The sequence below is a fragment of the Pradoshia eiseniae genome (assembly GCF_002946355.1).
Classification (GTDB): Bacteria; Bacillota; Bacilli; order Bacillales; family Pradoshiaceae; genus Pradoshia; species Pradoshia eiseniae.
This window is the reverse complement of record NZ_PKOZ01000003.1, coordinates 232,664-290,334: the sequence shown is the minus strand read 5'-3', so window position 1 is coordinate 290,334 and position 57,671 is coordinate 232,664. Positions and strand designations below refer to the sequence as shown.

Here is a 57,671-nt window from a genome sequence, read left to right as displayed (position 1 = left end):
CAAAGAGGGCATTTTGAGTCAATCTGTGTCTATGAGAGGGATTTGAGGCGCAAGGGATACCAATTCATCGCCGGAGTAGATGAAGCCGGGCGTGGCCCGTTGGCAGGGCCAGTTGTGGCAGCTGCCGTTATCTTGCCTGAGGATTTCTATTTACCGGGCCTGAATGATTCAAAGCAGCTATCAGCTCAGCGCAGGGAGGAATATTTTCAATCCATTCATGAACAAGCGATTTCAGTTTCTACAGGCATCATTCATAGTAAGGAAATCGATGAGATTAATATATATGAAGCGGCCAAAAAGGCAATGCTTAAGGCCATCAGCCAATTGGAGATATCTCCTGATTATTGCTTAATCGACGCGATGGAGGTTCCGCTTCCTATTGAACAGCTATCCTTAATCAAGGGAGATGCGAAATCAGCATCCATTGCCGCTGCATCCGTCATTGCCAAGGAAACAAGGGATAGAATGATGATGGAGTATGCCAAACAACATCCTGAATATGGGTTTGAGAAGCATATGGGTTACGGTACCAAAAGCCATCTTGAGGCAATCGAAAGATTTGGACCGACAGATTGGCATCGCATGACATTTGCTCCGCTGAAGGCCAAGCAGTGAACATACCTTTTTTAATGCGACCGACCAAAGTCTGCGAAAAAGACAGATAGGAATTTACCTATCTGTCTTTTTATTTGTCTTACTAAGATAGTAATTTCTATCATTAAATTAGATGCCGCCTAGATGAAAGAAGTAAATAAAGCCTAGCCATTTGGAACCTTATTGTTTAACCGTCTGCCTGTGGAATTTCATTGGTGGTGACTATGATAATGAATAACACTCAACATGCTGGCTCATCTCCGAGACTATTCAGGGGAAGATACTGTGAACATGGAAGCCAGTACACTTTATCCACCCTGCTGCTTGTATAAAAAGAAAATCACAATAATAGTTGGCAAGAAAATGTCTATTAATTATTCTTATATAATTATCCGCCCTTTCGCAGCAAAGGATATACGGCAATGCTGCCGCTGGATGCCAATAGGGTTGGTAATCGAATTTACACTGAAAACGATGAATAAAGGAGATTGAATGGATTATAAGGAAACAATTGTTAAGAATTACTGAAATATGACTATATTTGTCCTAAATATTGGACATTAAATACCAGATTTAATACAATGAGAAGGCAGTATATTCTTTATAGTTTGAAAGTTTGATAGGGGGATAAACAATGAATATCCATGAGTATCAAGGTAAAGAAATCCTCAGACAATATGGGGTTAAAGTCCCTAACGGCAAGGTTGCCTTTTCTGTAGATGAAGCTGTTCAAGCGGCGAGTGAGCTAGGCACAGCTGTAACCGTAGTAAAAGCCCAAATCCATGCTGGCGGAAGAGGAAAAGCAGGTGGGGTAAAGATTGCTAAATCACTTGATGAGGTTCGTACATATGCGGATGAGATTCTCGGTAAAGTTCTTGTCACGCATCAAACAGGACCTGATGGGAAAGAAGTAAAACGCTTACTTATCGAAGAGGGCTGTGACATCAAGAAAGAATACTATGTCGGGCTTGTCTTAGACCGCGCTACCTCCAGGATTGTCCTGATGGCATCAGAAGAAGGCGGTACAGAAATCGAAGAAGTAGCTGCTGAAACACCTGAGAAGATCTTTAAAGAAGTGATTGATCCGGTTATTGGATTAACAGCCTTCCAAGCTAGAAGAATTGCGTTCAATATTAATATACCAAAAGAATTAGTCAATAAAACAGTTAAATTTATGACTGGCTTATATAGTGCCTTCGTTGAAAAGGATTGCTCTATCGCAGAAATCAATCCATTAGTAGTGACTGGCGACGGAGAAGTCATGGCGCTAGATGCAAAACTGAATTTTGACGAAAATGCCTTATATCGACACAAAGATATTCTTGAATATCGTGACCTTGATGAAGAGGATCCAAAAGAAATCGAAGCTTCCAAGTATGACTTAAGCTATATTTCTCTCGATGGAAACATTGGCTGCATGGTAAATGGAGCCGGTCTTGCTATGTCTACAATGGACATCATTAACCATTACGGCGGAAGCCCCGCAAACTTCCTTGATGTTGGGGGCGGCGCGACTGCAGAAAAGGTAACGGAAGCATTTAAGATTATCCTTTCTGACAAAAACGTCAAAGGAATTTTTGTAAACATCTTTGGCGGCATCATGAAATGTGATGTTATCGCTGAAGGCGTTGTAGAAGCAGCGAAGCAGGTAAGCCTCGATGTTCCGTTGGTTGTCCGATTGGAAGGAACGAATGTTGATCTCGGCAAGAAAATCCTTGAGGAATCCGGTATCAATATTACGGCTGCGGAATCTATGGCTGATGGTGCACAAAAAATCGTTTCGTTAATAGGTTAAGACTGGAGGATAAGGAAATGAGCGTATTTGTTAATAAAGATACAAAGGTTATAGTTCAAGGTATCACTGGCTCAACTGCACGTTTTCATACAAAACAAATGCTTGAGTATGGAACCCAAATTGTTGGCGGCGTAACTCCTGGTAAAGGCGGCACGGAAGCGGAAGGGGTGCCTGTCTTTAATACGGTCATTGAGGCAAAAGAAGCAACAGGCGCCAATGCGTCTGTCGTCTACGTTCCGGCTCCGTTTGCGGCTGATTCCATTCTTGAGGCGGTTGATGCTGAGCTTGATTTAGTCATCTGTATAACAGAGCATATTCCTGTATTGGATATGGTCAAAGTAAAGCGGTATATGGAAGGCAAGAAAACAAGATTAATTGGCCCTAACTGCCCGGGCGTCATCACTCCGGAAGAATGCAAGATTGGTATTATGCCAGGCTATATTCATAAAAAAGGGCATATCGGTGTCGTATCCAGATCAGGGACCTTGACATATGAAGCGGTCCACCAGCTTAGCCAAGCAGGCTTTGGTCAATCTTCAGCAGTTGGTATCGGGGGAGATCCTGTTAATGGAACAGACTTCATCGATGTCTTGAAGGCATTTAATGATGATCCTGAGACTTACGCGGTTATCATGATTGGTGAGATCGGCGGAACAGCTGAAGAAGAAGCGGCACAATGGGTTAAAGAAAATATGACAAAACCTGTGACAGGCTTCATTGGCGGAAGAACAGCACCTCCAGGAAAAAGAATGGGCCATGCGGGCGCCATTATCTCTGGCGGAAAAGGAACAGCTGATGAGAAAATCCGCATTATGAATGAGTGCGGAATCAAAGTGGCTGAGACTCCTGCCGTTATGGGTGAAACAATGCTTCAGGTCTTGAAAGAAAAAGGCTTATATGATCAATGTAAAACACATTAATGGTTAATGATTCAGGTGCTCTCCATCAGGAGAGCACCTTTCCTTCATCATTTTGAGCGGGCAATAGATAAGTAAACTAGAATAAAGGAGAGATATCATGGATGAATGGAAAGACAGGCTGGTTCATTTGGACCACTGCCGAGGCATGACCTGGAAGGGAATGTACCGTATTTTAAAGGATGATCCAGAGCTGCTGAAGGTATATTCGAGACCTGCAGATTACTGGAAGAAGCTCCTCTCGCTTGAATCCCCCACCCTCCAATTCTTCTTAAAAGATCTTCATGATCCAAAACTTCAACAAATGATCTCCATTTATGAGCAGGATGCTATCCGCTGCATATCTTTTCTCGATAAGGAATATCCGATTACCTTGACTAATATTTATCAACAACCATGGAATTTATATGCTAAAGGAAATGTCAAGCTATTGACACATCAGCGGATTTTAGCCATTATTGGCACTCGAGCACCAACACACTATGGCCAGGAAGTGCTGAAACGGATGGTGCCGGAATTTGTCGCAGCTGAAATGAGTATTGTAAGCGGCTTGGCCAAGGGAATAGATGCCATGGCCCATAGAATTACGCTTCAAAGCGATGGAGACTGTATTGCTGTAATAGGCGGAGGGCTCTATCATATTTATCCGCAGGAAAACACCCCTTTATCTCACATGATTTTGCGAAAAGGTCTTATTCTTTCTGAATATCCTCCTATATTCAAACCAAAGCCTTGGCACTTCCCGATGAGAAATCGAATAATCAGTGGTTTATCAAGAGCTATCTTAGTGGTAGAGAGTAAGCAGAAAAGCGGGACATTTATCACTGTTGAGCGGGGCCTTGAACAAGGAAAGGACATTTTTGCTATCCCAGGAAACATCTTTTCCGCATCTTCCTCAGGAACAAATGCCTGGATTAAAGAAGGGGCAAAGCTTGTTACGGACGCTTATGACATTATTTCAGAATGGGAATAGACGACAGGAAAAACATTGGAAATGAAAATAACAAAACAGTTATATAAAACATTTAAGGTTGCAAAAAAAGTGTTTCTGTTATACATTGTGCTTCAGACAAGGTTTTTTTTGACAACTAAATCAATAAGTCCGAAATGACAGACTGTTTAGAATTAAAATGAAACAAAGATTGACAGATGCGAAATTAAACCTGCATAATCATACATGCATAATAATAGAGAATAGAGAACCTCTTAAGGAGGAAAATAATGGCGGATTATTTAGTGATTGTGGAGTCGCCTGCAAAAGCGAAAACCATAGAAAAATATTTAGGAAAAAAATATAAAGTAAAAGCATCCATGGGTCATGTTCGCGATTTGCCGAAAAGTCAAACAGGTGTGGATGTTCAACATAATTACGAACCGAAATACATTACCATTCGCGGCAAGGGTGATGTTTTGAAAGAATTGAAGACTGCTGCCAAAAAAGCAAAGAAAGTCTATCTCGCAGCCGACCCCGATCGTGAAGGGGAAGCAATTGCCTGGCATTTGGCTCATAGCCTTGGGGTTGATATTAACTCAGATTGCCGGGTTGTGTTCAATGAGATCACAAAGGATGCAATCAAGGAATCCTTTAAACATCCACGTCCCATCAAGATGAATCTTGTAGATGCCCAGCAGGCTAGACGGATTCTTGATAGATTGGTCGGATATAATATCAGCCCGCTATTATGGAAGAAAGTGAAAAAAGGATTAAGCGCCGGCCGAGTACAATCTATTGCGGTGAGACTTATCATTGATCGTGAGAAAGAAATCAAAAGGTTCATACCAGAAGAATACTGGTCCATTAATGGTGCATTCCTCAAGGGGAAAAAAGAGTTTGAGGCAAGCTTCCACTCTTTTGATAAGGAGAAGGTTAAGCTTTCAAACGAAGATGACGTAAAAGGAATCCTCGCTAAGATTACGGGGAACGAGTTTACGGTCCAAAAGGTGACGAAGAAGGAAAGGAAACGTAACCCAGCACCTCCATTCACAACCTCTTCCCTTCAACAGGAAGCAGCCCGCAAATTGAACTTCCGTGCGAAGAAAACGATGATGATTGCTCAGCAGCTTTATGAGGGAATTGAAATTGGCAAAGAAGGCACTGTCGGGTTAATTACGTATATGCGTACAGACTCGACCAGGATTTCTGAAACAGCTCAAAATGAAGCAAGAGGCTGGATTGGTTCCCAATATGGGGAAGAATACCATTCTCAAGCTCCGCGTAAAGACAAGCAAAGCAGCGGAGCCCAGGATGCCCACGAAGCGGTGCGTCCAACGAGCGTTCTAAGAGAGCCATCTTCCATCAAGGACTTCCTTTCCAGAGATCAGTACCGATTATATAAACTCATATGGGAACGTTTCCTGGCTAGCCAGATGTCACCTGCTGTCATGGATACAATGGCTGTTGATTTAGCGGCAGGGGGAGTTCTTTTCAGGGCTAATGGCTCGAAAGTAAAGTTCCCTGGTTTCATGAAGGTATATGTTGAGGGCTCAGATGACCATACTGAGGAGAAAGAGAACCTGCTGCCAGAGCTTTCTGAGGGCGATGTTGTTTACTCCAAGGATATCGTGCCGAATCAGCATTTCACTCAGCCGCCTCCGCGCTATACAGAGGCCCGTCTTGTCAAGACGTTGGAAGAACTGGGAATTGGCCGCCCATCCACTTATGCTCCGACACTTGATACGATACAAAAACGGGGATATGTCGCCCTTGATAATAAACGATTCATCCCAACTGAGCTAGGGGAGATTGTCAATGACATTATGATGGAGTTCTTCCCGGATATCCTTGATGTGGAGTTCACCGCCAAAATGGAAAGTGATCTTGACCATATTGAGGATGGCGAAATCGAATGGGTCAATATTATCGACCAATTCTACCAAGGCTTTGAGAAGGATTTAGAAAAAGCCGAGGTCGAAATGGAGAAGATTGAAATAAAGGATGAGCCGACCGGAGAAATGTGTGAGGAATGCGGCTCCCCAATGGTCTATAAGATGGGCCGCTACGGTAAATTCATGGCCTGCAGCAATTTCCCTGACTGCCGGAATACGAAACCGATCGTTAAAGAAATTGGGGTTAAATGTCCGAAATGTGATGAGGGAAACATCGTTGAAAGGAAAAGCAAGAAACGCCGAGTTTTTTATGGCTGTGACCGCTACCCGACCTGCGATTTTGTCTCCTGGGATAAACCGCTGCAGCGGCCTTGTCCAAAATGTAATGGACCGCTTGTTGAGAAGAAGCTTAAAAAAGGTGTACAGGTTCAGTGTACGAATTGCAGTTATAAAGAAGAAACCCAAGTCTAAGGAAGGAAGAGCAGAGGCTCTTCCTTCTCTTCATTTTTTGAAAGAAATAATTAAGATGAAACTTTTTCCTTTGGAATCCGTAGGAATATGGTATATAGTATTGCTTGCATATTGATGCTATTCTGTAAAATAATAGTATGATGTAATAAATTACTGGCGTATTCTACATAGTACGACTTCGTGGAGGTTTATAGATGAAAAAAAGTGTTACAGTAGTAGGCGCAGGGCTCGCTGGAAGTGAAGCGGCGTGGCAAATCGCCCAAAGAGGTATTCATGTGGATTTATATGAAATGAGACCAGTGAAGCAGACACCTGCTCACCATACGGATAAATTCGCTGAATTGGTATGCAGCAATTCCTTGCGCGCCAATACATTAACAAATGCAGTTGGAGTGTTAAAGGAAGAAATGCGCCATCTGAATTCCTTGATTATTGATTCAGCCGACAATAGTTCTGTACCAGCGGGTGGAGCCTTAGCTGTTGACAGACATGAGTTTGCGGGGAGGGTGACAGAGACACTAAAAAACCACCCGAATATCACGATTCATACTGAGGAATTAACTGAAATTCCAACTGAGGGAATTACGATTATTGCAACAGGTCCGCTAACGAGTGAAGCACTTTCGAAAGAGATTAGCAAGCTGACTGGAGAGGATTATTTTTATTTCTATGATGCTGCTGCGCCAATTATCGAAAAAGACAGCATAGACATGAATAAGGTGTATCTGAAATCACGTTATGATAAAGGGGAAGCGGCTTACCTCAATTGCCCGATGACCGAAGAGGAATTCAATACATTTTATGAAGCTTTAATCAGTGCAGAAACCGTCCCATTGAAAGAGTTTGAAAAGGAAATTTTCTTCGAGGGCTGTATGCCTATTGAAGTTATGGCGAGCAGAGGGAAGAAAACGATGCTATTCGGCCCGATGAAGCCAGTTGGTCTTGAAGATCCTAAGACAGGAAAAAGACCATATGCTGTCGTGCAATTGAGACAGGATGATGCTGCAGGTACGTTATATAATATTGTCGGCTTCCAAACTCATTTGAAATGGGGTCCGCAAAAGGAAGTTATCCGTTTGATTCCTGGATTAGAAAATGCTGAGATTGTTCGTTATGGGGTTATGCACCGCAATACGTTCATTAACTCTCCAAAGGTCTTAAAGAATACATACCAGCTGAGAAGTAGAGAGAATCTTTTCTTTGCGGGTCAAATGACGGGTGTAGAGGGATATGTCGAATCCGCCGCTTCTGGCTTGATAGCGGGTATCAATGCTGCGAGATTGGCTGAAGGAGCTGAGCCGATTGCGTTTCCGACAGAAACAGCGATGGGCAGTATGGCGAATTATATTACGACAACCAATGCAAAAAACTTCCAGCCGATGAACGCAAATTTCGGCCTCTTCCCAGACCTCGGAAGAAGGATTAAATCGAAACAAGAGCGTGCAGAAGCCCATGCAGAACGCGCATTAGAAACAATTCGAAACTTTTTGAATAGTTTGTAAAATTTATTGCTTGGGTCACGAAAATGTGATAACATTTAGTGACCCTTGTGCGGGGTGAATATTGTGAACATTGAAACTTCAATAGAAAATTATATAAAGTATTTACAAATCGAAAAAAACTATTCAAAATATACTATTGCATGCTACCGAAAGGATATTCAGGAATTTCTTTTGTTCATGGATGAGCAAGCAATTCCTGCACTAGACTTAGTAAAGTATGCTGATACCCGATTATATATCACGAGTTTAACTGAACATAATTTGTCAAAAAGGAGTATAAGCAGAAAGATATCGTGCTTGCGCTCCTTTTATAAATATTTAATGCGGGAGAATATCGTATCTGAAAATCCATTTGCGAGTGTTTCGCTTCCTAAAAGAGAACAAAGACTTCCAAGATTTAAATATGAAGAAGAAATGGAAGCTATCTTTGATTCCATAGATCTAACGACCGATTTGGGAAAACGGGACATGGCATTAGTTGAGATGCTGTATGCCACGGGCATGCGGGTCAGCGAGTGTTGCAATGTTGAAATGAGCGATGTGGACTTCTCTTTAATGACTGTTCTTGCCCATGGGAAAGGAAGCAAGGACCGATATATCCCATTTGGGGAGCTTGCCAAGGATGCTTTACTCGATTATATCGGGCACTCAAGAGGCAAACTAATGGCCAAGGGTGGTCAATCGCATAATTTCTTATTTGTGAACCAGAGAGGGACACCTCTGACTCCAAGGGGAGTTCGATATATACTAACGAATATGATTGAAAAGGCATGTGGTAATACCAATTTATATCCGCATATGCTGAGGCATAGTTTCGCGACCCATTTATTGAATAATGGAGCGGATATTCGCTCGGTACAAGAGCTGCTTGGACATTCGTCCGTGCAATCTACACAAGTGTATACTCATGTGACGAAGGAAAGACTTAGAGAAGTTTATAACAATAGTCATCCCAGAGCTTAGAGATTAGAATATGTCCTGATTAAGGGGTAAGGAGTTGTATGATGGAACAATTTCACGCTACTACTATATTTGCCGTATCACATAATGGCGGATATGCCATGGCCGGAGACGGGCAAGTGACAATGGGAAATGCAGTCGTGATGAAACATACGGCAAGAAAGGTTAGAAAACTCTTTAATGGCAAGGTGCTTGCCGGCTTTGCCGGTTCAGTTGCGGATGCTTTTTCATTGTTTGAAATGTTTGAGAGCAAGTTACATGAATACAATGGAAATCTTCAAAGGGCGGCAGTAGAGCTGGCGAAACAGTGGCGCAGTGACAAAGTATTAAGAAAGTTGGAAGCCATGCTAATCGTCATGGATACGAACAGCATGCTTTTAATCTCTGGAACGGGAGAAGTCATCGAACCTGATGATGGCATTCTTGCCATCGGATCAGGAGGAAATTATGCATTGTCAGCAGGCCGTGCATTAAAACGATTCTCCGGTGATAAAATGACAGCAAGGGAAATTGCTCATGCTTCATTAACTATTGCCTCTGAAATTTGTGTATATACGAATTCAAATATCATTTTGGAAGAGCTATAAGGCAAAGGAGGATACAAGATGAAACCGGTTGTACGTAATTTAACTCCAAGACAGATTGTGGAAAGGCTCGACCAATATATAATCGGGCAAAATGATGCAAAAAAAGCGGTAGCTGTCGCCCTTCGTAACCGATATCGCCGAGGCTTGCTTGCTGAAGAGCTTCGTGACGAAATCGTTCCGAAGAATATTTTGATGATTGGGCCGACTGGTGTCGGGAAAACAGAAATCGCACGCCGAATCGCCAAAATCGTCAAAGCACCTTTCGTTAAAGTGGAAGCAACCAAATTTACGGAAGTCGGCTATGTTGGACGTGATGTGGAAAGCATGGTCAGGGATTTAGCGGAAACGGCAGTCCGGCTTGTGAAAGAAGAGAGGATGCTTGAGGTAAAAGATAAGGCGATCGAAAATGCCAATACCCGCATCGTCGAGCAACTCGTCCCATCGAATAAAAAGCAGGCCGGGTTTAAAAATCCATTAGAGATGATTTTTGGCGGCTCATCCAATGAGACAGATTCATCAGACGCAAGTGAGGATGAAGAAAAATCCCTCAATGAAAAGCGGAGAGTCATCAAGGAAAAGCTATTCAGAGGAGAGCTAGAAGAAGAGGTCATTACCGTAGAGGTGGAAGAGCAGCCCCCATCTATGTTTGATATGCTTCAAGGCTCCGGCATGGAACAGATGGGCATGAATATGCAGGATGCTTTCAGCAATCTGATGCCAAAGAAGCAGAAGAAGAGAAAGCTCGCTGTTAAGGATGCCCGAAAGGTACTTGCGAATGAAGAGGCACAAAAATTAATTGACATGGATGAAGTAACCCAAGTGGCACTGGAGCGTGCTGAGCAAAATGGAATCATCTTCATTGATGAGATTGATAAGATTGCTTCCAAAAATGCTGGCGGTTCCTCGGCCGATGTATCCAGAGAAGGTGTACAAAGGGATATTCTGCCTGTTGTTGAGGGGTCGACTGTTGTCACTAAATATGGAACCCTAAAGACAGACCATGTTTTATTTATTGCGGCAGGAGCTTTTCATATTGCTAAGCCATCTGATTTAATTCCGGAATTGCAAGGACGTTTCCCGATTCGAGTAGAATTGAAAAAGCTATCTGTTGACGATTTTTATAAAGTATTGGTTGAACCTGATAATGCGTTAATCAAACAATATATCGCTTTATTGGAAACAGAAGGTATACAAATTGAATTTTCAGACGAAGCTATTCGTAGAATAGCCGAAGTAGCATTTGAAGTGAATCAAAATACGGATAATATCGGAGCCCGCAGGCTGCATACGATTTTAGAAAAATTACTCGAGGATCTTTCCTTTGAAGCACCGGAAATCACATTAGAAAAAATCTTGATTACGCCTCAATATGTGGATGAAAAGCTCGGTGAGATTTCTAAGAACAAGGACTTAAGTGAATTTATCCTGTAAAGGTACTGGTTTTAAAAGGATCTTTTGGGGTACATACAAATAGTTACAAATTACTCGTAAACATTATCCAATTCACTTAATGCGTTGGTTGAATAATACAAGCACAATTTCTAGGAGGAAGAAAAATAATGGATTTACTAAACAAGACAAGAAAAATTAACTCAATGCTTCAGCAAACTGGAGGTAAACCAGTTAACTTTAAGGAAATGGCAGAAAGCTTAAGCGAAGTAATCAATTCGAACGTTTTCGTGGTAAGCCGCAGAGGGAAGCTGCTTGGTTTCCAAATCAATCAGCAAATTGAAAATGACCGTATGAAGAAAATGCTCGAAGACCGCCAATTCCCAGAGGACTACACAAACAATCTTTTCAATATTAAAGAAACATCCTCTAATATTGATATTAACAGCGAATATACAGCATTCCCGGTTGAAAACAAAGACTTGTTCAAAACAGGCTTGACGACAATCATTCCAATCGTAGGCGGCGGTGAGCGTCTTGGAACACTTATTCTGTCCCGTGTCGAGCAGCAATTCTCTGATGATGATCTTATCCTTGGTGAATACGGTGCGACAGTTGTAGGAATGGAAATCCTACGCGAGAAGGCAGAAGAAATCGAAGAGGAAGCAAGAAGCAAAGCGGTTGTTCAAATGGCAATCAGCTCCCTTTCTTACAGTGAATTAGAAGCAATTGAACATATCTTTGAAGAGTTAAAAGGTAATGAAGGCCTATTGGTTGCATCCAAGATAGCTGATCGTGTAGGAATCACGCGTTCTGTTATCGTCAATGCACTTAGAAAGCTTGAGAGTGCCGGTGTTATCGAATCACGCTCTTTAGGTATGAAAGGAACATACATTAAAGTATTGAATACTAAATTCTTAAATGAGCTTGAAAGCTTAAAGCGTTAATCAAACAGGAAAAAGCCCGTTCTCCATTAGTGGAGAACGGGCTTTTTTTATTGTCGGAACGATTATAGAGGTGCCTTGCTTTTAAACTGGGTGGGTATAGCAGTACTAGGAGTGATAATTATGTCGAAAAAATAAAAATAGTGTAGAAAATTAGGACTAAAGTACTTATCATTTTTTACCTATTTTATTTATTATTAAAATAACAATTGCATAATTAGTCTTTAGTTTCTGTGTATTTATACATCATTATTGTATTATCCGGTATAAATACGGAAATTTAAGCGGGATTTTATATAAAAACAAGGTCTATAGAACCAGAATTCGATGCTATGCGGTATAGGAAAGGAGAAGGAGAAATAGACATGAACTTATTCTCAAATACGATAACAGTCCTGCAGCAAGGGATCAATTATTCTTCATTGAAATCTGAAGTTATATCACAAAACATTGCAAATGTAGATACCCCAAATTACAAGGCGATGAATGTCAGCTTCCGCGCTGACTTAAATGAAGCCATGAGGACAGCTGCCCATAAGACGAATGCCAGGCATTATGATTTCCAAGCAAGCCAAACAAGTCCCTTAAAGATTGGCAGGGATACTCAGAATTATAACAGCTCAGGCAATAGCGTTGACATGGACAATGAGATGAGCAAACTCGCTTCAAACCAAATCTATTATAATGCGCTCATTGAACGGCTGAATGGTAATTTCAATACGCTGCGCACAGTGATTAAAGGAGGAAATTAAAAATGGGTATGTTTAATAGCCTTTCCATTACTTCAAGTGCATTGAATGCCCAGAGGCTCCGAATGGATATCATCTCTTCAAATATGGCAAATGCTGAAACGACGAGAGGTACATATGTCAATGGACAGTGGGAGCCATATAACCGCAAAACAGTTGTGCTCGAAGCGAAAAATAACGACTTTTCTGCCTATTTGAATAAATCTATGGAAAATGGTTCTTCCTTCAGCGGATCTGGTGTACGTGTTAAGAGCATCAAAGAAGAAACAAATAGGGTGTATGACCCGACTAATCCCAATGCTGATGCAGCGGGTTATGTTGAGGAGGAGAATGTCAAATTGGTCTATGATCCCTCCCATCCTGATGCGGACTTAGAGACGGGTTATGTGAAAATGCCGAATGTCGACCCACTCAGAGAAACGGTTGACCTTATTAGTGCAACGCGGTCATACGAAGCCAATGTTACAGCCTTTAATGCTTCTAAGAGCATGATGATGAAGGCACTAGAAATCGGAAAATAAGGAGGATTCTAAATGGATATATCTGCGCTTTCAAATTCAGTTTCTTCAATCTTTGTGGAGAATAAAGCTGAAACAAAAGGTTCAATTACACCATACGAAGCACAAACATCTTTTGCGTCCGTATTGAAGGAATCAATTTCTGAAATTAATACTGCACAGCAAGCTTCTGGCGAAATGACGCAAAAATTAGCGCTTGGGCATGATGTCAGTCTAGAGGATGTCATGATTACAGCACAGAAGGCGAGCATAACGCTTGAAGCAGCCATCCAATTTAGAAATAAAGCAATCGAGGCCTATCAGGAAATGATGAGAATCAGCATGTAAGGCATGCTGCAGGAAACGGTTTTACTATACATATTAATAGCCCCTCCCAATATGGGTTGAAGCAATTTTTGAAAGGCTGTATTTATGGATTATTTTATCAAGACTATATTAACGGCCAATTGAATAGCTGTGATGCAAGAAAGATAAGTTCGGGGGATCATGATGAAGGAATCAATGGGAAAATACAAAAATCAATTGGCAGATTATTGGAAGGGTCGCTCAAGTAAGCAAAGAAGAATATTTATTAGCCTGATAGCTGTCATATTGCTAACTTCAGCAATCATTGCTTATGTATCGACAAGAACGACGCTTGTTCCTCTCTATAGCAATCTCTCCCCTTCTGAAACAGGAGCTATTAAGGAGAATCTGGATGCTAGAGGCGTTCAATCAGAAATTAGTGAGGGAGGGACATCCATTCTTGTCCCGGTTGATATGACAGATACCCTGCTAGTGGAATTAGCAGCAGAAGGGCTGCCTGAGTCTGGAAATATCGATTTTTCTTATTTCAGTGAAAATGCCAGTTTTGGCATGACTGACAATGAATTCAATGTCATTAAACAAGACGCTCTACAAAATGAAATCGCTGCATTACTCAAAGGAATTGAAGGTGTCCGAGATGCGGAGGTCATGCTTACTGTTCCAGAAAAGGAAGTATTTGTGAGTGATGAGGCGAAAGCAGCATCTGCCTCGATTGTTCTAAACACAAAACCTGGGCAGGAATTTGAGGATTCACAAATTCAGGCGCTCTATCATCTGGTTTCAAAAAGTGTAACAAACCTTCCTGTAGATAATATCGTAATAATGAATCAATATTTCGAGTATTTTGACCTAGGAAATTCAGGGACAGGAGCATCTGATGCATTCTTCTCGCAAAATGAAATGAAGAATGAGGTCGAAAAAGATATACAAAGACAAGTGCAAACTATGCTTGCCACATTAATGGGTCAGGACAAGGTTGTCGTGTCCGTTACGGCTGATGTTGACTTTACAAAAGAAAACCGTGAAGAAAATCTGGTTGAACCCGTTGATAAAGAGAACATGGAAGGCTTGGCTATTAGTGCACAAAAATTAACGGAAACATACAGCGGGCAAAGCGGAACTGAAGGAGGCACGCCAATTACCGAGGACGGCTCTGACTCTTTAGGGACCCAATATCTTGAGGGCTCTGAAGGCAATGGAGATTATGAGAAGACGGAGGAAACGATTAATCATGAAGTGAATCGTATTCGAAAGGAAATCATTGAATCGCCATACAAGGTCAGGGATCTTGGCATTCAAGTAATGGTAGAGCCTCCTGATGCCAATAATCCTGCCTCTCTTCCTGATGAGCAAGTTGAAGATATCCAACATATATTGAGCACAATCGTTCGTACAAGCATCGATAAATCTACGATGAAAGAAGAACTGACAGACCAACAGATTGAAGAGAAAATCGTCGTTTCGGTCCAGCCTTTCAATGGTAAGGTAACCTTCGATGAAGATGACGCAGTTTCAAGCATCCCTTGGTGGGTTTATGCGACAGGCGGAGTTTTATTGCTTTTGATTATCCTGCTCATTGTTTATATCATTCGTGCACGCAGACAGGAAGAAATTCTTGAACCTGAATACGAAGAGTTATTGCCGCCAGTAGAGGTGCCGGATATTGAGGAAGAGGTTGAGACAGAGGGAACGATTAGGAGAAAGCAGCTTGAAAAATTGGCTAAGGAAAAACCTGATGAATTTGCCAAACTGTTAAGGTCTTGGATTGCGGAAGAATAAGGAGGATCAAGGATGTCAATTAGAGAGAGGAAAAATATGCTTACAGGCAGGCAAAAAGCAGCCATTCTGCTCATCTCCTTAGGTCCGGATGTGTCAGCAAATATTTATAAGCATTTATCTGAAGAAGAGATTGAGAATATGACGCTTGAAATATCAAACGTCCGCAAGGTGGGTCCCAAGGAAAAGGAAGCCATTCTCGAGGAATTCCATACGATTGCCATTGCCCAGGAATATATCTCACAGGGAGGGATCGCTTATGCAAAGACAATTCTTGAGAAAGCGCTTGGCGATGACAAAGCTAATGCAGTTATCAATCGCTTAACCTCCTCGCTTCAAGTGAGACCATTTGATTTTGTGCGAAAAGCCGACCCGGCCCAAATATTGAATTTCATTCAAAACGAGCATCCGCAGACAATTGCGCTAATTCTATCCTATCTTGACGCCGTTCAAGCTAGTGAAATTCTCTCGGCACTGCCAAATGATATGCAAGCTGATGTTGCTAAAAGAATCGCCATAATGGATAGCACATCACCAGAGATTATTAGTGAGCTCGAGCAAATCCTGGAAAGAAAATTATCTGCTACTGTTACGCAGGATTATACTCAAACAGGCGGTATTGAAGCGGTCGTGGAAGTGCTAAATGGGGTCGATCGCTCAACCGAAAGAACAATACTGGATGCGCTTGAAATTCAAGACCCTGGCTTGGCCGAAGAAATCAAGAAAAGAATGTTCGTCTTTGAGGATATTGTCACTCTTGATAACAGAGCCATTCAGCGAGTCATTCGAGATGTGGACAATAATGATCTTCTCCTTTCCCTTAAGGTTGCAAGCGAGGAGGTCAAAGATATCGTCTATAAAAATATGTCCAAGCGGATGGTCGAAACCTTTGCCGAAGAAATGGAATATCTCGGCCCGGTTCGCTTGCGTGATGTAGAAGAAGCCCAATCAAGAATAGTTGCTGTAATCAGGCAGTTAGAGGATGCGGGTGAAATTGTGCTGGCAAGGGGCGGAGGAGATGACATCATTGTCTAGAATCATCAAATCAAATGCAGCCCTCGTCGGAAATGTGCCAAACAAAGTATTGGGCTTGAAATCCTTCCCAAAGCCGGAAGACCCTGTTGTCCAAGCAGAGAAACAGGGCTTCCCCTTGCCGGAGGAAGTGTATAAAGAGGCAACCGAGAAAGCGAATCAGCTAATCATGAAAGCGAAGGAAGAGGCCATGATGATTAGGGAAGATATCGAGGAAGAAAGGCGAGCGTGGGAAGAGGAAAAAAGAATTCAAGGTGAAAAAGCGTACAGAGAAGGATATGATGCCGGGTTAGAGCAAGGCAAGCATCAATATCGGGAACTGATACAGCTGGCGAAGAATACAGCGGACAGCGCCAGTGCCGAATACCATCAAACCATTGAGGAAGCTGAGAGGACAATCCTAGACCTGTCAATGGCGGTAGCAGAAAAAATCATTGCTTATCAGCTGTACGAGGATGATGATACATATTTTGCTTTTGTCAGAAATGCCATCAAAGAGTCAAGAGAATACAGAAATATTGAGCTGCATATCCATCCTGCTCATTATGAGCACATACTTTGCAATAAAAATGAATTAGCCTCCCTTTTCCCAAGGGAGACGGCTTTATATATTTATCCGGATGAAGAGTTGTCAGAGGGAGATTGTTATATTGAATCCTCAAGCGGACGGCTGACGGCAAGTGTGGATGTTCAGCTGGAGCAAATCAGGAAGACTCTCCTCGAAATGCTGGAGGAGCAGAGATGAGAATAACGGAGCTATCTCAACATATTAAACAGATTGATTCCTTTAAACGTTATGGCAAGATAAAACGCGTCGTCGGATTAATGATTGAATCTAAAGGGCCGGTAAGCTCAATCGGAGATGTTTGTTATATTCATACAAAAAATCACCGTAATGGGATCATCATGGCCGAAGTTGTAGGTTTTAAGGACGAAATAGTCATTCTGATGCCATATACAACAGTCAATGATATATCCCCCGGCTCCATTGTGGAAGCAGCCGGGAAGCCTCTTGAGATTAAGGTTGGCCCTGGCTTAATCGGGCTTGCTCTTGATGCCATGGGAAATCCGCTTGATGGCTCTCCATTGCCAGGGGGACTGCAGCCTGTACCTACTGACAAGGAGCCGCCGGGACCGATGAGTCGGCCTCCAATCTCGGGAGCAATAGAAACGGGTGTAAGAGTGATTGATGGTCTTCTCACCGTTGGCAAGGGGCAGAGGGTTGGCATATTTGCCGGGAGCGGCGTTGGAAAGAGCACACTGCTCGGCATGGTCGCCAGAAACAGCGCTGCCGATTTAAACGTCATAGCGCTTGTAGGCGAGAGGGGCAGGGAGGTACGTGAATTCATTGAGCGAGATCTCGGAGAAGAGGGGCTCAAGCGCTCGATTGTCATCGCCGCAACCTCAGACCAGCCGCCGTTGATGAGAATAAAGGCAGCTTATACTGCAACAGCGATTACCGAATATTTCCGCGATCAAGGGATGGATGTCATGCTCATGATGGATTCGGTCACAAGGGTTGCCATGGCACAACGGGAAATCGGGCTTGCAGTCGGCGAACCGCCGACTACTAAAGGGTATACGCCATCTGTTTTCAGCACACTGCCTAAATTGCTTGAACGAACAGGTACCAATGAAACTGGAAGCATAACGGCTTTTTATACGGTGCTGGTGGATGGTGATGATATGAACGAACCCATCGCAGATACTGTACGCGGAATTCTCGACGGTCACTTTGTCCTTGACCGCAAGCTTGCTAATAAAGGGCAGTTTCCAGCCATTAATGTTCTGAAAAGCATCAGCAGGGTTATGTCACATATTATTGAACCGGACCACAGCAGGGCGGCAGAGACAGCAAGGCAATATTTATCCTCCTATCTGGATGCGGAAGACCTCATCAATATCGGTGCCTATAAGAAAGGGAGCAATCGGCTGATTGATGAAGCAATCAGCAAATATCCCAGCACCGTCGAGTACATGAAACAGGGAGTCGATGAAAAAGTGACTAAACAGCAGTCAATCAGCAGCTTACTTTCATTGACGAAGGCAGGTGGCTGAGTCGATGGTCTATCAGTATAAATTCGAAAAAATCATGAGTTTGAGAGAAAAAGAAAAAACAGAATCGCAGACGAAATATAACTTAGCTGTCAAAGAGTTCGAAACAGAAGCGGAAAAACTGTACCGAATGCTTAAGAAAAAAGAGGAGCTGCTTGATGAGCAGGCAGAGCGCTTAAGGCAAGGTTTGTCTGTCCAGCAGGTGAGGCATAATTTATCTTTCCTTGAGAACCACGAGCAACTGATTCAGCACTATCAAAGACGGGTCATAGAGACTCGGAACAAAATGAATTTCTATCATCAAATATTAGTCGAAAAAAATATGGAAGTGAAGAAATACGAAAAGATGAAGGAAAAGGATGTTCAAGCGTTCATGGAGCAAGTGAATCAGATGGAGAACCGGCAAATGGATGAAATCTCAATCCAGCAATATATGAGCCGTTCTTAATGGTACGGAGGAGAACAGATGAAAGAAAAAGAGAGAAAAGGGTTTAGACTGCGGGCCATTTTCCTTACCCTGCTAATGGCCATCCTCATGATGGCTATAGGTATGATAGCTGTTTTCATCATGTCCGGAAAAAGCCCTGAAAAGTTGGCCATGACCTTCCTCGGCAAGGATGAGCAGCAAGTATTAGAGCCGGAGAATCCTACGAGGGAATCGGCAAAGGTCAATCAGCAGCTAAAGGATGCAAAAGAGGAAATAGCCAGTCTTGAGAAAATGCTTGATAGCAAAGAGCAGGAGCTTATCAAAAGTGAACGCACTATTACTCAGCTTGAAAGCAGGATTGATGAACTAACGACAACGGCAGGCCAGAAAGCGGAAGGGGAGGCTGCTGCGACATTTGAAGAGATGGCACCAAAGAGGGCGGCGCTCCTGCTTGAGAAAATGGCTGAGGATGATGCAGCAGAGGTATTATCTGCGCTCACCATCAAAACCCGTGCGGCCATTATGGATAAAATGGACCCGGCACTAGCTGCTGTGCTGATCAAGAAAATCTAAGACAGAAATGGACGTAATCAAATAGATTCAAAAGGGGGGAAAATAGTGAATCAATATACCTTTTCCGTACAAAAAGGGATCCCATCACCTCCAACGGGTGGGCAACCCTTTTTGAGGCCGATAGAAGGGTCCTCTTCCTTCCAAGGTCATCTTAAGGCTCATCTATCGGAGAAAGAGAGCGAGAGTGAAAGCGTTAAGGGAGAGGAAGTAGCAGGGTGGAATGAGCTTGCAGATTTTCTAAAGGCTGACGCTTGGGAAGAAGTGCCCGAAGCTCTTGAATTGCTCGCCTTGCTTAAAGATGGTGCTATGGCTGAAGTTATAAAGCCGCTTAATCTGACTGCTATATTTGGCGAAGAGCCGGGTGAATCGATTGAAATGGCCCTGCGAACACTCGGGAATCAATTAGGAATAGACTTTCAGGATGATTTGCGTGTTTTTCCTCCAGATGAGAAGAGCATGGAAGCACTTATATCAGTCCTGCTGCACTCATTATCCAATTCAAAAGAAATAATGGCGGATGGTAAAGACCAAAGACCATTGCAAATGGTATTAAAATGGGCTCAGTTACTTGTTCTCGCTCATGAGGCGAATGAGACGGAAGCACAATCCAATGAGGGAGAATTGCTTATAAAGGCGCTTGAACGATGGAAAGAAAAGATCTCAAGCGTGCTCCCACCCGCAAATCAGGGAGGGAATGATAATTTGCTCCCGCAGAGCTCAGCATTCTTGCAATCCGCTTCCCATGATTCCATGCTCGGATTGATGCGGGGCGGGGGGCAGGAAATCCCGCTCAATCAAATCGTATTGGCTGGAGAACTATATGTGAAGGACAGCCAGGCAATCGTTCTCATGAAGAATGGGCAAACCATTGAGACAGGTGAACTCATGAAGCAATTAGATTCCATCTTTGCGAAGGCAAAGTTTACGTCTATAAATGGTCTGCAAAGGCTGCAGATTCAGCTGTCGCCTGAGAATCTCGGAACCCTGCAAATTGAATTGACGAAAAAGGATGGGCAAGTTCTAGCAACCATCGTCTCAAGCACACAACAGGGAAAAGAAATCTTGGAATCCCATTTACACTCTTTGAGGATGACCTTGGCAAACCAGGGCATCCAGATGGATAGAATTCTCCTGCAGGATTCTAAAGGCTCGTTTGATGGGCAACTAAATGATCAGCATCATCAAGAAGAGCAGCAAGAACGATTAGAGGATCAGGAGGATGGTGAGTTTTCAACCTTCCTTGATGAACTTCAGGATTTATTAATTGATGAAACCGTTTAAAGGAGGGATGGCTCTTGACTAAAATTGATACTAGCTTGATGTACAGCTCGCTGGAGAATAAAGCAAGAGAGACAAGCTCAAATCTTGAGAAAGATGATTTCTTGAAGCTCCTGATCACACAGCTGCAAAATCAAGATCCGACAAGCCCTATGGATGATACAGCCTTTGTATCCCAGATGGCTACCTTTTCAAGCCTTGAACAAATGAGCAATATGAATAGGACACTTGAAAACATGCTTCAATCGCAAAATGAAAGTTTATTGGTTGGCTACTCACAATTTATTGGCAAGGAAGTGGCTTACCATAATGTTAGCTCAGAAAGCGACCAGATTATGGAGGGGAAAGGAATGGTAGCAGCTGTCCAATTCAAATCAGGTACGGTGCAATTCATTCTTGAGGATGGTACGGCTCTAAGTCCTGCCAATATCTCATCTTTGAATACAATCGACAGCCATCCTACTCTCACTGAAGCAAGCAGACTCATTGGCAGGAAGGTTACTTGGATGAATGAGGGGCAAGAGGTAACCGCTGCTGTCTCGTCCGTTTTCTTGAAGGATGGTCTTGTGAGCATTGAAGTCATTGATGAGAAGGAGAGCATTCTTTCTATTAATCAATTGATCAAGGTCAGTTGATTGAACGACCAATGCATATCAGTAATTGTTAGGATACATACGGATTTTTGCGTTTTTCATTCAATAACAAAGAGGAAGGGCTAAGGCCTGGCTGTCAAATCGACAGACAGCCGAGAGAAAGGGGAATTTTAACATGTTGCGTTCTATGTATTCAGGAATAAGCGGATTGAAAAACTTCCAAACCAAATTAGATGTTATTGGCAATAACATAGCTAACGTAAATACATACGGCTTTAAGAAAGGTCGGGTCACCTTTAAGGATGCTATTAGCCAAACGACCATGGGAGCGAGTGCATCCACAGATACAAGGGGCGGTACAAATGCTGTTCAAATCGGTCTTGGGAGCTCAATCTCATCCATTGATACGATCGATACGGCCGGCAGTCTGCAAAATACATCCAGAACGCTGGACCTTGGCATTGAAGGGGATGGCTACTTTATCGTGAATGACGGGACGAATGATTATTATACACGTGCCGGCAACTTCTATTTGGATGAAGAGGGAACATTGGTGACAGGCGAAGGTTATAAGGTTGAAGATACAGCAGGAAATGCCATTCAATTGGACACCAATAATATTCAGAGCTTCAGCATTTCCCAGAACGGTGCCATCAACGTGGTGAAAACAGATGGGACAAGTGAGGAATTAGCCATTATAGCATTAGCCAAATTCAGCAACCCAGGAGGTTTGGAGAAGGCTGGGGGTAACCTGCTGCAAGAATCAGTCAACTCTGGCCAACCGCAAGTAGGCGCATCAAGCACAGATGGAAGGGGGACTATATCTTCCGGAACGCTGGAGATGTCAAATGTCGACCTTTCTGAAGAATTCACCGATATGATTGTCGCGCAGCGCGGCTTCCAGGCCAATACGAGAATTATTACCACATCGGATGAAATTTTGCAGGAGCTTGTTAATCTAAAGCGATAATCGCAAAGGAGGTATAGGGCTAGAGCGGGCTTTAGCCCTCTGCATATGATTAAAGTGAGAAGGCTTAATGGCAAAGAGTATTACTTAAACGCCCTGTATATTGAAACAATTGAAACGAATCCTGATACAACCTTGACTTTGACCAACGGTAAGAAAGTGGTAATCGCAGATGAGGAACAAGCCATCATTCGCTCAGTAATGGATTTTTACCGAGAGGTCAATCTGTTAAAGGTGCCGACGATGCTAAAGGAGGGTGCGAATCTTGAAGAATAGAACGTCCATAGCGATTATTCTAATGTTCGCTGCAGTGCTAATCTTAATGGGTGCGGGCGGCGCCATCTATTCAATGAAATACATGGATGACAGAGCGCAAACACAGCCGAGCATAGATGAAGTGATTAAACTTTCAGTGGAGGTACCTGAGATTACGACCAATTTAAAGGATGACACCCTTATTCAAATCTCCTTTATGATTGAGACGGATGACAGGGAAGCGCGTGAAGAATTGGAAAAGAGAGAGTTTCAAATTAAGGATATTGTCATTAATGAATTGTCTGAAATTGAAGCTCGCCAATTGAAAGGAAAGAAGGCGAAGCAGGAAATGGAAGATAAATTGACAGAACAGATAAATGGATTGATGCAAGAGGGAGAGGTTGTTGAAATCTATACCACATCCTCTATACTCCAGTGACAATGCGAAACAATGTTAACGGACTAACGGGAGGTGAAAGAGTTGTCTGGTGAAGTATTATCCCAAACTGAAATAGATGCACTTTTATCAGCCATCACGAAAGGAGAGATGGACGCCGATGAGCTGAAAAGAGAAGAAAGCGTGAAGAGGATAAAAGTTTATGATTTTAAGAGGGCTCTCCGATTCTCTAAGGATCAAATACGCAGTCTTACGCGTATACATGAGAATTTCGCAAGATTGCTTACTACATATTTCTCAGCACAATTACGTACATACGTACAAATTAATGTCACTTCCACAGATCAGCTTCCTTATGAAGAATTCATCAGATCCATACCGAAAATGACTATACTGAATGTCTTTGAGGTGCCGCCGCTCGATGGGCGGATTTTAATGGAGGTGAATCCTAAGATTGCATACTCAATGCTTGACCGAGTACTTGGCGGAAGAGGGGACAGTGTCAATAAGATTGAAAGCTTGACAGAAATCGAGACGAAAATCATGTCCAATTTATTCGAGCGTGCGTTTGAGAACCTTCGTGAGGCTTGGAGCAATATCACAGATATCGAACCAGTATTATCGGAATTCGAGGTGAATCCCCAATTCCTGCAAATGGTCCCTCCAAATGAAACGGTTGTCGTTGTCTCTTTTAGCATCATGATCGGGGAAATCGGCGGAATGATTAATATTTGCATCCCGCATGTCGTGCTAGAACCCATAATCCCTAAATTATCTGTCCATTATTGGATGCAGACAAGCAAGAAAGAACGTGAGCCTGTAGAGCTCCAGATGCTTGAGAATCGCGTTCATAAAGCTAATCTTCCTATCATTGCCGAGCTCGGACCGACGGAGATATCTGTTTCTGATTTTTTGAATTTACATATTGGGGATGTCATTGAATTGAAGCATCCCACCGACAAGCCGCTGATCTTATCAGTTGGCGAAGTTCCTAAGTTTTTGGGCCAAGCAGGGAAGGTCAATAAACGAATGGCCGTTCAAATATTAGAGAATTACAGAGGAGGAGGCGTGGAAGATGAATCATGAGAATCTATCAGAAGCTGAAATCGATGTCTTATTAAAAAGAGGTGGAGATGTAGTAGAGGAATCTCCCATGTTAGATCATTATTTTTCCCTGCTCGACCGCGACACAATCGGGGAAATTGGAAACATCTCCTTTGGCAGCTCAGCCACTGCTTTATCGACTTTATTAAATGAAACGGTTGAGATAACGACCCCGCATGTCTCGTTAATTCTAAGTGAATCCCTGGCCGATGAGTTTCCGCAGCCTTATGTCGCTGTGGAAGTAATCTATACGGAAGGGTTAAAAGGCTCAAATCTCTTATTCATCGAACCATCAGATGCAAAGGTTATAGCGAGGCTAATGCTTCGCGAGGATGGAACTTCATCCCTGGAAGAGCCGCTTTCTGAGATTCAGATAAGTGCGCTTCAGGAAGCAATGAATCAAATGATGGGCTCAAGCGCTACTGCTATGTCTACCGTATTCAAAAAGCGAATTGATATTTCTCCTCCTTCAATTGGAATCATGGATTTGCCAAAGGGAGCGGGAAGGGAGATTCTTCCGCAAGGAGATATGCTAGTCAAAGTGTCCTTTAGACTAACCATTGGTCATGTGCTCGATTCTAATATTATGCAGGTATTGCCCCTTAACTTCGCCAGAGGCATGGTGGATGAATTGATGGAGCATTCGTGGGAACAAACAGAAAACATACATGGTGCGGTAGGTGACCTTGGAAGAAAGAATAGGAACGGAGGCGATGATAGTATGAGTGAGCAGCAAACACCTACAGGCAATCTTCATTCTGCTTATAATCAAGCAATGACAGAGACCGCGGCCGCGGCCGGTTATTATAGCGGTATTAACTCCATGATCAATATAGATGATAGAGTTCAGCATTCACCAGATGTCCAGGTGCAGCCTGTGGAATTTTCGTCCTTCACACCTGAGCGACCATTAGCGGGGCAGGAAGTGAACAATTTAGATATGCTTCTTGATATTCCGCTTCAAGTTACAGTTGAGCTTGGAAGAACAATTCGGTCAGTTAAAGAGATTCTATCCCTTTCTTCCGGTTCAATCATCGAGCTTGATAAGCTGGCAGGGGAGCCGGTTGATATCCTCGTTAACAAGCGTCTGATTGCCAAGGGAGAAGTGGTTGTCATTGATGAGAATTTCGGTGTTCGTGTCACGGATATCATCAGTCAGAGTGATCGGCTAAAAAAATTGAAATAAGAAGAGAGGGAGATTTATGGCCCATAAGATATTGATCGTAGATGATGCTGCATTTATGAGGATGATGATTAAAGATATTTTAATGAAAAATGGATATGATGTGGCGGGTGAAGGGGCGGACGGCATACAAGCAGTCGAGTTGTATAAAGAGCTTGAACCGGATTTGGTCACGATGGACATAACGATGCCGGAAAAGGACGGTATTACTGCCCTAAAGGAAATCCGATCAATCAATCCAGAAGCCAAAATCATTATGTGCTCTGCCATGGGGCAGCAAGCATTAGTCATTGACGCCATTCAAGCAGGAGCGAAGGATTTTATCGTAAAGCCTTTTGCTGCTGACCGTGTGCTAGAAGCCATCAGCAAGGCGCTCGATTAATTGTAGAAAGGGAGATTCGGGTGCTTCAACACATGAGAGGCTGCCAAAAGGCGGCTAGCCTGATTATTTTATCTTTATTGCTGCTTTTGTTGGCGGGTGCCCCTGCGGCAGCTGAAACAGATGCAGGAAACAAAAGTGTAGATGAATATTATCAAAACAAGGAATCAAGTGAGCTTGAACGGACAGATGAAGCTGAACAAGATGGGCTTAAACAGGAGGGAGCCCCCCGTGATATGGTTGGCATCACAGCTTTAGATGTCTTCAAAATGATTTTTGCTCTCCTCTTTGTCGTTATCCTTTTATTTGTTTTATTGAAATTGGTAAATAAGAAGAGCAGAGGCTATTCAACAGGAAAAATGATTCAAAATCTGGGCGGAGCATCTCTTGGCGGGAATCGATCCTTACAGGTAGTGCGAGTGGGAGAGAAAATACTTGTACTCGGGGTAGGCGAGAATGTCCAGCTTCTGGATTTGGTTGAAGAGGAGAAAGAGTTTAACAGATTGATAGATGAATACAACGACAAGATGGGACTAGAACCATCTCACCCCTTGATTGTCTCGAAGTTGGCGGGTAGCGGGAAGGAAAAGCGTAAAGATGGGCCTCTCTCCTTCGCAAGTCAGCTTTTAGCCCAATTGGATGAAATGGCCTCTGAGCGGAAAGCGCTGAAAGAGAAGCTCCGTAAGAGGGGAAGTGCACGGGATGAATGAAGTCATAAATTTATTCAGCACGGCGGATACGGGGACTGTATCTGCTTCGGTAAAGCTGTTATTGCTTTTGACAGTCCTCTCTCTTGCACCGAGCATTCTTATCTTAATGACTTGTTTTACTCGTATTGTAATCGTGCTGGGGTTTGTCAGAACAGCATTATCCACACAGCAAATGCCGCCAACACAGGTGTTGATCGGTTTATCCTTATTCATTACATTCTTCGTGATGGCGCCTGTTTTTTCTGAGGTTAATGAAGAAGCGCTTCAGCCGCTTTTTAAGGATGAGATCAAGCTTGAGGAGGCATATTCACTTGCGGCTGAACCGATGAAGGAATTTATGGCAAAGCATACGAGACAAGCAGATTTGCAATTGTTTTTGGATTATACAAAAGCGGCAGCGCCAGCCTCGGTCGAGGAAATCCCCCTTACGACGCTTGTCCCGGCATTTGCCATCAGTGAGCTGAAGACAGCCTTTCAAATTGGATTCATGATTTTTATTCCTTTTTTGGTCATCGATATGATTGTCGCGAGTGTATTGATGTCTATGGGGATGATGATGCTTCCGCCGACGATGATCTCTCTGCCATTTAAGATTTTATTATTTGTGATGGTTGATGGGTGGCATTTAGTGATCAAGTCTTTATTACAGAGTTTATAGGCAGGTGGAGAAGAAATGACATCAGAAGCAATAATCACACTTGCGGAAAGAGGTGTGTGGACGGTCCTCATCATAAGCGCGCCTTTATTGCTTTTGGCGCTTGTTATCGGTTTGATTGTAAGTATTTTTCAGGCAACGACACAAATCCAGGAGCAGACATTGGCCTTTATACCGAAGATTGTTGCTGTGTTTCTCGGAATCGTGTTTTTTGGTCCGTGGATGCTGGGGAGAATGATCTCTTTTACGCTTGATATCTTTAATAATTTAACGGAATTTGTGGGATAACCAATGGAAGAAATTGTACCTAAATTTAGTGTTTTTCTGCTCATCTTTGTAAGGGTTGCGGCTTTTTTCGTCACAATGCCGATATTCTCTTACCGCACAATTCCTACTATGCACAGAATCGGAATCAGTGCCATCTTGGCATGGATTATGTATTATACGGTCCAATCACCAGGCTATGAGATTGATATGTCCTATTTCCTGCTGATATTGAAAGAATGCATCGTTGGTTTGGCAATCGGTTTTTTTGCGTATATGCTCCTGTCAGCTGTACAGATGGCAGGGGGATTGATCGATTTTCAGATGGGCTATTCTATGGCAAGTGTCATAGATCCTCAGACAGGTGTGCAGACGCCGCTAACCGGTCAATACCTATATACGTTTGCCCTCTTATTCTTACTTTCAACGAATGGCCACCATTTATTGCTTGATGGGATTTATTACAGCTATCAATTCATTCCTCTTTCAAGCACGTTACTGGCATTTGGAGATGAGGGATTGCTTACCTTTATCATCGAGTCGTTTTCGATGGCCTTCATGATTGCTTTTCAGATGGCAATTCCAATTGTCGGCAGTCTCTTCTTGGTGGATATCGCACTAGGTATTGTGGCTAGAACAGTGCCGCAGATGAATATTTTTGTGATAGGTTTTCCAGTGAAAATTCTTGTTGGCCTTATTTTGTTAATTGTCATGATGAGCGGAATCCTCTCTTTGGTTAATCTCCTTCTTGATACGACGCTGGATGGATTGCGTACACTCATGCAACTGCTTGGAGGAAGTTAATATGGAATTCCTGATGCTCGATTTGCAATTTTTTTCAGGAGAGAAAACAGAAAAAGCAACCCCTAAGAAACGGCAGGATTCCCGAAAGAAAGGGCAGGTTGCCAAAAGCCAGGACGTAAACACAGCGATTGTCTTATTTGGGGTGTTTCTCTTCCTCTATATAGCAGGTGGGTTTTTGAAAGACCGGGTCATCGACCTATTTGTCTATCCGATTCATGCAATAACTTCGTCTGAATTGACGATTGATGGTCTGTCTATTCTCTTTATCGGCTTGCTAATCAAAATGATTAGTGTTTTAGGCCCTATTATGTTAACGGCTCTCCTGGCTGGTATTCTCGCCAATTTCATTCAAGTGGGACCGATGTTTTCAACGGAGACCATTCACTTTAAGCTTGAAAAAATTAATCCAATTAAAGGATTTAAACGGATCTTTTCGATGAGAGCGATTGTTGAAATGTTAAAGTCCATCCTAAAGGTGCTGTTCATTGGTCTTATCACATTTTATTCCATCTGGCTCAGGATGGATGAAATCATGCTTCTTTCCTATAAACAAATAGGGGCTAGTCTAGTAACGATTGCGGATATAACGGTCCAGACCGGCTTGTTTGCTTCGGGAGCTTTATTATTATTGGCAGCTCTAGATTATATGTATCAGCGGTTTGATTTTGAAAAGAGCATCAAGATGTCCAAGCAGGAAATCAAACAGGAATACAAAACGATGGAAGGGGACCCCCTCATAAAGTCTCGAATCAAGCAAAAACAAAAAGAAATGGCTATGTCGAGGATGATGCAAGAAATACCGAAAGCGGATGTGGTAATAACCAACCCGACACACTTTGCGGTAGCCCTGAAATATGACGAAGACAAAATGGACGCCCCGTATGTTGTGGCTAAGGGAGTTGATTTTGTCGCTCAAAAGATCAAGCTCATCGCAAAAGAAAATGAAGTGCCTATGATGGAAAACAGGCCTTTGGCGAGAGCCCTTTACAGTCAAACAGAAGTTGGTCAGGCTATTCCGGAGGAGTTTTTTAAAGGGGTGGCAGAAATTCTGGCTTATGTATATAAAATGAAAGGCAAAACGTCATGAATGTTAGGCTCTTATTAATGGTTAGGAGAGGGAATGTATGCGAGCTAGGGATTTAACGGTACTGGTGGCCGTCATTATGATTGTGGCGATGTTAATCATCCCGCTTCCAACATGGCTTTTAAGCTTTTTGATTATGGTCAATATAGCCCTGGCCTTATTGGTTTTATTGACGTCGATGAACACGACGGAACCTTTGCAATTCTCGATTTTTCCGTCATTGCTGCTGTTGCTGACCTTATTCAGGCTTGGCTTAAATATATCTACGACGCGAGCAATCCTTACCCATGGGGATGCAGGCGGAGTAGTTGAGGTGTTCGGGAGCTTTGTTGTCGGCGGACAAGTCGCTGTCGGGCTTGTCGTCTTTCTAATATTAATTATCATTCAATTTATTGTTATTACAAAGGGGTCTGAGCGTGTGGCAGAAGTGGCTGCCCGTTTCACGCTAGATGCCATGCCAGGGAAGCAGATGAGCATTGATGCGGATTTGAATGCCGGCATGATATCTGAACAGGAGGCCAGAATGCGCAGGGATAAAATATCCCGTGAAGCGGATTTCTTCGGCTCCATGGACGGGGCGAGCAAGTTTGTAAAGGGAGATGCAATCGCCAGTATTATCATCGTCATGATTAATCTCATCTTTGGAATGGTGATTGGAGTCATGCAAATGGATATGGGCTTTGGTGAAGCTGCCGCCCACTTCTCGTTATTATCCGTGGGAGATGGCATTGTCAGCCAGGTGCCAGCGTTGTTGATTTCAACGGCGACCGGAATTATTGTGACTAGGGCTGCCTCTGATGGGAACTTGGCTTCAGACATTACCGGCCAATTATTTGCTTATCCTAAAATGCTCTATATTGCCGCAGGCACGATTTTGCTTTTGGGAATCTTCACCCCGATCAATGTGTTTTTGACGCTCTTGATTGCCGGGCTGCTGGCACTTGGTGCTTATAAGGCCAATCAGGTCCAAAAAACAAGGTCAGGGGCAGATATCCTGCCAGATGAAGAGATTGACAATGATGAAATGAAAAGTCCTGAAAGTGTTATAAGCCTGCTTAGCATTGACCCGATTGAATTTGAATTCGGCTATGGTCTTATTCCGCTGGCAGATACGAATCAAGGCGGCGATCTCCTCGACCGGGTCGTGATGATCAGGCGGCAGCTGGCCATTGAACTGGGACTTGTGATTCCTGTCGTGCGAATTCGCGATAATATTCAGCTGAAACCGAACGAATATCGCTTGAAGATTAAAGGAACTGAAATGGCGCGGGGTGAGCTCCTCCTAGACCATTATCTGGCGATGGCGCCAGGAATGGATGATGAATCCGTAGAAGGGATTGAAACGATTGAGCCTTCCTTTGGTCTCCCTGCGAAGTGGATAACCGAGGACATGAAGGAGTATGCCGAAATGCTTGGCTACACGGTTGTTGATCCGCCTTCAGTCGTGTCGACCCATATTACGGAGGTTATTAAGGCGAATGCGTCCGAGCTCATTGGCCGTCAGGAAACGAAGCATTTAATAGAGCATCTAAGAGAATCAGCGCCAATTCTTGTTGAGGAAGTGACCCCTAATCCATTAACTGTCGGTGACATCCAGAAGGTTCTGGCTAAACTGCTGAAGGAAAAGGTGTCCATTCGTAATTTACCAATTATATTCGAGACGCTGGCTGATTTCGGGAGGATAAGCCATGACCCAGAAGTGCTGACAGAATATGTGCGGCAAGCATTAGCACGTCAAATTACGAGTCAATATGTGATAGGGGAAAGCTTAAAGGTCATTACGTTATCAGGCAGGACAGAAAAAGCGATTGCTGATAGTGTACAGCAAACGGAGCATGGGAGTTACCTCACCATCGATCCAGACTCATCACAAAAAATCGTGCAGTCCATTGGAACGAAGCTGGAGGAAAATGCGCTGCTTGATCAATTGCCGGTGCTTTTATGCTCGCCTGCTGTCAGGATGTATGTGCGTCAATTGACTGACAGGTATTTCCCGCAGCTGCCGGTTCTATCCTATAACGAACTTGAAGCAAATGTTGAAGTACAGGCGATAGGGGTGGTGAATATGGAATGAAGGTCATGAAGTTCACAGGCAGCACCATGCAGGAGGTAATGATGCAAATTCGCTCTGAGTTAGGGCCAGATGCCGTCATTTTGCATTCGAAATCGGTTCAAACACCGATGTATTTCGGTCTATTCAGGAAGAAAACCATAGAGGTTATCGCTGCCATTGACCAAGAAGAGAAGCCGGCTCGAATAATGGAAGCGGAGAAAAAGCCGGAGGAACCATCCCGATTTATAAAGAGCGAAGAATCAGCGACGGCTAAGCAAATCTTGAGGGAATTGCATCAGGTTACAGGGCTGCTTAAAGAAAACACCCCAAAAAGTGAATCGCCCTCCAAGTATGATCTTTATCCGGAAGAGTTACGGAGCATGTTCTGCCATCTCCATAATCTTGGTCTAAATACGGTCGTGCTTGATGATATTATGGAAAGCCTCCTGAAGGAATGGAAGCGCCAATTTGCCATTAGGGAATTGACAGCAGCAGACCTGGAGCGATTGGCTAGGAAACATCTCAAAGATCGGCTTGAGGCAGCAGATCTTACCGCCGATGAGCCAACTCGGAAATTTATAGCGGTCATGGGCCCAACCGGTGTGGGGAAAACCACCACAATCGCAAAGATAGCGGCGGATTATATGCTGAAAAAGCGAAGGAGAGTAGCCTTTATTACGACAGATACTTATCGGATTGCAGCCATTGAGCAATTGCGCACATATGCGCAAATACTCGGTGTGCCGATGGAAATTGCCTATAATCTAGAAGATTTCATTCAGGCAGCCGAGCGCTTTGCTCATTATGATCATGTATTTATCGATACAGCAGGAAGGAACTTCCGTAACCCCGTTTATGTCGAGGAGCTTAAGAAAATGCTCGATAATAATTTGAATCTTGAGACTTACCTTGTGTTGGCTGCTACGGCAAAAGAAGAGGATATGACCAAGATTTACGAGCAATTTGAGATGATGGCTGTTGACGGGCTTATTTTCACGAAAACGGATGAAACTGAGAACTTGGGCGGCATGATCAATTTCATCATGAATCATTCCATTCCTGTCGCGTATTTAGCAGATGGACAGGATGTACCGGATGATTTGCAAATAGCCGTACCAGAAATCATCATCAATAAGGTTTTTGGAGGAAAAGAGTATGCCGGATCAAGCAGATCAGCTTCGAAGCAGATTAGAAGAGCTTAGATGGCGAAGAGCCAAAGTAATTGCGGTGGCTAGTGGGAAGGGCGGTGTCGGAAAGTCGAACTTTTCGATAAATTTCGCTGTCGCTCTTGCGAGGGAGCTTAACCGGGTCCTGATCATTGATTTTGATATTGGGATGGGCAATGTCAATATTCTAGTAGGCAAATCGAGCCATTATACGATTGCTGATCATTTTGAAAAGGCCATTCCTCTGCACAGGCTCATTGAGGAGGGGCCCTCTGGGGTGCATTATATTGGCGGGGGCACAGGCTTAAGCCAATTATTGCATGTCGACCGGCATCAATTTGAGCGTTTTAGCACTGAATTTGAACTTATCCTCAAACAATATGACTATATATTTTTGGATATGGGTGCCGGTTACTCGGAGCAGTCTATCCAATTCATGATGGCGGCGAATGAAGTGTTCATCATAACGACGCCTGAGCCAACATCGATTACAGATGCCTATTCGATGATGAAGTTCCTGGCCAAGCGGACAGCTGACGTTCCATTTTATCTAATTTGCAATCGTGCGCTATCACGTGCAAGCGGGGAGGAGACGCTAAGCCGGCTTGCGGAAGCGGCTCGGCAATTTCTGAATAAGGAAGTATTTTTACTGGGAGTTGTTCCTGATGATAGCAGTGTCGGTGAAGCAGTCTTGCGCCAGATTCCATTTATAGACTTCGACCCGAAAGCGGGGGCAAGCCTGGCTCTAAACGAACTGCTTCACATCTATTTAGGGAAGAGGAGCAAGGAGGTTAGCCAGGGTGATTCATTTATAAGCAGGATTAGAAGGTATTTGTTTCAGCACCGGTAATCTGCAAGGATGATCAGTGCGTAAAGGAGGAGTATAAATGAATTGGAGCCAGTATCTAGAAGTTTATTTTGAGGAGAGCAAGGAACATTTGCAATTATGCAATCACAAGCTCCGCCTGCTAGAAGGACAACCAACGAATAAGAAAGCAATAGATGAAATCTTCCGTGCCATTCATACACTGAAAGGGATGTCTGCGACGATGGGGTTCGATGAGGTCGTACAGCTTACCCATGAAGTAGAGAATGTGCTCGATGAAATTCGTCATAAGAGACTTCCAGTTACACTTGCCTTAATTGATTTTATATTTCAAGTGATAGATGATCTTGAAGCGCTGCTGATTTCACTTGAGAAGGGACATAGCGGCAAAAAGGTTAGCAGTGCAGCTATTTTTAGCCTTCAATCATTTATGGTCGGGCGGGAAAAAACGGTGGAGATGCATGATGAAGCGGCTCCTTTGCTCGAAGAAGAGATCATCGCCGCTATGGATTATGAGGACTACGAACAACTAATCATCGAAGAGGCTCTCATTCAGCAGTTTGATGTTTGGAGGCTCGATATTTGTTTAAGGGATGACTGTCAAATGAAGGCGGCTAGGGTACTGCTGATTTTCCGGCTGCTTGAATCGTTGGGAGAAATCATTAAGTCTGTCCCTTCTGCACAAGAGCTTGAGAAGGAGCACTTTGAAAGCATGTTTTCCGTAACAATTGCCACTAAGAGTAATCGCTACAGTTTATATAAGGCGATTATAAATATATCAGAGGTTAAAGAAGTCAGATTTTATCCGATTAGAGCCGATAAATGGGACCAAGATGAAGTCATGGGCGCTTCTATTATTGAAGCGGAAAATCCGGCTGGGCAGAAGGTCATCGATGAGCAACCAATCACTAAATCAATACGAGTTCCTACTGAACGATTAGACGAACTTATGGAGGCTTTCAGGGAATTGGTCGTCGTGCGCCAAAGACTAGAGCAATTGTCTCTTGAGATTGGGCATGCTGAACTGTTAGATGCCGTTACAGATGTCGCCAATAAGACCACTGATATGCAAAGCATCCTCTTTAATATGCAGAAGGTTCCTGCAGAGAGTGTTTTTAATCGGTTTCACAGTATGGTAAGGCGCCTTTCTAAGGAGCTGGACAAGAAAGTAAAGCTAGTCATAAAAGGTGCGGCAACTGAGCTCGATCGTTCTATCGTGGAAGAGGTTGGTGATTCAATGCTGCATTTCTTGAGGAATGCGATTGATCATGGGATAGAGACTCCTGATCTACGAAGGCAGCAGGGAAAGCCGCCAGAAGGGACTATCATGATACGAGCTTATGAGAGTCTCGATTTTGTCATGATAGAGATTGAGGATGATGGAGCGGGGATAGACGAAGAGGTAGTTGCCAGAAAAGCTGTCGAATTAGACATTGTTACACCGTCTCAGGTTGAAATGATGAGTGTGCAGAGCAAAATGGACTTAATTTTCATAACTGGCTTTTCGACCGCCACGCAAATATCTAATATATCCGGTCGAGGAGTAGGGCTGGATGCGGCCAAGAGCATGATTGAATCATTGGGAGGGGAAGTGGTGGTTCAGTCGAGGCAGGGGACAGGTACTAGGTTCACCATTAAGGTTCCATTATAAAATTCAGATGAGTAACAGCAGAGATTGACAAACAGGCGGCACGGCGGGAGACCGTTACAATTAAAGGGACTGCCATATATTCTTTTGGCGGGAAAAGAAAAGAGCTCTATAGAAGGTTGTTTTACGGAAAAATAGTAGGCAGGGGGGAACGAAATTGCCGCAAGTAAATATGGGGGAGGAACTACTGTATTGGCATCGATGGCTTGATGACCGCGATGAACAGGCAGGAGATATTTTGGCTAATAAATATTTGCCTTTGGTGAATTACCATGTTCAGCGGATTTCTGTCAATTTGCCTAAAAGTGTAAGCAGAGATGATATTCACAGCCTTGGGCTCATGGGTCTTTTTGATGCGCTGGAGAAGTTCGATCTTTCAAGGGATTTGAAGTTCGAAACCTATGCTTCTTTCCGGATTCGTGGAGCCATTATTGACGGGCTTAGGAAAGAGGACTGGCTTCCAAGGAACATGAGGGAAAAGGCGAAATTAATAGAAGCAACCATTGAAAGGCTGGAACAAAAGAAGATGAGAAATATCTCTTCAGCCGAGGTCGCGGAGGAGCTGGGCTTGACGAAGGAAGAGGTTCATGCCATTTCAAATGAGAACTTACTTGCCAACGTACTGTCAATGGATGAACGGCCAAAGGACCAAAATGAAGAGATACAGTCCTTTAGTATAAGAGATGAACAGACATTATCACCGGAGGATACCCTGCTAAAAAAGGAGGTTTTATCAGAAATAGATAAACAAATCCAAACACTAGGGGAGAAGGAACAACTGGTACTTGACTTGTTTTATCATAAAGAGCTGACATTGACGGAAATCGGTCATATCTTGAATTTATCAACATCGCGTATATCGCAGATTCATTCGCGTGCGTTGTTTAAGCTGCGGAATGTTCTGCAAAAATCAATATATTCATAGATGGAGGGTGGAAGATGGCTTTTCCGTTTACGTTAGAGGTTTCAAGCGACAGGCTGAAGGCGTGGATATGCAAGGAAGAGGATGTCAAAATAAATGTGACAGCAGATGAGGTCCGGAAATGGATGAATGCTCAAGGTGTCATCTCAGGGATAATGGAGAATGAACTTGAACGTCTATGCCGAAATGACAGCCGTTCAAAACGTGTTCTTGTGGCTGAAGGGGTTAAACCTGTAAAAGGGCAGGATGGCAAGATAATCTTTCATGTATCTCCCCATCTTGAGAAAAAAGAAGGGAATATTGTAGATTATCGCGATACTATGAAAATCTTTTCAGCGGAAACGGGTGATCGAATCGCAACGATTGTAGACCCTGAGGCAGGCACATCGGGAATGGATGTTTGCGGAAATGAGATTGTGCCGGAGCCGGGTAAAGCGGTACGTTTGAAAATTGGTCCCCATGCCATACGCCATGGAAAAGAAATCTTCGCTGTTACAGATGGTGAGGTCAGCTTTAATTGGAATGTAATCCAAGTCAATCCATTTTACGTAGTGGATGGCGATTTAGATTTATCAATTGGGAACCTTTACTTCGTGGGCAATGTGACTATTAAAGGGAATGTCCGACCAGGCTATAAAATTCGTGTCGGAGGAGATTTGAAGGTGTTTGGCATGATTGAGGGGTCGGATATACATGCAGGCGGATCGATTTATGTGAAGGGAGGCATACACGGGGAGCCTGATTGCCAAATCAAAGCGGGGGCCATGCTCAAGGCACTTTATATCAATGAGGCTAATGTACATGCTTTTGGTGATATTGAAGTCGGCCATTATATTCTGCATAGCCACGTGACATCCTATCAATCCATTCGATGCAAAAACGGCCATTTGATAGGGGGAATCACCCAAGCTGGAAAGTTCTTGGAAATACGGGATGCCGGCAATATTCATTATACTCGAACGCAAATACATATTGGTCAGACAAAAGCAATCGAACTACATAAGTCCGAATTGGACAAACAGACAAAGCAAATCAAGGATAACATCTCCAAGCTTACGGTTATTGCCAATAGACTCGAGGAGATGAAGGGAGAGACGGGCTTCTTGGGAGTGAAGGAGAGGGCCCTGCTGATGAAGCACCAGCAAACAAGGGATTTGCTTGAACAGCAGCTCCTCAATATAAGGGAGGAGCTGCTGCGTCTTGAATATCGGGTTGACCAATTGGATGAAGAAATAATTGTTCACGGTGTTTGCTACCCTAATTTACATATCCAGATTGGCAAGTACGCTAAACCGCTAAATCAGGCATGCCGTTCTGTCAGATTTATAGAGCGTGGAAAAGAAATAGCTGTTATTCCCCTTTAAACCGTAAAAAATGCTTGTGATGCCGGCCATGATCAAAAACCATAATAAAGCTAAGGAGTAAAGAACCAGCTGCCTATGGAACAAGGGGAGGAAAGAGGAAATATGGCATTGATTCTAGTGTGGAGCATTATGACAAACATGGTTGCGATTTTCGCCATTGTGATCTTATATGTTCGCCAAAATAGACTTATTGAAGCAGAAAAGAATATGAGGTCTTATACAGAAGACTTAGAGAATATGATAACAGCCTTCTTACTTGAGATTAAAGAGGAGAATGAGAGGCTGGAAACAGTGCTTTTGGAGAATGATGGCAGGGATGATGAGGAAGCGTGTCAGCGTGAAGAGAGAATACAAGGCGAAGAGAAATCAAAACCAGACATTTCAGTAAAACCAGATGTTCTTATGGAAGCAAGGGAGAATTACATGCTTTTTCAGGTATTGAAGGCGAAGAGGCTGGGGAGGTCAATAGAGGAGATTGCTAAGGAAATGGGCAAAGGAAAAACAGAAATAGAACTTTTAATCAAAATGAACGAATAAGGCTTGATTGTGAGGCTTCCGTATGCTATATTATTTCATGGTGTTATTACACACGCTTATTGATTTGGGCTGACGGTGCTGCCGTTTGTGGCAGTTTCAGGCCGAAAATGATTTAAGCGGAGGATAAAACAAAACCATAGGAGGAAGAATACATGTCTGTTATTTCAATGAAACAACTGCTTGAAGCAGGTGTACACTTCGGGCACCAAACACGTCGTTGGAACCCAAAAATGAAAAAATATATCTTCACGGAGCGTAATGGTATCTACATCATTGACCTTCAAAAAACGGTTAAAAAAGTAGAAGAAGCATACAACTTCGTAAGAGATCTTGCAGCAGATGGCGGCACAATGCTATTTGTTGGTACTAAAAAGCAAGCTCAAGATTCCGTTAAGGAAGAAGCAGCTCGCGCTGGCATGTACTATGTTAACCAACGCTGGTTAGGTGGTACATTAACTAACTTCGTAACAATCCAAAAACGTATCGCTCGTTTGAAAGAAATCGAAAAAATGGAAGAAGACGGCACTTTCGAAGTACTTCCTAAAAAAGAAGTTATTCAATTGAAGAAAGAACAAGAACGTCTTGAGAAATTCCTAGGCGGTATCAAGGATATGAAACAAATCCCTGATGCATTGTTCATCATCGACCCACGCAAAGAGCGTATCGCTGTTGCAGAAGCACACAAATTGAACATCCCTATCGTTGGTATCGTTGATACAAACTGTGATCCGGATGAAATCGATTATGTAATCCCTGCAAACGATGATGCAATCCGCGCAGTTAAATTGCTTACTGGAAAAATGGCTGACGCTATTCTAGAAGGTAAACAAGGTGAAGAAACAGCTCCAGTTGCAGAAACAGCTGAAGTTGAAGCTCCTGCAGAAGCTGAAGAAGCTACTACAGTAGAAAACGCTTAATTGACTTTTTAAAGGTGATAAGAGGATGGTGCCTTTTATCACCTTTTTTTGAAATAAAGAAGCAGTGTATACGTCTACATATACTGCTACATACTGATTTTATGGATAATTAAAGGAGGAAGCCCAAATGGCTATTACAGCTCAACAGGTTAAAGAATTACGTGAAAAAACTGGCGCAGGCATGATGGACTGCAAAAAAGCTCTTACAGAAACAAACGGAGACATGGACAAAGCAATCGACTACCTTCGTGAAAAAGGTATTGCGAAAGCAGCTAAAAAAGGCGATCGTATCGCTGCAGAAGGTTTGACTTCAATCGTTGTTGAAGGCGACCAAGCGGTTATCCTTGAAGTAAACGCTGAAACTGACTTCGTTGCTAAAAACGATGCATTCCAAACTCTTGTAAAAGAATTGGCTGCTCACCTATTGGCAAACAAACCAGCTTCTGTTGAAGAAGCTCTTGCCCAAACTATGGAGAATGGTTCAACTGTTCAAGACCACATCAATGCTGCAATCGCTAAAATCGGTGAGCGCATCACGCTTCGCCGCTTTGAAATCAAAACAAAACCTGAAAACGGCGCATTCGGTGCTTACATTCACCAAGGCGGACGCATCAGCGTATTGACTATCATTGAAGGTTCTGCTGAAGAAGCAGTTGCTAAAGATGTATCTATGCACATTGCTGCGCTTAACCCTAAATACGTTTCTCGCGACCAAGTTACTGCTGAAGAAGTAGAACATGAGCGTCAAGTATTGACTCAACAAGCGTTGAACGAAGGCAAGCCAGAAAAAATCGTTGCAAAAATGGTTGAAGGCCGTCTTGGCAAATACTTCGAAGAAATCTGCGTAATGGACCAAACTTTCGTTAAGAACCCAGATCAAAAAGTTGGCCAATATGTACAAGCTAATGGCGCAACTATCGTAGAATTCGTTCGTTATGAAGTAGGAGAAGGTATCGAGAAGAAACAAGATAACTTCGCTGAAGAAGTAATGAGCCAAGTTAAAAAAGACTAATTAATCTAAAGCAGATAAAGCAAGAAGATGGAATAGGGAACACATTGTGTTCCCTATTTTTCAAGAAATCTTTAAGTAATCGGGATTATTCCCTTTTTAATAAGATTTTTTGCACAAGAATTGAGATGTATGGGAAAATAATTATAGGCAATATTAATTGGTTCCTACTTTAACATTGGTGGAGGTTTATATGAGCAGCGTAAAGTATAAAAGAGTAGTATTAAAATTAAGCGGAGAGGCACTTGCCGGGACTCAAGGCTTCGGGATTGACCCAGTCATTATTTCTTCCATTGCTAAGCAAGTGAAGGAAGTTGCTGAATTAGGCGTAGAAGTGGCCGTTGTCGTTGGCGGGGGCAATATTTGGAGAGGTAAAACAGGAAGCGAGCTTGGCATGGATCGTGCGACAGCTGATTACATGGGCATGCTTGCCACTGTCATGAACTCTCTTGCTCTTCAGGACAGTCTTGAACAACAAGGAATTGGCACACGTGTACAGACATCCATTGAGATGCGTCAGGTTGCAGAGCCGTATATCAGACGCAGAGCGATTCGCCATCTAGAGAAGAGCCGAGTAGTCATCTTTGCGGCAGGCACGGGCAATCCTTATTTCTCCACTGATACTACAGCAGCTTTACGGGCTGCTGAAATCGAAGCAGATGTTATCCTGATGGGCAAAAATAATGTAGATGGAGTATACAGCGCTGACCCTGTCAAAGACAGCAATGCCGTGAAATTTGACCAATTATCCTATCTAGATTTAATCAAGGATGGACTGGCAGTCATGGACTCTACAGCATCATCACTTTGCATGGATAACGACATTCCACTAATTGTCTTCTCAATCATGGAAGAAGGGAATATTAAACGCGCCGTACTTGGCGAATCTATTGGTACAGTTGTTAGGGGGAATAAATAATGGCAAACCAAGTTATTTCTAATACAAAAGAAAAAATGGACAAATGCATTCAAGCATTTTCTCGCGAGCTAGCTTCTATCCGCGCCGGCCGTGCCAGCGCAGCAATGCTCGACAGATTAACAGTTGATTATTATGGTGCTCCAACACCAATCAACCAAATGGCTTCTGTAAGCGTGCCTGAAGCACGTATGCTTGTTATCCAGCCTTATGATAAAACGATTCTAGGTGATATTGAGAAAGCAATCCTGAAATCTGATTTAGGGTTAAACCCTGCCAATGACGGATCTATTATCCGTTTGTCTGTTCCGGCTTTAACGGAAGAACGTCGCCGTGACCTTGTTAAGCAAGTGAAGAAGGAAGCGGAAGATGCGAAGGTTGCCGTTCGTAACGTTCGCCGTGACGGCAATGACGATCTTAAGAAGCTTGAGAAGAATGGCGAAATCACTGAGGACGCTCTTCGCGGCTATTCTGACGATGTTCAAAAAATGACAGATGATCATATTGCAAAAATCGACCAAATGGCTAAAGATAAAGAAAAGGAAATTATGGAAGTCTGATTCGAAGCAATCAGTGAGTGCCCCTTTTTTTATAAAAGGGGCTTTTTCTTATCATTTTTGATGACATGAACCGTTTCAGCTGAAAATTCTCATTTATGTCTGAGTAGATTTGAGTCTTTAGACTATAATGAAGAAGAGAACGTGTATAAAGAAGCCTTACAATCTATATGTACACAATGTTCATCATATATAATTATGGTATGATTGTAATGGTTTCATGAAATACATACACATAAACAGGTATATTGTGTGAACCTGGTGGAGGAAAAAACATGTTTCGATGGAAGAAAGATAAAAAGAAAGAAGAACAATTAACAATAGACGAACGAATGAAACGCGTGAAGCAAGGTGAAGTGCCTGAGCATATCGCCATTATTATGGACGGCAACGGTAGATGGGCCAAAAAGAGGGCATTGCCAAGAATCGCTGGTCATCATGAGGGAATGAAGACGGTTAGAAGGACGACGAAATTGGCTAATGAGCTTGGTGTCAAGGCCTTGACTGTCTATGCTTTTTCAACAGAGAACTGGAAGCGTCCAAAGGATGAGGTCGATTATTTGCTTCGTTTGCCGGAAGAGTTTCTCGGTACCTTCCTTCCTGAGCTTATTGAAGAGAATGTTAGGGTGCAAATCATTGGTGACCAGGAAAAATTGCCGCTTCATACGGTTAAGGCTGTCTCCACAGCACTGGAAAAAACCAAACATAATGATGGTCTTGTTTTGAATTTTGCCCTGAACTATGGAAGCCGTGCCGAAATTCTAGAGGGAATCAAGCAGGTGGCAAAAGATATCGAAGAAGGCAGCCTAGAGGTCGGCGATCTGTCAGAGGAGCGTTTTTCAAGCTATTTGATGACCAAAGGCTTAAAAGACCCGGACCTCTTGATTCGCACTAGCGGGGAAATACGCTTGAGCAACTTCATGCTTTGGCAGCTTGCTTACACGGAGTTTTATTTTACGGATGTATTATGGCCGGATTTTGATGCGGATCATTTTATTGATGCCTTAGAGGTATACCAAGGACGCTCTAGAAGGTTCGGCGGAGTCTAAAGTTGAAGGTGAGGAAATAAGTCATGAAACAAAGAATTATTACAGCAGTGGTTGCGATGGCATTGTTTTTGCCAATCCTGATTTATGGGAATCTACCCTTTCTGTTCTTAATTTATGCGATGGCCACGGTTGGATTATATGAGCTGATTAAGATGAAACGTTTGCCGATGATGACCATATCAACCCTGTTATCATTTCTGATGCTATGGGTTCTGCTCATCCCGGATAGGTATGATTCATTCTTTTCCATGATTCAATATGACAAGATGGACTTGTTGATCATTGGGGCATTTCTGCTGCTGATTGTAACGGTTGTATCCAAAAATGCATTCACATATGATGATGCGGCATTTTTACTGCTGTCTGTTTTATACATAGGTATATCCTTTTATTATTTTTATCACACGAGAGCAGGAGAAGCCGGTCTTGCAACCATCCTATTTGTGCTTATCACAATCTGGGTAACGGATTCAGGAGCTTATTTTGTTGGCCGGTCTCTAGGGAGTAGGAAGCTTTGGCCGGAAATTAGCCCAAATAAAACGGTTGAAGGCTTCTTTGGCGGAATCGCCTGTGCGATTATTGCATCTATTTTGTTCTATTTCTTCAATGTATTGGATTACAATATAGGTAAGATGATGATTATTGCGCTTTTGATTGCCGTCTTCGGCCAATTGGGCGATCTTGTACAATCGGCATATAAAAGACATTACGGTGTGAAGGACTCAGGCAATTTATTGCCAGGGCATGGCGGAATTTTGGACAGGTTTGACAGTTTGCTCTTTGTCTTGCCAATTCTGCACTTCTTTATCTTTTAAGGATCGTTTAAGACAAAAGTGGGAGAGGATTAGTTTTGAAGAACATCAATTTGTTAGGGGCAACTGGATCGATAGGCGTTCAGACAATCGACATTATTCGTAACCATCCTGAAGAGTTTAAGTTAACAGCTGTTTCCGGAGGACGGAATATTGATGGAATCCGGGCAATCCTGAAAGAATTCAAGCCGGAATTGGTTTCTGTTCTAAACAGGGAAGATGCCGAGCGCTTAAAGAGTGAATTCCAGGATGTCACCATCCTGTCTGGGAATGAAGGATTGATTGAGACGGCCGTGTACCATAAAGGGGATGTAGTCGTAAATGCCGTCATGGGCAGCGTTGGATTAATCCCAACGATGAAGGCAATGGAAGCAGGGAAGTCGATAGCACTTGCGAACAAGGAAACACTTGTCACAGCCGGCCATATCGTGATGGCTGCATCGAAGAAATATGAAACACCAATTCTCCCAGTAGATAGCGAGCATTCAGCCATTTTCCAAGCGCTTCAGGGCGAGCAAAGCAAAAATATCGAGCGCCTTATCATCACGGCTTCCGGTGGAAGCTTCCGTGATAAGACGCGTTCGGAACTGACGAATGTTACGGTAGAGGATGCGCTCAATCATCCAAATTGGTCAATGGGATCTAAGATTACGATTGATTCAGCGACGATGATGAATAAAGGGCTTGAAGTTATTGAGGCCCACTGGCTCTTCGATTTGCCGTATGAGCAAATAGATGTGCTGCTTCATCAGGAAAGCATTATCCATTCAATGGTTGAATTCCATGACTCAAGCGTTATCGCACAGCTGGGTACACCGGATATGAGAGTACCGATTCAATATGCGCTCACTTATCCGGATCGTCTGCCGCTTATTGAGGCAAAAAGGTTAAGTCTGGCGGATGCAGCTACTTTACATTTCAAAAAGATGGACTTTGACCGCTTCCCTTGTTTACAATACGCTTATGAAGCTGGAAAAACAGGCGGAACAATGCCTACCGTGCTAAATGCTGCTAATGAAGCGGCGGTTGGTCTATTTCTCGAAAGGAAGATTCCGTTCCTGACAATTGAAAGCTTAATTGAACAAGCAATGGAGCGGCATAAGCCGATAGAAAACCCAGGACTTGAAACCATACAAGAGGTCGATCAGGACACTAGAAAGTATATCGAGTCACTATATTAAAAGGATGGTCGATTAAGTGCAAACAATATTAGCGTTTATCCTCATATTTGGCGGGTTGGTGTTTTTTCATGAATTGGGCCATTTAATTTTTGCCAAGAGGGCAGGCATTCTTTGTCGTGAATTCGCCATAGGTTTCGGCCCAAAGATATTTACGATTACAAAGAATGAAACCGTTTATACAATACGACTCCTTCCTCTAGGCGGATATGTACGTATGGCGGGAGAAGATGCTGAATCGGTTGAACTGAAGCCAGGATATCGCATAGGCATTATATGCAATGAAAACGAGGCAGTCGATAAAATCATTGTCACCAATAAGGATAAGTATCCTGAAGCGAGAATGATTGAAGTAGAAGAGGCGGACCTGGACCATAAATTGATTATTCGCGGTTATGAAGAAGGGGAAGAGGATGCTCTCAAAACCTTTAAGGTTAACCCGAAAGCCATTATTGTAGAGGACGGGCTTGAACTGCAAATTGCCCCGTATGACCGCCAATTCTCATCGAAAACGGTCGGACAGCGTGCGATGGCCATTTTTGCCGGTCCAATGATGAATTTCATCTTGGCTGCTGTCCTCTTTATGATTATCGGGATGGTTCAAGGAGTCGTCGTAAATGATCCTGTTTTAGGAAAACTGACTGAGGATGGTCCTGCGATTACCTCTGGATTGAAAGAAGGAGACGTCGTTCAATCCATCAACGGTCAAGAAATGGAATCTTGGGAAGAGATTCAAAAAACCATACAGCAAAACGCCAATAATGAATTGAATGTCGTTGTTGAGCGCGATGGAGCGACAAAAGAAATAACGGTAATCCCGAAATTAGTGGAAGATGCAGCAGGAAAGCGAGGCATCATCGGTGTATATGCACCGACTGAAAAATCGTTTGTGAAGGCAGTTGGACACGGTTTTACGGAAACGTATATGTGGACAAAGCAAATCTTCATTATACTGGGTGATTTAGTGACCGGCGGCTTTGATATCGATCAATTATCCGGACCGGTCGGAATTTATGTTTCAACTGAAGAAGTCGCTAAATCTGGCATCATCTATTTATTGAAATGGGCCGGGGTATTAAGCATTAACCTAGGGATTATGAACTTGCTGCCGCTTCCGGCACTCGATGGCGGCAGATTGCTATTCATTGCCATTGAGGCTGTAAGAGGTAAACCAATCGATAAGCAAAAAGAAGGGATTGTCCACTTTATTGGATTTGCCCTCTTGATGCTCTTGATGATTGTGGTAACATGGAATGATATACAGCGCTTCTTCTTTTAAACAAGAATAGGGACGAAGGAATGGCTGTCTAAAGCCATGAGGTTTCTTTCGGAGCATCTTTATAAGCTATAAAGATAGGGGCTAATAAATCAGGCCCCTATCATCTATGTATGAAGCCAATTGTGATTGATAGAAAGGTGAAATGATAATGAGACAAAGTATGACGATTATCCCTACTTTGAGAGAGGTACCATCCGATGCCGAAGTGAAGAGCCATCAGCTTCTTCTTCGTGCAGGATTTATGCGCCAAACAGCGAGCGGTATCTACAGCTACCTTCCATTAGGATTAAAAGTAATTCAAAATGTGGAAAAAATCATTCGTGAAGAGATGGAGCGTGCCGGCGCAGTAGAATTACTAATGCCAACCTTGCAGCAAGCAGAGCTATGGGTTGAGTCCGGCAGATGGAATTCTTACGGACCAGAGCTCATGCGCATGCATGACCGCCACAATCGTGAATTCGCGCTTGGGCCAACGCATGAGGAAGTCATTACGAGCCTTTTGCGTGATGAGGTCAAATCGTATAAGAAATTACCGTTGACGCTTTATCAAATTCAAACAAAATTCCGTGATGAAAAGCGCCCGCGTTTCGGTTTATTGCGCGGAAGAGAGTTCATCATGAAGGATGCCTATTCCTTCCACTCAAGCCAAGAAAGCCTTGATGAGGTTTATGACCGCTTATTCACAGCCTATTCCAATATATTCAGCCGCTGTGGCTTAAACTTCAGGGCTGTCATTGCTGATTCCGGCGCGATGGGCGGAAAAGACACGCATGAATTCATGGTTCTATCAGAAATCGGTGAAGATACAATCGCCTATTCCGATACATCTAGCTTTGCTGCCAACATCGAAATGGCTCCTGTAGTGAATACAGCTGTTAAAACAGGTGAAGCGGCAAAAGAATTGGAAAAAGTCGAAACGCCTGATCAAAAGACGATTGAAGAAGTGTCCAGCTTCCTGGATGTTCCGGCAGAGAAATGCCTAAAAACGTTGCTTTGGAAGGTTGATGATGAGTTTGTTGTTGTATTGGTCAGAGGTGATCATGAATTAAATGACATTAAGCTCAAAAATCTTTTCAATGCAGCAATCGTGGAACCGGCAACACCTGAAGAAACGAAAGAAATCCTTGGGGTAAACTTCGGTTCCCTAGGTCCTGTACACATGAAAACGAGCGAAATCAAAGTCGTGGCGGATGCTGCTGTCCAAATGCTTGAAAATGCTGTATGCGGTGCTAACGAAGACGGGTTCCATTATGTGAATGTAAACCCTGACCGTGATTTCCCAGCCGTGCAATATGAAGACCTTCGCTTCATTCAAGAAGGTGATCCATCTCCAGATGGACAAGGAACAATCAAATTCGCTAAGGGAATTGAGGTTGGACATGTATTCAAGCTTGGAACTCGCTACAGCGAATCTATGAACGGCATGATTCTCGATGAGAACGGCCGTCAAAAACCAATGATCATGGGCTGCTATGGCATCGGTGTTTCCCGTACGGTTTCAGCCATCGCTGAGCAATTCAATGATGAAAAAGGTCTCATCTGGCCTGTGAATATTGCTCCATACCAAGTTCACTTAATCCCGGTAAATATGAAAGATGAAGCACAAAAACAACTGGGAGAAGAATTATATGAAGAGCTGACAAGAGCCGGCTATGATGTGCTTATCGATGACCGTCCAGAAAGAGCGGGCGTGAAATTTGCTGATTCTGACTTAATCGGCATGCCGGTTCGCGTAACCGTTGGCAAGAAAGCTCAAGAAGGCATCATTGAAATGAAAATCAGAGAAAATGGCGAAAGCTTTGAGATTCCTGTGGGAGAATTGCTTGAACGTCTTAAGACAATAATTGGCTAATAAATGATACATGGCTCTCCCTAAATGGTCTGGGAGAGCCTGTTCTTTCTTTTCAGGCGATTGCTCCTAATGCGCAATAGATTAGACTGTATAGAAGATTGAATCATTATAGAGACAGCCGTTATAAAAATCTGAGGTATGTTATAATGACTAGACGAGTATGAGAATGACTTTTGGGAGAGATTGATATGGAAGAGAATTCTCGCATGAAACAAGATAAATTCAGGACGCTTCTTCAACAGCTCCAGCTGACTGAGGATGCCGTCGTACAGCATTTTCATAACGCTGAAATTGATAGGGTGGTCATCGAAAAGGTTGCCCGGAAATGGCATTTCTTCTTTAGCTTTGACCAGTTAATCCCTTGCAGCGTTTGGACGCGTTTTACGACACAATTAATCCAATCTTTCTCGCCAATTGCCTCTGTAGGGTATTCCGTAACGGTAAGAAATCCATTGCCGACCAAGGAATTAATTATAGAATATTGGAAGAATTGTATAGGAGAAATAGATGGAATCTCACCTGCGATCCTGGAGCTTCTTCATGGGCAAAGCCCTACGGTAGAAGGGAATAAATTAATTATCAAGGCAAGGAATGAAGCGGAAGCCGGACAGCTGAAAAGAAAGTATGCAGGATTGATATCAAATGTGTATCAAGGCTTTGGTTTTCCTCCGCTCCAGCTCGATGCGGTTGTGGACGCTTCTATATTCAGCGATGAGATGGAAATCTTCCGGAAGAAAAAGCAGGAAGAGGACGAAGCGAAAGCGATGCAGGCTGTACAGGAGATGAAGAAAGCAGCCGAATCGAAGGATGATGTGCCTTATGATGACGGACCGCTTGTCATTGGCTATAAAATTAAACCGGATGCGGACTTTAAGGCGATTGATGAAATTGTCGAGGAAGAACGTCGCATTGCGATTGAAGGCTATATTTTTGACGCGGAAACACGCGAATTGAAGAGCGGCAGAACCTTGCTTACCTTCAAGATTACGGACTACACAAATAGTATCCTTGTTAAGGTATTCTCACGTGACAAGGAGGACGCAGTCCAATTGGCACGCGTCAAAAAAGGTATGTGGGCACGAGTGCAAGGAAGCGTTCAAAATGATACCTTCGTCCGTGACTTAGTTATGATTGCTAATGATATTAATGAAATTGTCGGCAAACATCGCATCGATCAAGCTCCAGAAGGCGAGAAGCGCGTTGAGCTTCATCTGCATACTCCGATGAGCCAGATGGACGCTGTAACGCCTGTATCAGCGCTTGTTGCTCAGGCGGCAAAATGGGGCCATCCGGCCGTTGCCGTCACAGATCACGCCGTTGCCCAATCCTTCCCTGAGGCTTATTCAGCCGGGAAGAAGAACGGGATTAAAATTTTGTACGGGGTTGAGGTAAACCTGATAGATGATGGTGTGCCGATTGCCTATAACGCTAAAGACCTCGTTTTAGAAGACAGCACGTATGTCGTCTTTGACGTTGAAACAACGGGTCTATCAGCTATTTATGACACAATTATCGAGCTCGCTGCTGTCAAGATGAAAAACGGGGAGATTATTGACCGCTTTGAGTCATTTGCGAACCCGCATCATAAGCTATCCTCGACGACGATCAATTTAACAGGCATTACCGATGATCTAGTCGAAAATGCGCCGGAAGTGGATGAGGTGCTGACGAAATTCAAGGAGTGGGCTGGCGACAGCATTTTTGTTGCCCATAACGCAAGCTTTGATATGGGCTTTTTGAATATGGGCTATAAGAAGCTCAATTTCGGCAAAGCTGAAAATCCAGTCATTGATACGCTTGAATTGGCGCGTTTCCTTTATCCGGATATGAAGAATCATCGTTTGAACAATTTAGCGAAGAAATTCGATGTCGAGCTCGTTCAGCATCACCGTGCCATCTATGATGCAGAGACAACAGGCCACTTGCTTATGAAAATGCTGAAGGATGCGAATGAGAAAGGCATTGTTAACCATAATCAGCTGAATGACAATATGGGACAAGGGAAGGCGTTTCAGCGTGCCAGACCTTATCATTGCACTTTGCTGGCGCAAACGGAGGAAGGCTTGAAGAATTTATTTAAGCTTGTCTCCATTGCACATTTGAATTATTTCTATCGCGTTCCACGTTTGCCAAGGTCCATTCTAACGAAATACCGGGAAGGAATTCTCGTTGGCTCAGGATGCGATCGCGGGGAAGTATTTGAGAATATGATGCAGAAATCATTTGAAGAGGCAGAGGAAGCGGCGGAGTTTTATGATTATCTGGAGGTGCATCCGAAAGAGGTTTACGCTCCCCTCATTGAAATGGAGCTCGTGCGCAATGAGAAAGCGCTCGAATCCATCATTTCGAATATCGTAAAGATTGGTGAAAGGCAAAACAAGCCGGTCGTTGCGACTGGAAATGTTCATTATTTGAACCCTAATGATAAAATCTACCGTAAGATTTTGATTAACTCTCAAGGCGGTGCCAATCCGCTGAACAGACATTCCTTGCCGGATGTCCATTTCCGCACGACAGATGAAATGCTTCATGCCTTCTCCTTCCTTGGGGAGGAAAAAGCGAAGGAAATCGTTGTGGCTAACACGCATAAAGTGGCAGATATGATTGATGAAATCAAGCCGATTAAGGATGATCTATATACACCAAAAATCGAGGGGGCGGATGAAGAAATTCGTTCCATGAGCTATGGCAGAGCAAGAATGATTTATGGAGAAAATTTGCCTGAGATCGTAGAAGCTAGGCTTGAGAAGGAACTGAAGAGTATCATCGGCCATGGATTTGCCGTTATTTATTTAATTTCTCATAAGCTCGTTAAGAAGTCCCTTGATGATGGATATCTTGTTGGCTCGCGTGGTTCCGTCGGTTCTTCATTCGTTGCGACAATGACGGAAATTACGGAGGTTAACCCGCTTCCGCCGCATTATGTTTGCCCAAAATGCAAACAATCGGAATTCTTCAATGATGGCTCAGTCGGTTCAGGCTTTGATCTGCCAGATAAGGAATGTCCGGATTGTCATGTTCCATTCATTAAGGATGGACATGATATCCCGTTTGAAACCTTCCTTGGATTCAAAGGAGATAAGGTACCGGATATCGACTTGAACTTCTCAGGGGAATACCAGCCGCAGGCCCATAACTATACGAAAGTGCTCTTCGGAGAAGATTATGTGTATCGTGCTGGAACAATTGGCACAGTCGCTGAGAAGACAGCTTATGGATATGTGCGCGGCTATGCCAATGACAATAATCTTCATCTCCGTTCAGCTGAGGCTGACCGTTTAGTCAGCGGCTGCACCGGTGTTAAGAGAACAACTGGCCAGCACCCGGGCGGGATTATTGTTGTGCCGGATTATATGGATATCTATGATTTCACCCCTATTCAATACCCGGCAGATGATAGTGAATCTGAGTGGAGAACGACACACTTTGATTTCCATTCCATTCACGATAATATTTTGAAGCTGGATATTCTCGGTCACGATGACCCGACTGTTATTCGGATGCTCCAGGATTTAAGCGGAATCGATCCAAAGACAATTCCGACTGATGATCCGGAGGTTATGAAAATCTTCAGCTCGCCTGAGGTGCTAGGCGTCACAGAAGAGCAAATTAATTGTAAGACCGGAACACTCGGTGTGCCGGAATTTGGAACGCGATTTGTCCGTCAGATGCTTGAGGACACGAAACCGACGACGTTTGCAGAGCTCGTGCAAATTTCCGGGCTTTCCCATGGGACAGACGTATGGCTTGGCAATGCACAGGAACTGATACAGGAGAATATTTGTAACCTGAGTGAAGTAATCGGCTGCCGTGATGACATCATGGTCTACCTGATTTATCAAGGACTCGAGCCGTCACTTGCCTTCAAAATCATGGAGTCTGTCCGTAAGGGTAAGGGATTGACAGAGGATATGGAAGAGGAAATGCTGAAGAATAAAGTGCCGGCCTGGTATATTGGATCATGCAAGAAGATTAAATACATGTTCCCGAAAGCCCATGCTGCAGCCTATGTTCTGATGGCCGTCCGGATTGCTTATTTCAAGGTCCATCACCCGCTTCTTTATTATGCGGCATACTTTACAGTCAGGGCAGAGGATTTTGATATTGATGCAATGGTTAAGGGCTCGCAAATGATCCGTTCGCGCATTGATGAAATTAATCAAAAGGGTCTTGATGCAAGCACGAAGGAGAAAAACCTTATGACCGTGCTTGAGCTTGCCTTGGAAATGTGTGAACGCGGCTTTAGCTTCCAGAAGGTTGACCTGTATCGCTCAAGTGCAACAGAATTCATCATTGACGGAAACACGTTGATTCCGCCGTTTAATTCAATACCAGGACTTGGAACGAATGCCGCCTATAATATTGTGAAAGCTAGAGAAAAGGGCGAATTCTTATCCAAGGAAGATTTACAACAACGAGGCAAGATATCCAAAACTATCTTGGAATACTTGGATAACCATGGATGCCTTGAAAATATGCCTGATCAAAACCAGCTATCCTTATTCTAGGAAAGGCACGGTTATTTGCAAATTCGATAACTTTATGTTATATTCAAGTAAGAATTACTGCTGATACGTATGTGCTAAAGAGTGGGGAAACCCACTCTTTCGTTTGTATTAGGATGCTATTAGAGTCGCATACATAGGCCGTAAAGGAGTGAAGGTATGAGCAAGAAAGTAACGGAGATCGTCGAGGAAATGGCTGCCCCAATCCTTGAAGAGTTAAACCTCGAGCTCGTGGAAGTGGAATATGTGAAAGAGGGCAGAAACTGGTTCCTTAGAGTGTATATCGATAAGGACGGAGGCGTGGATATTGAGGAATGCGGCCTTGTTTCAGAGAAGCTGAGTGAACAGCTTGATGAAAAAGACCCAATTTCCAATAATTACTTCCTGGAGGTATCTTCCCCTGGCGCTGAGCGCCCATTGAAGAAAGACCGGGATTATATAAAAGCAATCGGCAAGAATGTCCATGTCAAAACGTATGAGCCGATTGACAATGAAAAAGAGTTTGAAGGCATCCTGAAGGATTTTGATGGTTCTCAGGTTACGCTCGAAATCAAAATTAAAACACGTAAAAAAGAGCTTGTGATTCCCTATGATAAGATTGCGAAGGCAAGGCTTGCCGTCAGCTTTTCATAAGGTGTAGATTTTAGGAGGGGATTAGTAAAATGAGTAATGAATTACTCGATGCACTGACTATTTTAGAAAAGGAAAAAGGCATTTCAAGAGATGTGCTTGTAGAAGCGATTGAAGCCGCTCTTGTATCGGCTTATAAGCGTAATTTCAATCAAGCGCAAAATGTGCGCGTGGATTTCAATCTGATGAATGGATCCATGAGGGTGTTTGCCCGTAAAGAAATCGTGGATGAAGTATTTGACTCCCGTCTTGAAATTTCCCTTGATGAAGCCAAAAGCATCAATCCAAACTATGAGCTAGAAGATGTGGTGGAGCTTGAGGTTACACCAAAGAACTTTGGGCGTATTGCTGCACAAACGGCTAAACAGGTTGTTACTCAGCGTGTGCGCGAGGCTGAAAGAGGAATCGTATATAACGAATTCATCGACCGTGAAGAAGATATCATGACAGGAATTGTTCAACGTCGTGATTCTAAATATATCTATGTCGCTCTTGGCAAAACGGAAGCCTTGCTTCCAGCAAATGAACAAATGCCGAATGAGAGCTACCAGCCGCATGAGCGATACAAAGTATTTTTGACAAAGGTTGAGAAAACATCTAAAGGACCGCAGATTTTTGTATCCCGCACACATCCTGGCCTATTGAAGCGTTTATTTGAACTCGAAGTGCCGGAAATCTTTGATGGTACGGTTGAAATTAAATCTGTTGCACGGGAAGCTGGAGATCGCTCTAAAATCTCTGTGCACTCCGATAATCCGGAAGTTGATCCGGTCGGGGCATGTGTAGGTCCAAAGGGTCAGCGTGTTCAAGCCATCGTTAATGAATTAAAAGGCGAGAAAATTGATATCGTCAAATGGTCTGAAGATCCAGTCGTATTTGTTGCGAATGCGCTCAGCCCATCGAAGGTGCTTGAAGTTATCGTTAATGAAGAAGAAAAAGCTACAACGGTAATCGTTCCTGACTATCAATTATCGCTTGCAATCGGTAAGCGCGGACAAAATGCCCGTCTTGCGGCTAAGCTGACTGGCTGGAAGATTGATATCAAGAGTGAGACAGATGCGCGTGAATCTGGCATCTATCCAGTCGTACGCGACAGTGAAGAAGAAATGGAATTCACCGGGTTTACTTTTGGGCTCGATGACGATGGTGAAGAGTAAAAAGCATTGGTGAGGTGATGATGGTGAACAACCGTAAAAAGATACCGCTCCGGAAATGTATCGGCACCGGTGAAATGAAGCCTAAGAAGGAAATGATCCGGATTGTTCGTTCCAAGGAAGGAGAGGTTTCAATCGATCCAACCGGAAAGAAATCCGGACGGGGAGCTTACTTGAGCCTTTCTGAGGAAGCCATTAACGCTGCCAAGAAGAAAAACAGCCTGTCTAATCATTTGGATGCTGATGTGCCTGCTTCCATTTATGATGAACTATTGGAAATGGCGGCCAAGGAGAAAAAATGACGACAATGAATGAAAAGAAATGGATGTCCCTTTTGGGACTTGCATATCGAGCGAGAAAAGTTATTTCCGGGGAAGAATTGGTTGTAAAAGAAATTCGCGCCAATAGGGCGAAATTAGTCTTGTTATCCAAGGATGCTTCTGCTAATACGGAAAAGAAAATCACCGACAAATGTCATTTTTATGGAGTGCCGCTTCGAAAGGTTGAAAATCGCTCCATTCTTGGTGAAGCGATTGGAAAAGAAGCGAGAGTGGTAGTCTCTATACAAGATGAGGGATTTGCACAGAAATTAAACTCCTTGCTCGATTAACTAATTCGGGGGTGAAGGAATGGGTAAAGTACGTGTATATGAATACGCGAAGAAGAACAATGTATCTAGTAAAGTAGTGATTAATAAATTGAAGGATATGGGGATCGAGGTCAGTAACCATATGACCGCTTTAGAGGATAATGCTGTTGAGAGGCTTGAGAAATTATTTAACCCTGCTCCGGCTAAATCACAGCCTTCAACGAATGCTGCACCAGCTAGAAACAATCAACACCAGAACCAAAACCGAGTGAATCAGAACGGGCAACAGAATAGACCGCAGCAAAATCGTGGAGGGCAAGGAAACCCAAGGCCATCCACTAGTACGGCGCAAGGTCAAAAGCAAACCCAATCTGGGGGAAGAAACAGCCAGAACTCAAATCAAAATACAAAGAATAAACCGGCAACTAAGGGTAATGAAGGGAAAAAAAGCGTGCAAGATAATCAAAGAAGAGGAAACTTCAAAAATAATAGAAATAATAAAAACAAGCGTGGCAACCAACGCCATCAAAATAAATCTCAGCATCAGCCGACACCAAGGAAAGAACGTGAATTACCAGAAAAAATTACGTTTACAGAATCTCTTTCTGTCCTTGAATTGAGTAAAAAGATTTATCGTGAACCGAGCGAAATCATCAAAAAATTATTCATGCTTGGTGTAATGGCAACCATTAACCAAGAGTTGGATAAGGATGCGATTGAATTAATCTGCGCAGATTACGGTGTAGAAGTAGAAGAAATCATCAAAGTAGACGTAACCGATCTTGAAGCGGTTATCGCAGAAGACGAAAACCCAGAAGAAAACACAGTAGAACGTCCAGCGGTTGTAACGATCATGGGGCATGTTGACCATGGTAAAACGACGTTGCTTGATGCTATTCGTAATACAAAGGTAACTGAAGGCGAAGCTGGCGGTATTACCCAGCATATCGGTGCCTACCAAGTAGAGGTTGACGGCAAAGCGATCACCTTCCTTGATACACCAGGACATGCCGCGTTTACAACAATGCGTGCCCGCGGAGCTCAAGTAACAGATATCACCATTATTGTCGTTGCAGCTGATGACGGTGTTATGCCGCAAACAATTGAAGCGATCAACCATGCAAAAGCTGCTGAGGTGCCAATTATCGTAGCGGTCAACAAGATGGATAAAGAGGGCGCAAATCCTGATCGTGTAAAACAAGAGCTGGTAGAAAATGGCCTAGTACCGGAAGAGTGGGGCGGGGATACTATCTTTGTTCCAATGTCTGCAAAAAAAGGCGAAGGAATCGATCAATTGCTTGAAATGATTTTACTTGTCAGTGAGGTAAATGAATATAAAGCGAATCCTAACCGCAAAGCGATTGGTACGGTCATTGAAGCTGAGCTTGACAAAGGCCGTGGCTCTGTTGCGACTCTATTAGTGCAAAACGGTACACTTCGCATCGGTGATCCAATCGTTGTCGGCGATACTTTCGGTAAAGTACGTGCTATGGTCAACGACCTTGGCCGCCGTGTGAAGGAAGCTGGTCCATCTACACCGATTGAAATCACTGGTTTGAATGAAGTGCCTCAAGCCGGAGACCGTTTTGTCGTATTCGCTGATGAGAAAACAGCTCGTCAAGTCGGGGAAGCACGTGCGCAAAAGCAAATTCTTGCGTCTCGTAATGAAAGCTCCCGTGTTACACTTGAAAACTTGTTTGATCAGCTTAAGCAAGGTGAAGTAAAAGAAATTAACATCATCGTAAAAGGTGACGTACAAGGATCTGTCGAAGCCGTCGCTGCTTCCCTTCAAAAAATTGAAGTTGAAGGCGTGAAGGTAAAAATCATCCATGCTGGCGTAGGTGCCATCACGGAGTCTGATATCATCCTTGCTGCGGCATCGAATGCGATTGTTATCGGCTTTAACGTTAGACCTGATGTGAATGCTAAACGTGCGGCTGAATCCGAGAAAGTGGATGTACGCTTACACCGTATCATTTATAAAGCGATTGAAGAAATCGAAGCGGCAATGAAAGGGATGCTTGATCCTGAATTCGAAGAAAAAGTAATCGGCCAAGCAGAAGTTCGCCAAACAATCAAGATTTCTAAGGTCGGAACAATTGCCGGAAGCTATGTAACAGACGGCAAAATTACACGTAATAGCGGTATTCGCCTTATCCGTGAAGGCATCGTTATCTTTGAAGGTGAGCTGGATACACTCAAGCGCTTTAAGGACGATGTGAAGGAAGTTTCACAAGGATATGAATGTGGTATCACAATTAAGAACTTCAATGATATTAAAGAAGGCGACGTCATTGAGGCATATGTAATGGAAGAAATTAAGCGAGCATGATTGGCGCCGCGGAATGTGAATGTCTGATTCCTGATGTGCATTCATTGAAGGAAAAAAGAGCCGTTCTGCAAAGAGTCATAACACGGCTGAAACAGAAATTCAATACTTCTGTCGCAGAGGTGGACTTTCAGGATACGTGGCAGCGAACGGTAATTGCTATCGTCGTTGTCTCTTCCTCTAAGGCCGCAACAGAAAAAGAATTGCAAAAGGCGATTGCCTACTTGGATTCTTTTCCTGAAATCGAACGAACGCTTACATCAATAGAATGGTTTTAAAGAGGTGAGAATATGAGCCTTAGATCGACACGTGTCGGGGAACAAATGAAGAAAGAGCTTAGCGATATCCTCGGCCGCAAACTGAAAGACCCAAGGGTAGGATTTGTGACGGTCACGGATGTGGAAGTATCTGGCGACCTGCAGCAAGCGAAAGTGTTTATCTCTGTTTTAGGAGACGCTGAAAAGAGATCAGACACTCTCAAAGGTTTAGAGAAAGCAAAAGGATTCATTCGGTCAGAATTGGGACAACGAATTCGTCTGCGCAAGACACCTGAATTATTGTTTGAATTTGACGAGTCCATTGATTATGGTAATCGAATCGAAAGCCTTCTCCACCAAATTCATAAAGAAGAGAAGAATGAGGAAGAGTAGGATAGACATATTTGTCTATCCCTTTTCTCTATGGGCGAAATTTTTTGTGAAATGATGTGATGAAGTGAATGAATTAAATGGAATCCTCATCCTGAATAAGCCAGCTGGGGCAACCTCTCACGACTGTATCATTAAGGTGAGAAAAATCCTCAGGATGAAAAAGGTCGGCCATACAGGTACACTAGACCCTGACGTGACAGGCGTTTTGCCGATTTGCCTTGGCAAAGCAACCCGGGTAGCTGAATATATTACCGATGCCGGCAAGGAATACATAGGGGAAGTAACGCTTGGCTGGTCCACGACAACAGAGGATGCCTCAGGCGATATCGTCGCTCGGAAAAAAGTGGACAGGAGGATAAAGCGCGAGGAAATCCTGAAGGTGCTGCAGTCACTTACAGGGGAAATAACCCAAACGCCGCCGATTTATTCTGCCGTTAAGGTGAATGGGAAACGCTTATATGAGTATGCGCTTAAAGGCCAGGAAGTCGAAATCCCTTCAAGAAAGGTTCAAATCTATGAGATTGAACTTTTAGATGGCCGGGATATTTTCGAAGGTGAATCCATTTCATTCAAATTCCGGGTTGCCTGCGGAAAAGGGACCTACATCAGGACCTTATCCTGCATGATCGGGGAGC

At 43.4% G+C, this 57,671-nt stretch carries 57 protein-coding genes (2 of these 57 running past the window's edge); all 57 read left to right on the top strand.

Translation table 11 applies throughout. The annotated features are described in order from the left end of the window. Positions 1-615 carry the 3' portion of a ribonuclease HII gene (locus tag CYL18_RS08335; RefSeq protein ID WP_104849081.1) on the top strand. Its footprint begins 144 nt before the window's first position, so the window shows 615 of its 759 coding nt (coding positions 145-759); its start codon lies beyond the left edge, outside the window; the stop codon is at positions 613-615. Between the two features lie 613 nt (positions 616-1,228). Then, positions 1,229-2,389: an ADP-forming succinate--CoA ligase subunit beta gene (sucC, locus tag CYL18_RS08325; RefSeq protein WP_104849024.1), complete on the top strand. Its 1,161-nt coding sequence runs from the start codon at positions 1,229-1,231 to the stop codon at positions 2,387-2,389. 17 nt (positions 2,390-2,406) lie between these two features. Beyond that, positions 2,407-3,309 (top strand): succinate--CoA ligase subunit alpha, encoded by a 903-nt coding sequence (gene sucD, locus CYL18_RS08320; RefSeq protein WP_104849023.1) that lies wholly within the window; start codon positions 2,407-2,409, stop codon positions 3,307-3,309. Positions 3,310-3,406: 97 nt separating this feature from the next. After that, positions 3,407-4,279 (top strand): DNA-processing protein DprA, encoded by an 873-nt coding sequence (gene dprA, locus CYL18_RS08315; RefSeq protein WP_104849022.1) that lies wholly within the window; start codon positions 3,407-3,409, stop codon positions 4,277-4,279. A 248-nt stretch (positions 4,280-4,527) separates the two neighbouring features. Next, the gene (gene topA, locus CYL18_RS08310; protein ID WP_104849021.1) at positions 4,528-6,603 is read left to right on the top strand and encodes a type I DNA topoisomerase; all 2,076 of its coding nucleotides are present in this window, start codon (positions 4,528-4,530) and stop codon (positions 6,601-6,603) included. Between the two features lie 194 nt (positions 6,604-6,797). Continuing rightward, positions 6,798-8,105, top strand: coding sequence for an FADH(2)-oxidizing methylenetetrahydrofolate--tRNA-(uracil(54)-C(5))-methyltransferase TrmFO (gene trmFO / locus CYL18_RS08305; protein WP_104849020.1), 1,308 nt, complete (start codon positions 6,798-6,800; stop codon positions 8,103-8,105). A 60-nt stretch (positions 8,106-8,165) separates the two neighbouring features. After that, positions 8,166-9,068, top strand: coding sequence for a tyrosine recombinase XerC (gene xerC / locus CYL18_RS08300; protein ID WP_104849080.1), 903 nt, complete (start codon positions 8,166-8,168; stop codon positions 9,066-9,068). Between the two features lie 41 nt (positions 9,069-9,109). Further along, the gene (gene hslV, locus CYL18_RS08295) at positions 9,110-9,652 is read left to right on the top strand and encodes an ATP-dependent protease subunit HslV (protein ID WP_104849019.1); all 543 of its coding nucleotides are present in this window, start codon (positions 9,110-9,112) and stop codon (positions 9,650-9,652) included. Between the two features lie 18 nt (positions 9,653-9,670). Then, positions 9,671-11,083 carry an HslU--HslV peptidase ATPase subunit gene (hslU, locus tag CYL18_RS08290; RefSeq protein ID WP_104849018.1) on the top strand — a complete coding sequence of 471 codons (1,413 nt, stop codon included), beginning with the start codon at positions 9,671-9,673 and terminating at the stop codon, positions 11,081-11,083. A gap of 128 nt (positions 11,084-11,211) precedes the next feature. Beyond that, positions 11,212-11,988: a GTP-sensing pleiotropic transcriptional regulator CodY gene (gene codY, locus CYL18_RS08285; RefSeq protein ID WP_104849017.1), complete on the top strand. Its 777-nt coding sequence runs from the start codon at positions 11,212-11,214 to the stop codon at positions 11,986-11,988. A 362-nt stretch (positions 11,989-12,350) separates the two neighbouring features. After that, complete coding sequence (gene flgB, locus CYL18_RS08280) at positions 12,351-12,737, top strand: flagellar basal body rod protein FlgB (protein WP_104849016.1); 387 nt, start codon at positions 12,351-12,353, stop codon at positions 12,735-12,737. A gap of 2 nt (positions 12,738-12,739) precedes the next feature. Then, positions 12,740-13,255: a flagellar basal body rod protein FlgC gene (locus tag CYL18_RS08275; RefSeq protein ID WP_104849015.1), complete on the top strand. Its 516-nt coding sequence runs from the start codon at positions 12,740-12,742 to the stop codon at positions 13,253-13,255. 12 nt (positions 13,256-13,267) lie between these two features. Further along, complete coding sequence (fliE, locus tag CYL18_RS08270; RefSeq protein ID WP_104849014.1) at positions 13,268-13,579, top strand: flagellar hook-basal body complex protein FliE; 312 nt, start codon at positions 13,268-13,270, stop codon at positions 13,577-13,579. Positions 13,580-13,741: 162 nt separating this feature from the next. Beyond that, the gene (gene fliF, locus CYL18_RS08265; protein ID WP_104849013.1) at positions 13,742-15,337 is read left to right on the top strand and encodes a flagellar basal-body MS-ring/collar protein FliF; all 1,596 of its coding nucleotides are present in this window, start codon (positions 13,742-13,744) and stop codon (positions 15,335-15,337) included. Between the two features lie 12 nt (positions 15,338-15,349). After that, on the top strand, positions 15,350-16,369 hold the full coding sequence (gene fliG / locus CYL18_RS08260; protein WP_104849012.1) for a flagellar motor switch protein FliG: 1,020 nt from the start codon (positions 15,350-15,352) through the stop codon (positions 16,367-16,369). Next, a complete protein-coding gene (gene fliH / locus CYL18_RS08255) occupies positions 16,362-17,111 on the top strand; it encodes a flagellar assembly protein FliH (RefSeq protein WP_161497103.1) in 750 nt (249 codons plus the stop codon). Before fliG ends, fliH begins: the two co-directional genes overlap by 8 nt. Continuing rightward, a complete protein-coding gene (gene fliI, locus CYL18_RS08250) occupies positions 17,108-18,424 on the top strand; it encodes a flagellar protein export ATPase FliI (protein WP_104849010.1) in 1,317 nt (438 codons plus the stop codon). The genes fliH and fliI overlap by 4 nt, the downstream gene beginning before the upstream one ends. 4 nt (positions 18,425-18,428) lie before the next feature. Beyond that, a complete protein-coding gene (gene fliJ / locus CYL18_RS08245; protein WP_104849009.1) occupies positions 18,429-18,869 on the top strand; it encodes a flagellar export protein FliJ in 441 nt (146 codons plus the stop codon). Positions 18,870-18,887: 18 nt separating this feature from the next. Then, positions 18,888-19,421 (top strand): magnesium transporter MgtE N-terminal domain-containing protein, encoded by a 534-nt coding sequence (locus CYL18_RS08240; RefSeq protein WP_104849008.1) that lies wholly within the window; start codon positions 18,888-18,890, stop codon positions 19,419-19,421. 111 nt (positions 19,422-19,532) lie between these two features. After that, complete coding sequence (locus CYL18_RS08235; protein WP_146102832.1) at positions 19,533-20,702, top strand: flagellar hook-length control protein FliK; 1,170 nt, start codon at positions 19,533-19,535, stop codon at positions 20,700-20,702. A 14-nt stretch (positions 20,703-20,716) separates the two neighbouring features. Continuing rightward, positions 20,717-21,334, top strand: coding sequence for a flagellar hook assembly protein FlgD (gene flgD / locus CYL18_RS08230; RefSeq protein WP_236636324.1), 618 nt, complete (start codon positions 20,717-20,719; stop codon positions 21,332-21,334). Between the two features lie 133 nt (positions 21,335-21,467). Next, positions 21,468-22,262 carry a flagellar basal body rod protein FlgG gene (gene flgG, locus CYL18_RS08225; protein ID WP_104849006.1) on the top strand — a complete coding sequence of 265 codons (795 nt, stop codon included), beginning with the start codon at positions 21,468-21,470 and terminating at the stop codon, positions 22,260-22,262. Between the two features lie 45 nt (positions 22,263-22,307). Beyond that, positions 22,308-22,535, top strand: coding sequence for a flagellar FlbD family protein (locus tag CYL18_RS08220; RefSeq protein ID WP_104849005.1), 228 nt, complete (start codon positions 22,308-22,310; stop codon positions 22,533-22,535). After that, positions 22,525-22,953: a flagellar basal body-associated protein FliL gene (gene fliL / locus CYL18_RS08215; RefSeq protein WP_104849004.1), complete on the top strand. Its 429-nt coding sequence runs from the start codon at positions 22,525-22,527 to the stop codon at positions 22,951-22,953. Before CYL18_RS08220 ends, fliL begins: the two co-directional genes overlap by 11 nt. A gap of 42 nt (positions 22,954-22,995) precedes the next feature. Continuing rightward, positions 22,996-23,997 carry a flagellar motor switch protein FliM gene (fliM, locus tag CYL18_RS08210; RefSeq protein WP_104849003.1) on the top strand — a complete coding sequence of 334 codons (1,002 nt, stop codon included), beginning with the start codon at positions 22,996-22,998 and terminating at the stop codon, positions 23,995-23,997. Further along, the gene (gene fliY / locus CYL18_RS08205) at positions 23,987-25,201 is read left to right on the top strand and encodes a flagellar motor switch phosphatase FliY (protein WP_104849002.1); all 1,215 of its coding nucleotides are present in this window, start codon (positions 23,987-23,989) and stop codon (positions 25,199-25,201) included. The genes fliM and fliY overlap by 11 nt, the downstream gene beginning before the upstream one ends. Positions 25,202-25,217: 16 nt before the next feature. Further along, positions 25,218-25,580 (top strand): response regulator, encoded by a 363-nt coding sequence (locus CYL18_RS08200; protein WP_104849001.1) that lies wholly within the window; start codon positions 25,218-25,220, stop codon positions 25,578-25,580. Between the two features lie 20 nt (positions 25,581-25,600). Beyond that, positions 25,601-26,287 (top strand): flagellar biosynthetic protein FliO, encoded by a 687-nt coding sequence (locus tag CYL18_RS08195; RefSeq protein ID WP_104849000.1) that lies wholly within the window; start codon positions 25,601-25,603, stop codon positions 26,285-26,287. Further along, positions 26,280-26,945 (top strand): flagellar type III secretion system pore protein FliP, encoded by a 666-nt coding sequence (fliP, locus tag CYL18_RS08190; RefSeq protein WP_104848999.1) that lies wholly within the window; start codon positions 26,280-26,282, stop codon positions 26,943-26,945. Before CYL18_RS08195 ends, fliP begins: the two co-directional genes overlap by 8 nt. Positions 26,946-26,960: 15 nt before the next feature. Then, positions 26,961-27,230 (top strand): flagellar biosynthesis protein FliQ, encoded by a 270-nt coding sequence (gene fliQ, locus CYL18_RS08185; RefSeq protein WP_104848998.1) that lies wholly within the window; start codon positions 26,961-26,963, stop codon positions 27,228-27,230. A 3-nt stretch (positions 27,231-27,233) separates the two neighbouring features. Beyond that, positions 27,234-28,010 (top strand): flagellar biosynthetic protein FliR, encoded by a 777-nt coding sequence (gene fliR / locus CYL18_RS08180; RefSeq protein WP_104848997.1) that lies wholly within the window; start codon positions 27,234-27,236, stop codon positions 28,008-28,010. A 1-nt stretch (position 28,011) separates the two neighbouring features. Next, the gene (flhB, locus tag CYL18_RS08175) at positions 28,012-29,097 is read left to right on the top strand and encodes a flagellar biosynthesis protein FlhB (protein ID WP_104848996.1); all 1,086 of its coding nucleotides are present in this window, start codon (positions 28,012-28,014) and stop codon (positions 29,095-29,097) included. A 37-nt stretch (positions 29,098-29,134) separates the two neighbouring features. After that, complete coding sequence (gene flhA / locus CYL18_RS08170; protein ID WP_104848995.1) at positions 29,135-31,168, top strand: flagellar biosynthesis protein FlhA; 2,034 nt, start codon at positions 29,135-29,137, stop codon at positions 31,166-31,168. After that, positions 31,165-32,349 carry a flagellar biosynthesis protein FlhF gene (flhF, locus tag CYL18_RS08165; protein WP_104848994.1) on the top strand — a complete coding sequence of 395 codons (1,185 nt, stop codon included), beginning with the start codon at positions 31,165-31,167 and terminating at the stop codon, positions 32,347-32,349. Before flhA ends, flhF begins: the two co-directional genes overlap by 4 nt. Continuing rightward, positions 32,303-33,163 carry a MinD/ParA family protein gene (locus CYL18_RS08160; RefSeq protein ID WP_104848993.1) on the top strand — a complete coding sequence of 287 codons (861 nt, stop codon included), beginning with the start codon at positions 32,303-32,305 and terminating at the stop codon, positions 33,161-33,163. The genes flhF and CYL18_RS08160 overlap by 47 nt, the downstream gene beginning before the upstream one ends. A gap of 37 nt (positions 33,164-33,200) precedes the next feature. Then, a complete protein-coding gene (locus CYL18_RS08155; protein WP_104848992.1) occupies positions 33,201-34,790 on the top strand; it encodes a chemotaxis protein CheA in 1,590 nt (529 codons plus the stop codon). Between the two features lie 154 nt (positions 34,791-34,944). Then, positions 34,945-35,712 (top strand): FliA/WhiG family RNA polymerase sigma factor, encoded by a 768-nt coding sequence (locus tag CYL18_RS08150; RefSeq protein WP_201741255.1) that lies wholly within the window; start codon positions 34,945-34,947, stop codon positions 35,710-35,712. Between the two features lie 14 nt (positions 35,713-35,726). After that, on the top strand, positions 35,727-37,073 hold the full coding sequence (locus tag CYL18_RS08145; RefSeq protein WP_104848991.1) for a DUF342 domain-containing protein: 1,347 nt from the start codon (positions 35,727-35,729) through the stop codon (positions 37,071-37,073). Between the two features lie 102 nt (positions 37,074-37,175). Then, positions 37,176-37,610, top strand: coding sequence for a hypothetical protein (locus CYL18_RS08140; RefSeq protein WP_146102831.1), 435 nt, complete (start codon positions 37,176-37,178; stop codon positions 37,608-37,610). Positions 37,611-37,762: 152 nt separating this feature from the next. Next, positions 37,763-38,527 (top strand): 30S ribosomal protein S2, encoded by a 765-nt coding sequence (gene rpsB, locus CYL18_RS08135; RefSeq protein WP_104848989.1) that lies wholly within the window; start codon positions 37,763-37,765, stop codon positions 38,525-38,527. Positions 38,528-38,654: 127 nt separating this feature from the next. Beyond that, on the top strand, positions 38,655-39,539 hold the full coding sequence (tsf, locus tag CYL18_RS08130) for a translation elongation factor Ts (protein WP_104848988.1): 885 nt from the start codon (positions 38,655-38,657) through the stop codon (positions 39,537-39,539). A gap of 190 nt (positions 39,540-39,729) precedes the next feature. Then, the gene (gene pyrH / locus CYL18_RS08125) at positions 39,730-40,455 is read left to right on the top strand and encodes a UMP kinase (RefSeq protein WP_104848987.1); all 726 of its coding nucleotides are present in this window, start codon (positions 39,730-39,732) and stop codon (positions 40,453-40,455) included. Beyond that, positions 40,455-41,012 (top strand): ribosome recycling factor, encoded by a 558-nt coding sequence (gene frr, locus CYL18_RS08120; protein WP_104848986.1) that lies wholly within the window; start codon positions 40,455-40,457, stop codon positions 41,010-41,012. The genes pyrH and frr overlap by 1 nt, the downstream gene beginning before the upstream one ends. Positions 41,013-41,284: 272 nt before the next feature. Then, positions 41,285-42,058: an isoprenyl transferase gene (locus tag CYL18_RS08115; protein ID WP_104848985.1), complete on the top strand. Its 774-nt coding sequence runs from the start codon at positions 41,285-41,287 to the stop codon at positions 42,056-42,058. Positions 42,059-42,081: 23 nt separating this feature from the next. After that, positions 42,082-42,873 carry a phosphatidate cytidylyltransferase gene (locus CYL18_RS08110; RefSeq protein WP_104848984.1) on the top strand — a complete coding sequence of 264 codons (792 nt, stop codon included), beginning with the start codon at positions 42,082-42,084 and terminating at the stop codon, positions 42,871-42,873. Between the two features lie 35 nt (positions 42,874-42,908). Continuing rightward, entirely contained in the window at positions 42,909-44,051 is a 1,143-nt protein-coding gene (gene dxr, locus CYL18_RS08105; RefSeq protein WP_104848983.1) for a 1-deoxy-D-xylulose-5-phosphate reductoisomerase, read from the top strand. Positions 44,052-44,067: 16 nt separating this feature from the next. Continuing rightward, the gene (gene rseP / locus CYL18_RS08100; RefSeq protein WP_104848982.1) at positions 44,068-45,327 is read left to right on the top strand and encodes an RIP metalloprotease RseP; all 1,260 of its coding nucleotides are present in this window, start codon (positions 44,068-44,070) and stop codon (positions 45,325-45,327) included. A 148-nt stretch (positions 45,328-45,475) separates the two neighbouring features. Beyond that, positions 45,476-47,179 carry a proline--tRNA ligase gene (locus CYL18_RS08095; RefSeq protein ID WP_104848981.1) on the top strand — a complete coding sequence of 568 codons (1,704 nt, stop codon included), beginning with the start codon at positions 45,476-45,478 and terminating at the stop codon, positions 47,177-47,179. A gap of 188 nt (positions 47,180-47,367) precedes the next feature. Further along, positions 47,368-51,687, top strand: coding sequence for a PolC-type DNA polymerase III (locus CYL18_RS08090; protein WP_104848980.1), 4,320 nt, complete (start codon positions 47,368-47,370; stop codon positions 51,685-51,687). 156 nt (positions 51,688-51,843) lie between these two features. Then, complete coding sequence (gene rimP / locus CYL18_RS08085) at positions 51,844-52,317, top strand: ribosome maturation factor RimP (RefSeq protein WP_104848979.1); 474 nt, start codon at positions 51,844-51,846, stop codon at positions 52,315-52,317. Between the two features lie 29 nt (positions 52,318-52,346). After that, positions 52,347-53,471 (top strand): transcription termination factor NusA, encoded by a 1,125-nt coding sequence (gene nusA, locus CYL18_RS08080; protein ID WP_104848978.1) that lies wholly within the window; start codon positions 52,347-52,349, stop codon positions 53,469-53,471. Between the two features lie 23 nt (positions 53,472-53,494). Next, positions 53,495-53,770 carry an RNase P modulator RnpM gene (gene rnpM / locus CYL18_RS08075; protein WP_104849077.1) on the top strand — a complete coding sequence of 92 codons (276 nt, stop codon included), beginning with the start codon at positions 53,495-53,497 and terminating at the stop codon, positions 53,768-53,770. A gap of 5 nt (positions 53,771-53,775) precedes the next feature. Continuing rightward, positions 53,776-54,078, top strand: coding sequence for a YlxQ family RNA-binding protein (locus tag CYL18_RS08070; RefSeq protein WP_104849076.1), 303 nt, complete (start codon positions 53,776-53,778; stop codon positions 54,076-54,078). Between the two features lie 19 nt (positions 54,079-54,097). After that, positions 54,098-56,389 (top strand): translation initiation factor IF-2, encoded by a 2,292-nt coding sequence (gene infB, locus CYL18_RS08065; protein WP_104848977.1) that lies wholly within the window; start codon positions 54,098-54,100, stop codon positions 56,387-56,389. Beyond that, entirely contained in the window at positions 56,386-56,664 is a 279-nt protein-coding gene (locus tag CYL18_RS08060) for a DUF503 domain-containing protein (RefSeq protein ID WP_104848976.1), read from the top strand. Before infB ends, CYL18_RS08060 begins: the two co-directional genes overlap by 4 nt. Before the next feature lie 12 nt (positions 56,665-56,676). Next, positions 56,677-57,036, top strand: a complete 360-nt coding sequence (gene rbfA / locus CYL18_RS08055) for a 30S ribosome-binding factor RbfA (RefSeq protein WP_104848975.1) — start codon at positions 56,677-56,679, stop codon at positions 57,034-57,036. Positions 57,037-57,100: 64 nt separating this feature from the next. Further along, positions 57,101-57,671, top strand: the 5' portion of a protein-coding gene (gene truB / locus CYL18_RS08050) for a tRNA pseudouridine(55) synthase TruB (protein WP_104848974.1). The gene runs 356 nt beyond the window's last position; the window shows 571 of its 927 coding nt (coding positions 1-571); its start codon is at positions 57,101-57,103; the stop codon falls past the right edge of the window.

Coding starts and splice junctions, on each gene's coding strand:
- sucC (WP_104849024.1), top strand. CDS start 1,229: ATGAATATCCATGAGTATCAAGGTAAAGAAATCCTCAGACAATATGGG.
- sucD (WP_104849023.1), top strand. CDS start 2,407: ATGAGCGTATTTGTTAATAAAGATACAAAGGTTATAGTTCAAGGTATC.
- dprA (WP_104849022.1), top strand. CDS start 3,407: ATGGATGAATGGAAAGACAGGCTGGTTCATTTGGACCACTGCCGAGGC.
- topA (WP_104849021.1), top strand. CDS start 4,528: ATGGCGGATTATTTAGTGATTGTGGAGTCGCCTGCAAAAGCGAAAACC.
- trmFO (WP_104849020.1), top strand. CDS start 6,798: ATGAAAAAAAGTGTTACAGTAGTAGGCGCAGGGCTCGCTGGAAGTGAA.
- hslV (WP_104849019.1), top strand. CDS start 9,110: ATGGAACAATTTCACGCTACTACTATATTTGCCGTATCACATAATGGC.
- hslU (WP_104849018.1), top strand. CDS start 9,671: ATGAAACCGGTTGTACGTAATTTAACTCCAAGACAGATTGTGGAAAGG.
- codY (WP_104849017.1), top strand. CDS start 11,212: ATGGATTTACTAAACAAGACAAGAAAAATTAACTCAATGCTTCAGCAA.
- flgB (WP_104849016.1), top strand. CDS start 12,351: ATGAACTTATTCTCAAATACGATAACAGTCCTGCAGCAAGGGATCAAT.
- CYL18_RS08275 (WP_104849015.1), top strand. CDS start 12,740: ATGGGTATGTTTAATAGCCTTTCCATTACTTCAAGTGCATTGAATGCC.
- fliE (WP_104849014.1), top strand. CDS start 13,268: ATGGATATATCTGCGCTTTCAAATTCAGTTTCTTCAATCTTTGTGGAG.
- fliF (WP_104849013.1), top strand. CDS start 13,742: ATGAAGGAATCAATGGGAAAATACAAAAATCAATTGGCAGATTATTGG.
- fliG (WP_104849012.1), top strand. CDS start 15,350: ATGTCAATTAGAGAGAGGAAAAATATGCTTACAGGCAGGCAAAAAGCA.
- fliI (WP_104849010.1), top strand. CDS start 17,108: ATGAGAATAACGGAGCTATCTCAACATATTAAACAGATTGATTCCTTT.
- fliJ (WP_104849009.1), top strand. CDS start 18,429: ATGGTCTATCAGTATAAATTCGAAAAAATCATGAGTTTGAGAGAAAAA.
- CYL18_RS08240 (WP_104849008.1), top strand. CDS start 18,888: ATGAAAGAAAAAGAGAGAAAAGGGTTTAGACTGCGGGCCATTTTCCTT.
- flgG (WP_104849006.1), top strand. CDS start 21,468: ATGTTGCGTTCTATGTATTCAGGAATAAGCGGATTGAAAAACTTCCAA.
- CYL18_RS08220 (WP_104849005.1), top strand. CDS start 22,308: ATGATTAAAGTGAGAAGGCTTAATGGCAAAGAGTATTACTTAAACGCC.
- fliY (WP_104849002.1), top strand. CDS start 23,987: ATGAATCATGAGAATCTATCAGAAGCTGAAATCGATGTCTTATTAAAA.
- CYL18_RS08200 (WP_104849001.1), top strand. CDS start 25,218: ATGGCCCATAAGATATTGATCGTAGATGATGCTGCATTTATGAGGATG.
- fliP (WP_104848999.1), top strand. CDS start 26,280: ATGAATGAAGTCATAAATTTATTCAGCACGGCGGATACGGGGACTGTA.
- fliQ (WP_104848998.1), top strand. CDS start 26,961: ATGACATCAGAAGCAATAATCACACTTGCGGAAAGAGGTGTGTGGACG.
- fliR (WP_104848997.1), top strand. CDS start 27,234: ATGGAAGAAATTGTACCTAAATTTAGTGTTTTTCTGCTCATCTTTGTA.
- flhB (WP_104848996.1), top strand. CDS start 28,012: ATGGAATTCCTGATGCTCGATTTGCAATTTTTTTCAGGAGAGAAAACA.
- flhA (WP_104848995.1), top strand. CDS start 29,135: ATGCGAGCTAGGGATTTAACGGTACTGGTGGCCGTCATTATGATTGTG.
- flhF (WP_104848994.1), top strand. CDS start 31,165: ATGAAGGTCATGAAGTTCACAGGCAGCACCATGCAGGAGGTAATGATG.
- CYL18_RS08160 (WP_104848993.1), top strand. CDS start 32,303: ATGCCGGATCAAGCAGATCAGCTTCGAAGCAGATTAGAAGAGCTTAGA.
- CYL18_RS08155 (WP_104848992.1), top strand. CDS start 33,201: ATGAATTGGAGCCAGTATCTAGAAGTTTATTTTGAGGAGAGCAAGGAA.
- CYL18_RS08145 (WP_104848991.1), top strand. CDS start 35,727: ATGGCTTTTCCGTTTACGTTAGAGGTTTCAAGCGACAGGCTGAAGGCG.
- CYL18_RS08140 (WP_146102831.1), top strand. CDS start 37,176: ATGGCATTGATTCTAGTGTGGAGCATTATGACAAACATGGTTGCGATT.
- rpsB (WP_104848989.1), top strand. CDS start 37,763: ATGTCTGTTATTTCAATGAAACAACTGCTTGAAGCAGGTGTACACTTC.
- tsf (WP_104848988.1), top strand. CDS start 38,655: ATGGCTATTACAGCTCAACAGGTTAAAGAATTACGTGAAAAAACTGGC.
- pyrH (WP_104848987.1), top strand. CDS start 39,730: ATGAGCAGCGTAAAGTATAAAAGAGTAGTATTAAAATTAAGCGGAGAG.
- frr (WP_104848986.1), top strand. CDS start 40,455: ATGGCAAACCAAGTTATTTCTAATACAAAAGAAAAAATGGACAAATGC.
- CYL18_RS08115 (WP_104848985.1), top strand. CDS start 41,285: ATGTTTCGATGGAAGAAAGATAAAAAGAAAGAAGAACAATTAACAATA.
- CYL18_RS08110 (WP_104848984.1), top strand. CDS start 42,082: ATGAAACAAAGAATTATTACAGCAGTGGTTGCGATGGCATTGTTTTTG.
- CYL18_RS08095 (WP_104848981.1), top strand. CDS start 45,476: ATGAGACAAAGTATGACGATTATCCCTACTTTGAGAGAGGTACCATCC.
- CYL18_RS08090 (WP_104848980.1), top strand. CDS start 47,368: ATGGAAGAGAATTCTCGCATGAAACAAGATAAATTCAGGACGCTTCTT.
- rimP (WP_104848979.1), top strand. CDS start 51,844: ATGAGCAAGAAAGTAACGGAGATCGTCGAGGAAATGGCTGCCCCAATC.
- nusA (WP_104848978.1), top strand. CDS start 52,347: ATGAGTAATGAATTACTCGATGCACTGACTATTTTAGAAAAGGAAAAA.
- CYL18_RS08070 (WP_104849076.1), top strand. CDS start 53,776: ATGAATGAAAAGAAATGGATGTCCCTTTTGGGACTTGCATATCGAGCG.
- infB (WP_104848977.1), top strand. CDS start 54,098: ATGGGTAAAGTACGTGTATATGAATACGCGAAGAAGAACAATGTATCT.
- CYL18_RS08060 (WP_104848976.1), top strand. CDS start 56,386: ATGATTGGCGCCGCGGAATGTGAATGTCTGATTCCTGATGTGCATTCA.
- rbfA (WP_104848975.1), top strand. CDS start 56,677: ATGAGCCTTAGATCGACACGTGTCGGGGAACAAATGAAGAAAGAGCTT.